Source organism: Streptomyces sp. NBRC 110028 (assembly GCF_001417735.1).
GTDB lineage: Bacteria > Actinomycetota > Actinomycetes > Streptomycetales > Streptomycetaceae > Streptomyces.
The window spans coordinates 1-57,671 of the sequence record NZ_BBUZ01000030.1; the positions used below are offsets into that span (position 1 = coordinate 1).

General features: G+C 71.6%; 42 protein-coding genes (1 of these 42 running past the window's edge). 17 read left to right on the forward strand and 25 right to left on the reverse strand.

The genetic code is table 11. The features are described from left to right. On the reverse strand, positions 1 to 2,617 hold a 2,617-nt coding region (locus ASC60_RS21950), incomplete at its 3' end, for a type I polyketide synthase (RefSeq protein WP_159043297.1). A gap of 31 nt (positions 2,618 to 2,648) precedes the next feature. Continuing rightward, positions 2,649 to 3,215, reverse strand: a complete 567-nt coding sequence (locus ASC60_RS21955) for a hypothetical protein (RefSeq protein WP_234357068.1) — start codon at positions 3,213 to 3,215, stop codon at positions 2,649 to 2,651. Positions 3,216 to 3,578: 363 nt separating this feature from the next. Between ASC60_RS21955 and ASC60_RS21960 the strand changes: the two genes are divergently transcribed. After that, complete coding sequence (locus tag ASC60_RS21960; protein WP_055553600.1) at positions 3,579 to 4,961, forward strand: M28 family metallopeptidase; 1,383 nt, start codon at positions 3,579 to 3,581, stop codon at positions 4,959 to 4,961. A gap of 73 nt (positions 4,962 to 5,034) precedes the next feature. Here ASC60_RS21960 and ASC60_RS21965 read toward each other — a convergent pair whose 3' ends face one another. Next, a complete protein-coding gene (locus tag ASC60_RS21965; protein ID WP_055553602.1) occupies positions 5,035 to 7,041 on the reverse strand; it encodes a M6 family metalloprotease domain-containing protein in 2,007 nt (668 codons plus the stop codon). Positions 7,042 to 7,377: 336 nt separating this feature from the next. On the opposite strand from ASC60_RS21965, the gene ASC60_RS21970 reads away from it, so the two are divergent. Then, positions 7,378 to 9,009, forward strand: a complete 1,632-nt coding sequence (locus ASC60_RS21970) for an AMP-binding protein (protein ID WP_199831019.1) — start codon at positions 7,378 to 7,380, stop codon at positions 9,007 to 9,009. A gap of 82 nt (positions 9,010 to 9,091) precedes the next feature. Here the strand turns inward: ASC60_RS21970 and ASC60_RS21975 are convergent, their stop codons facing one another. Beyond that, a complete protein-coding gene (locus ASC60_RS21975) occupies positions 9,092 to 9,460 on the reverse strand; it encodes an arsenate reductase family protein (RefSeq protein ID WP_055553605.1) in 369 nt (122 codons plus the stop codon). A gap of 137 nt (positions 9,461 to 9,597) precedes the next feature. On the opposite strand from ASC60_RS21975, the gene ASC60_RS21980 reads away from it, so the two are divergent. Then, positions 9,598 to 9,882: a hypothetical protein gene (locus ASC60_RS21980; RefSeq protein ID WP_055553607.1), complete on the forward strand. Its 285-nt coding sequence runs from the start codon at positions 9,598 to 9,600 to the stop codon at positions 9,880 to 9,882. A 56-nt stretch (positions 9,883 to 9,938) separates the two neighbouring features. Here ASC60_RS21980 and ASC60_RS21985 read toward each other — a convergent pair whose 3' ends face one another. Then, positions 9,939 to 10,859 carry a 2-hydroxyacid dehydrogenase gene (locus tag ASC60_RS21985; protein WP_199831020.1) on the reverse strand — a complete coding sequence of 307 codons (921 nt, stop codon included), beginning with the start codon at positions 10,857 to 10,859 and terminating at the stop codon, positions 9,939 to 9,941. Positions 10,860 to 11,142: 283 nt separating this feature from the next. Here ASC60_RS21985 and ASC60_RS21990 point away from each other — a divergent pair, with 283 nt between their 5' ends. Next, complete coding sequence (locus ASC60_RS21990) at positions 11,143 to 12,030, forward strand: dihydrodipicolinate synthase family protein (RefSeq protein ID WP_055553609.1); 888 nt, start codon at positions 11,143 to 11,145, stop codon at positions 12,028 to 12,030. Between the two features lie 21 nt (positions 12,031 to 12,051). Here ASC60_RS21990 and ASC60_RS21995 read toward each other — a convergent pair whose 3' ends face one another. Then, positions 12,052 to 15,060: a SpoIIE family protein phosphatase gene (locus ASC60_RS21995; protein ID WP_234357069.1), complete on the reverse strand. Its 3,009-nt coding sequence runs from the start codon at positions 15,058 to 15,060 to the stop codon at positions 12,052 to 12,054. Positions 15,061 to 15,340: 280 nt separating this feature from the next. On the opposite strand from ASC60_RS21995, the gene ASC60_RS22000 reads away from it, so the two are divergent. Further along, positions 15,341 to 15,709, forward strand: coding sequence for a DUF305 domain-containing protein (locus ASC60_RS22000; protein ID WP_055553611.1), 369 nt, complete (start codon positions 15,341 to 15,343; stop codon positions 15,707 to 15,709). Between the two features lie 46 nt (positions 15,710 to 15,755). On the opposite strand, the gene ASC60_RS22005 is transcribed toward ASC60_RS22000, so the two are convergent. After that, positions 15,756 to 16,667 carry a M56 family metallopeptidase gene (locus ASC60_RS22005; RefSeq protein WP_055553613.1) on the reverse strand — a complete coding sequence of 304 codons (912 nt, stop codon included), beginning with the start codon at positions 16,665 to 16,667 and terminating at the stop codon, positions 15,756 to 15,758. Continuing rightward, on the reverse strand, positions 16,664 to 17,032 hold the full coding sequence (locus ASC60_RS22010) for a BlaI/MecI/CopY family transcriptional regulator (RefSeq protein WP_009720553.1): 369 nt from the start codon (positions 17,030 to 17,032) through the stop codon (positions 16,664 to 16,666). Before ASC60_RS22010 ends, ASC60_RS22005 begins: the two co-directional genes overlap by 4 nt. 228 nt (positions 17,033 to 17,260) lie before the next feature. On the opposite strand from ASC60_RS22010, the gene ASC60_RS22015 reads away from it, so the two are divergent. The 3 genes from ASC60_RS22015 (at position 17,261) to ASC60_RS22025 (ending at position 21,719) form a co-directional block, all read left to right on the forward strand. Beyond that, positions 17,261 to 17,791 (forward strand): TerD family protein, encoded by a 531-nt coding sequence (locus ASC60_RS22015; RefSeq protein WP_055553615.1) that lies wholly within the window; start codon positions 17,261 to 17,263, stop codon positions 17,789 to 17,791. 260 nt (positions 17,792 to 18,051) lie between these two features. Further along, positions 18,052 to 20,847 (forward strand): alpha/beta fold hydrolase, encoded by a 2,796-nt coding sequence (locus ASC60_RS22020; RefSeq protein WP_055553617.1) that lies wholly within the window; start codon positions 18,052 to 18,054, stop codon positions 20,845 to 20,847. Beyond that, positions 20,844 to 21,719: an ABC transporter permease gene (locus tag ASC60_RS22025; protein ID WP_055553618.1), complete on the forward strand. Its 876-nt coding sequence runs from the start codon at positions 20,844 to 20,846 to the stop codon at positions 21,717 to 21,719. The genes ASC60_RS22020 and ASC60_RS22025 overlap by 4 nt, the downstream gene beginning before the upstream one ends. Before the next feature lie 33 nt (positions 21,720 to 21,752). Here ASC60_RS22025 and ASC60_RS22030 read toward each other — a convergent pair whose 3' ends face one another. After that, positions 21,753 to 22,928, reverse strand: coding sequence for an FAD-dependent monooxygenase (locus ASC60_RS22030; protein ID WP_055553620.1), 1,176 nt, complete (start codon positions 22,926 to 22,928; stop codon positions 21,753 to 21,755). A 446-nt stretch (positions 22,929 to 23,374) separates the two neighbouring features. Between ASC60_RS22030 and ASC60_RS43045 the strand changes: the two genes are divergently transcribed. Together ASC60_RS43045 and ASC60_RS22040 are read left to right on the forward strand one after the other, a co-directional pair. After that, the gene (locus tag ASC60_RS43045) at positions 23,375 to 24,034 is read left to right on the forward strand and encodes an acyltransferase (protein WP_234357070.1); all 660 of its coding nucleotides are present in this window, start codon (positions 23,375 to 23,377) and stop codon (positions 24,032 to 24,034) included. A gap of 26 nt (positions 24,035 to 24,060) precedes the next feature. Further along, the gene (locus tag ASC60_RS22040) at positions 24,061 to 24,663 is read left to right on the forward strand and encodes a hypothetical protein (protein WP_055553624.1); all 603 of its coding nucleotides are present in this window, start codon (positions 24,061 to 24,063) and stop codon (positions 24,661 to 24,663) included. Positions 24,664 to 24,703: 40 nt separating this feature from the next. On the opposite strand, the gene ASC60_RS22045 is transcribed toward ASC60_RS22040, so the two are convergent. From ASC60_RS22045 to ASC60_RS22065, 5 genes are all read right to left on the reverse strand, one after another. Beyond that, on the reverse strand, positions 24,704 to 25,603 hold the full coding sequence (locus tag ASC60_RS22045) for a lysozyme (protein WP_055553626.1): 900 nt from the start codon (positions 25,601 to 25,603) through the stop codon (positions 24,704 to 24,706). A 194-nt stretch (positions 25,604 to 25,797) separates the two neighbouring features. Further along, positions 25,798 to 26,427 (reverse strand): TetR/AcrR family transcriptional regulator, encoded by a 630-nt coding sequence (locus tag ASC60_RS22050; RefSeq protein ID WP_055553628.1) that lies wholly within the window; start codon positions 26,425 to 26,427, stop codon positions 25,798 to 25,800. 10 nt (positions 26,428 to 26,437) lie between these two features. After that, positions 26,438 to 28,612 (reverse strand): xanthine dehydrogenase family protein molybdopterin-binding subunit, encoded by a 2,175-nt coding sequence (locus tag ASC60_RS22055; RefSeq protein WP_055553630.1) that lies wholly within the window; start codon positions 28,610 to 28,612, stop codon positions 26,438 to 26,440. Continuing rightward, positions 28,609 to 29,610, reverse strand: a complete 1,002-nt coding sequence (locus ASC60_RS22060; protein WP_055553632.1) for a xanthine dehydrogenase family protein subunit M — start codon at positions 29,608 to 29,610, stop codon at positions 28,609 to 28,611. Before ASC60_RS22060 ends, ASC60_RS22055 begins: the two co-directional genes overlap by 4 nt. Continuing rightward, entirely contained in the window at positions 29,607 to 30,203 is a 597-nt protein-coding gene (locus ASC60_RS22065; RefSeq protein WP_055553634.1) for a (2Fe-2S)-binding protein, read from the reverse strand. The genes ASC60_RS22060 and ASC60_RS22065 overlap by 4 nt, the downstream gene beginning before the upstream one ends. Positions 30,204 to 30,253: 50 nt before the next feature. Here ASC60_RS22065 and ASC60_RS22070 point away from each other — a divergent pair, with 50 nt between their 5' ends. Then, positions 30,254 to 31,405, forward strand: coding sequence for an XdhC/CoxI family protein (locus ASC60_RS22070; RefSeq protein ID WP_055553636.1), 1,152 nt, complete (start codon positions 30,254 to 30,256; stop codon positions 31,403 to 31,405). 80 nt (positions 31,406 to 31,485) lie between these two features. Beyond that, a complete protein-coding gene (locus ASC60_RS22075; protein ID WP_055553638.1) occupies positions 31,486 to 32,847 on the forward strand; it encodes an MFS transporter in 1,362 nt (453 codons plus the stop codon). A 50-nt stretch (positions 32,848 to 32,897) separates the two neighbouring features. Here the strand turns inward: ASC60_RS22075 and gndA are convergent, their stop codons facing one another. The 3 genes from gndA to ASC60_RS22090 form a co-directional block, all read right to left on the reverse strand. Further along, entirely contained in the window at positions 32,898 to 34,352 is a 1,455-nt protein-coding gene (gndA, locus tag ASC60_RS22080) for an NADP-dependent phosphogluconate dehydrogenase (RefSeq protein WP_055553640.1), read from the reverse strand. Positions 34,353 to 34,615: 263 nt separating this feature from the next. Beyond that, a complete protein-coding gene (locus ASC60_RS22085; RefSeq protein WP_159043298.1) occupies positions 34,616 to 35,605 on the reverse strand; it encodes a hypothetical protein in 990 nt (329 codons plus the stop codon). A 91-nt stretch (positions 35,606 to 35,696) separates the two neighbouring features. Further along, positions 35,697 to 36,077, reverse strand: a complete 381-nt coding sequence (locus tag ASC60_RS22090) for a peptidase inhibitor family I36 protein (RefSeq protein WP_055553644.1) — start codon at positions 36,075 to 36,077, stop codon at positions 35,697 to 35,699. 734 nt (positions 36,078 to 36,811) lie between these two features. Between ASC60_RS22090 and ASC60_RS22095 the strand changes: the two genes are divergently transcribed. After that, positions 36,812 to 39,625, forward strand: a complete 2,814-nt coding sequence (locus tag ASC60_RS22095) for an AfsR/SARP family transcriptional regulator (RefSeq protein ID WP_234357071.1) — start codon at positions 36,812 to 36,814, stop codon at positions 39,623 to 39,625. Between the two features lie 445 nt (positions 39,626 to 40,070). After that, entirely contained in the window at positions 40,071 to 43,856 is a 3,786-nt protein-coding gene (locus ASC60_RS22100) for a hypothetical protein (RefSeq protein ID WP_055553648.1), read from the forward strand. Positions 43,857 to 44,026: 170 nt separating this feature from the next. Here the strand turns inward: ASC60_RS22100 and ASC60_RS22105 are convergent, their stop codons facing one another. After that, positions 44,027 to 45,313, reverse strand: coding sequence for a PAS domain-containing protein (locus tag ASC60_RS22105; protein WP_234357072.1), 1,287 nt, complete (start codon positions 45,311 to 45,313; stop codon positions 44,027 to 44,029). Between the two features lie 354 nt (positions 45,314 to 45,667). Between ASC60_RS22105 and ASC60_RS22110 the strand changes: the two genes are divergently transcribed. Genes ASC60_RS22110 through ASC60_RS22120 form a run of 3 tightly spaced genes read left to right on the forward strand, consistent with a single transcriptional unit; the run spans position 45,668 to position 50,363 of the window. Continuing rightward, positions 45,668 to 47,050, forward strand: a complete 1,383-nt coding sequence (locus tag ASC60_RS22110) for an acetyl-CoA carboxylase biotin carboxylase subunit family protein (RefSeq protein WP_055553652.1) — start codon at positions 45,668 to 45,670, stop codon at positions 47,048 to 47,050. After that, the gene (locus tag ASC60_RS22115; RefSeq protein WP_055553654.1) at positions 47,050 to 49,065 is read left to right on the forward strand and encodes a PEP/pyruvate-binding domain-containing protein; all 2,016 of its coding nucleotides are present in this window, start codon (positions 47,050 to 47,052) and stop codon (positions 49,063 to 49,065) included. The genes ASC60_RS22110 and ASC60_RS22115 overlap by 1 nt, the downstream gene beginning before the upstream one ends. An 8-nt stretch (positions 49,066 to 49,073) precedes the next feature. Then, positions 49,074 to 50,363 (forward strand): MFS transporter, encoded by a 1,290-nt coding sequence (locus ASC60_RS22120; RefSeq protein ID WP_055553656.1) that lies wholly within the window; start codon positions 49,074 to 49,076, stop codon positions 50,361 to 50,363. A gap of 208 nt (positions 50,364 to 50,571) precedes the next feature. On the opposite strand, the gene ASC60_RS22125 is transcribed toward ASC60_RS22120, so the two are convergent. The 7 genes in view from ASC60_RS22125 to ASC60_RS22155 are tightly spaced (at most 16 nt apart) and all read right to left on the reverse strand, a layout consistent with a single transcriptional unit that may run on beyond the window. Then, positions 50,572 to 51,369 carry an SDR family NAD(P)-dependent oxidoreductase gene (locus tag ASC60_RS22125; protein WP_199831021.1) on the reverse strand — a complete coding sequence of 266 codons (798 nt, stop codon included), beginning with the start codon at positions 51,367 to 51,369 and terminating at the stop codon, positions 50,572 to 50,574. 8 nt (positions 51,370 to 51,377) lie between these two features. Next, entirely contained in the window at positions 51,378 to 52,871 is a 1,494-nt protein-coding gene (locus tag ASC60_RS22130; RefSeq protein ID WP_234357073.1) for an aldehyde dehydrogenase family protein, read from the reverse strand. Between the two features lie 5 nt (positions 52,872 to 52,876). Further along, positions 52,877 to 53,749: an ATP-binding cassette domain-containing protein gene (locus ASC60_RS22135; protein ID WP_055553660.1), complete on the reverse strand. Its 873-nt coding sequence runs from the start codon at positions 53,747 to 53,749 to the stop codon at positions 52,877 to 52,879. Beyond that, a complete protein-coding gene (locus ASC60_RS22140) occupies positions 53,742 to 54,803 on the reverse strand; it encodes an ABC transporter ATP-binding protein (RefSeq protein WP_055553662.1) in 1,062 nt (353 codons plus the stop codon). Before ASC60_RS22140 ends, ASC60_RS22135 begins: the two co-directional genes overlap by 8 nt. After that, positions 54,800 to 55,678, reverse strand: a complete 879-nt coding sequence (locus ASC60_RS22145; RefSeq protein WP_199831022.1) for an ABC transporter permease — start codon at positions 55,676 to 55,678, stop codon at positions 54,800 to 54,802. Before ASC60_RS22145 ends, ASC60_RS22140 begins: the two co-directional genes overlap by 4 nt. Beyond that, a complete protein-coding gene (locus ASC60_RS22150; RefSeq protein ID WP_055553664.1) occupies positions 55,675 to 56,625 on the reverse strand; it encodes an ABC transporter permease in 951 nt (316 codons plus the stop codon). The genes ASC60_RS22145 and ASC60_RS22150 overlap by 4 nt, the downstream gene beginning before the upstream one ends. A gap of 16 nt (positions 56,626 to 56,641) precedes the next feature. Further along, positions 56,642 to 57,671, reverse strand: the 3' portion of a protein-coding gene (locus ASC60_RS22155) for an ABC transporter substrate-binding protein (RefSeq protein WP_055553667.1). It continues 485 nt past the right edge of the window; 1,030 of the gene's 1,515 nt are visible here — the last part of the coding sequence; the start codon falls outside the window, past its right edge; it ends in the stop codon at positions 56,642 to 56,644.

Here is a 57,671-nt window from a genome sequence, read left to right on the forward strand (position 1 = left end):
TTTCGGGTTGTTTGTGGGTGAGGGTGGTGGTGAGGTGGGGTGTGGGGTGGTTGTGGTGGTGGAGGGTGTGTTGGGTTGCGGTGGTGAGGGTGGGGTCGGGGCCGATTTCGAGGTAGGTGTGGGTGTGGGGTGCGGTGTGGGTGATGGCGGGGTGGAAGTGGACGGGTTGGCGGATGTGCTGGGCCCAGTAGTGGGGTGTGGTGATCTCGTGGTTGGCGGGTTGTCCGGTGAGGTTGCTGATGAGGGGGATGGTGGGTGGGTGGTAGGTGAGGTGGCTGATGGCGTGGGTGAAGGGTTGGAGGATGGGGTCCATCTGGGGTGAGTGGAAGGCGTGGCTGACGGTGAGTGTGTGGGTTTTGCGGCCTTGTTCGGCCCAGGTGGTGCTGATTTGTTGGACGAGTGGGGTGGGGCCTGAGATGACGGTGTGGGTGGGGGTGTTGAGTGCGGCGATGGTGACTTGGCCGTTGGTTGCGGTGAGGTGGTGGTGGAGTTCGTCGGGGGTGGCGGCGATGGTGGCCATGGTGCCGTTGGTGGGGAGTTGGCCCATGAGGGTGGCGCGTGTGGCTACGAGGTGGCAGGCGTCGGGGAGGTTGAAGATGCCTGCGGTGTGGGCGGCGGCGATTTCGCCGATGGAGTGGCCGATGACGGTGTCCGGGTGGATGCCGGCTGAGGCCAGCAGGCGGACCAGGGCGATGTGGAGGGCGAAGAGTCCGGCTTGGGCGTAGGTGGTGTGGTTCAGTAGTTCTGTTTGTTGGGGGTTGTGGTTGAAGACGATCTGGCGTAGCGGGTGTTCGAGGTGGGGGTCGAGGTGGGTGCAGACTTCGTCGAAGGCTTCGGCGAAGACGGGGAACCGGTCGTAGAGTGCCGCTCCCATGCCGGGGCGTTGGCTGCCCTGGCCGCTGAACAGGAACACCGTCTGTCCCGAAGTACTCGCCGGTGCTCCGGGGTATACGACTGCCGGGTGCACCGCCCCGGTGGCCAGGGCCTGCAAGCCCGCCGTCAGTTCCTCACGGTTTTCCCCGATCACGACGGCTCGGTGGTCGAAGAGCGAGCGGGTCTTCAGCAGCGACCAGCCCACCTCCACCGGCGATACGTCGTCGTCCGCCGTCACCCGGTCGAGCAGTGCCGCCGCCTGGCCGTGAAGCGCCTCCGTACTCCTCGCCGACACCACCCACGGCACGACCCCGTCGACCCCGGTCGCCTCGGCTACCGGTGGCGAATCCGCCGCGTCCGGGGCCTGCTCCAGGATCAGATGGGCGTTCGTACCCGAGATGCCGAACGACGACACGCCCGCCCGGCGCGGATGCTCACCCCGAGGCCACTCCGCCGCCTCGGTCAGCAGCCGCACCCCGCCCGTGCTCCAGTCGACATGCGGGGTCGGCTCGTCGATGTGCAGCGAGGCGGGCAGCAGCCCGTGCCGCATCGCCATCACCATCTTGATGACGCCCGCGGCACCCGCCGCCATCTGGGAGTGGCCGATGTTGGACTTGATGGAGCCGAGCCACAATGGCTGCCCGGACGGTCGGTCCTGACCGTACGTGGCCAGCAGCGCCTGGGCCTCGATCGGGTCGCCGAGGGTGGTCCCGGTGCCGTGCGCCTCGACCGCGTCCACCTCGGAGGCGGCCAGGCGGGCGTTGGCGAGGGCCTGCCGGATGACCCGCTGCTGAGAGGGCCCGTTCGGCGCCGTCAGACCGTTGCTGGCGCCGTCCTGATTGACCGCCGTCCCCCGAATGACCGCCAGCACCTGGTGGCCGTTGCGCCGGGCGTCGGACAGTCGCTCGAGGAGCAGGACACCGACGCCCTCGGACAGGGTCATGCCGTCGCTGTTCGCCGAGAAGGCCTTGGACCTGCCGTCCGGGGCGAGCCCGCGCAGCTCGCTGAAGCCGATGAAGGGAGCCGTCGAGGACATCACGGCGACCCCACCGGCCAGTGCCAGCTCGCACTCGCCTTGCCGGATGGCCTGGCAGGCGAGATGCAGGGCGACCAGCGAGGAGGAGCACGCGGTGTCCACCGTCACCGCGGCGCCCTCCAGCCCCAGGGTGTACGCGACCCGGCCGGACACCACACTCGCGGAGCTGCCGATGGTGAAGTACCCGGCCGAGCCCTCGGGCACCTGGGAGGCGTCCGTGCAGTAGTCGAGGTGGTCGCAACCGATGAAGGTGCCGGTGAGGCTGCCCCGCAGCGATTCCGGATCGAGGCCCGCGTACTCGATGGCCTCCCACGACGCCTCCAGGGCGAGCCGCTGCTGCGGTGCCATGCCCAGGGCCTCGCGTGGGCTGATGCCGAAGAACGCGGCGTCGAATCCGGCGGGGTCGTCGAGGAAGCCGCCCTCGCGGCAGTAGCTGGTGCCGGGGTGCTCCGGGTCGGGGTGGAAGAGGCCGTCCAGGTCCCAATTGCGGTCCGTGGGCAGTTCCGTGATGGCGTCCCGCTCGGTGGCGACCAGTTCCCACAGCTCTTCCGGGGAGCGCACCCCGCCGGGGAATCGGCACGACATTCCCACGATGGCGACCGGCTCGTGTCCGGCCGACTCGACATCCTTCAGACGACGCTGTGTCTGGCGCAGATCCGCCGTCACACGCTTCAGATAGTCGAGAAGCTTCTCTTCATTGTTCGCCATGGCCGGCGCACCCACTTCCCTCGGCAAACTGCTATGGGCGACGGCAGTCGTAGCTGCCGCGCAAGGTGGTTCCGTCGGGGAAGGTGAAACTCGTGGCGTCCTTGAAATGTCCTGGACCGAGCATGTGGTAGTCGTCCACCACGTCCATGTTCACGCCGTCGGTCTTTCCGGTGGCGCTGGGGGTGACCACCTGGCTGAGTGGCCCCTTGAACACCAGGTGGCCGTTCCTCCAGCCGGGTGAGGAGTAGTTCGCGGAAGAACCCCAGTTGTCGTGGTACTGGACGATGAACTTTCCGTCCACGGGATCCCATCCGAACGACGACCGGCCGACCACATGGCCCGGTTCCAGGGTCGCGTCGGTGTAGTAGTAATGCCCGCCCATGGCCCGCCTCGTGGTCAGGTGCATCACCGCCGCCCTACTGCCCGGCGGGGGTGTGTATGCGCAGGTGTAGGACCCGAGGAGGAAATCCAGTGCGCGCATCTGCGGTGGCGCGGGCAGCGGATTGGTGGTGGCGCGCGACGGTTTCTCTCCGGTGTCCGGTTCGGCGTTCACCGGAGTGACGGCGAATGCCACCAGGCCCATGGTGGCCGCGCCCACGGCGGCCACCCCGACGACACCGACCGGGGCACGGAGCAACCATCGCGTCAGGCGCGCCGGGTGCCGTGCGCCCTGTCCTGCTGCCTTCCCGGTACGCACACACGGCTCACGCATACACAACCCACGCACACGCGACTCCCATCAGTCATCGGGTCAGTAATCGGGATGATCGGGCGCTGACCTGCGGCTGAGCCGACTGGCGAGCCCTGGAGCGGATACGGCGACCATCATTTGTGCCGTCCCTAAAGGTGCTCTAACGCGCGGCTTGCCCTCCTCGCCCGGGCTTCGTGCCCGCGCCCCATTAGCCCAGCTTTAGACCGCCCGCCGAGCATGAACCGGACGTCGGGATGAAGGAGGATGGCGATGAACGGCTGGCCGGCGCTGGAGAAGTACGTCGATCGGGCACCCACCTCGAAGGAGATGATGGGCTGGATCGAGCTGATCGTCAGCCAAGGCATTCGCCGCGCGGGCTATGCCGCCGACAGCTGGACCGAGGAGTGGGCCGCCGGACAGTTCCGGGAAACGGGGTTGGCGGACGTTCGGCTGGAGCCGCTGGCCACGCCGATCTGGCGGCCGCGCTCCGCCGCCTTCGAGATCTGGCCCGTCGGCCGCCCTGGCGACGTGACCCGCTTCACCGGCCTGGCCCTGCCGTACACCACCCCCACCGACGGCACCGAGGGTCGGCTGGTGCGAATGGAGGACGGGGGCGTGGGAGGTGGCATCGCCGTCCAGGAGATCGGCTTCACCCAGCTGCCGCAGACGGAGGTACAGGCCCGGGCCACCGACGCCTATGACCCCGAGGGCGTCTTCCCCGATCTGGTCCAGACCGTGCCGTTCGACCTTCCGCATGTGCTGGACTTCGACATCGCCATCAAGGACGGGGCGACCGCGTACGTCGGACTGCTCACCGGTGTGCCCTGGGAGACCAGCGACTTCTACTGGCCCTATGACGCCGAGCTGCGCTCGATCCCCGGCATCTGGCTGAGCGGCAGCGACGGCGAACGGGTCCGTGAGCTGATGGCTTCCGGCGCGTGCGAGGGCCGGATCATCTCCGATGCCACCATCACCGAGGAGACCACCCACAATGTGGTGGGCACCCTGCCCGGCGCCTCGGACCACTGGGTGATCATCGGCTCACACCATGACGGACCGTGGGCCTCGGCGGTGGAGGACGCGTCGGGAGTGGCGCTCGTCCTGGCACAGGCCAGGTTCTGGGCGTCGGTGCCCCAGGAACTGCGCCCGCACAACATGCTGTTCCTGCTGACGTCGGGCCATATGGCCGGGGCCGCGGGCACCCAGGCGTTCATCGCGGCACATCCGGAGCTGTTTCCGCAGGTCGTCCTCGAAATGCATCTGGAACACGCAGCCCGCCAGGCCGTCGTGGTCGACGGCGAGGTCGTGCCCACCGACGACCCGGAGGTGCGCTGGTGGTTCACCACCCAGGCCCCCGCGCTGGAGCGGCTGGTGGCCGACTCGATCGCGGCCGAGGACCTGCGCCGCTCGTGGATCCTGTCGCCGACCGCCTTCGCACCGAACCCGGCCACCGACGGCGCGTACTTCTACTACACAGGTGTGCCGCTGGTGCAGCTGATCACCACGCCGATGTACATCTTCGACCCGAGGGACACCCCCGACAAGGTGGACCAGCAGAGCCTGGTGCCGCTCACCATGGGCGCGGCGCGGATCATCGCGGGGACGCACGGCTGCGAACCGGACACCCTCCGGGTGCCCCTGCACTCCGACTGACGGTACGTACGGGGGCGGCCCGCCGGTGTCCCGGCGGGCCGCCTCCGGATCCCCGTGCGTACAGCCACCGCCCCTACGGTGTGCGCACCGCGCACATGGCCGTGGCCGTCTTGCGCGGGTCGCTCTCGGAGCGGGCGGTGAGGACGACCTTGCCGTGCCTGTCGGCCCCCTTCTTCGCGGTCACGGCCACGCCCACATCCACCGAGGATCCGGCCTTGGCGGTGGCGAGCCGGTTGGGCAGCCACGCGGACCAGCCCCGGCCGGTGGCCGTGGCCGACAGCCGGTAGACATCCGAGTCCAGGTGGGCGCCCGCGTTTCCGGCGCGGCCGGTGTTGGCGAGGTCGAAAGTGCACGTGGCGCTACCCTTCGAGGGGTGGCCCTTCGCCACGCCACGGTCCAGGTCGACGCCGCGCCGCTGCGGCCCGGAGCCGTCCAGGGATGTGACCGCGATGGTGTACGAGAGCACGCCCGACCGGTCGCGCTCGAGGTCGAGGACGTAGAAGTGCAGCCGGTTGGCCTGGTCGATGTACTCGTACTGGCTGCCGGAGTCGGCCCCGGCGTGGAAGAGCGCGTCGCTGAGCTGCCGGTAGTCGCCCATGGTGATCTTCTGCGTCGTGCCGTCGGGGCGCTGGAAGTCCACCATGTCGATGTCCTCGGGGTGGGCGTCGACCACCCAGGCGAACGGGGCCTGGTCCTTGTTCTTCGTCTTGGTGATCAGCACGCCGTTGTCCGGGGTGAACGAGTCCATGCCCATGCGGTCCACGACCTCGACGGTGTAGTTGTCGTAACCGCCGCCGTCGCACAGAGGGTCGGTCTTGCCGTCGCAGGACGGTGACAGATCCCTGCCCATGGTGATGTCGACACCCGCGAGCCCCTTCTCGCCCGGTGGCGCGGAACGCGCCGTGACCCGGGCGACCGCTGGACCGGAGCCCGCCAGCGCGTCCCGGTCCAGGCGCAGCACGTTCTTCTCGTCCACGATGCCCAGCTTCAGCTTGTCGCGCAGCACATGCTGGGCGCCCATCGACCCCCCGGCGGTGGCGGGTATCCGCCACCGGGTGTGCGGGCCGCCGGGGCCGTTGAAGGAGCCGCGGGAGAGCATGCCCCAGATACCGGTGTAGGAGCGGCTGAGGGGGGTGCCGTAGGGGTTGTTGTAGTTGTCGCCTATGCCCAGGATGTGGCTGAGTTCATGGGCGTACACGGCCATGCCGGAGCTTTCGGTCTGGAGGGACGAGCCGTCCTCCGCGTTGGGCCAGATACGGGCCGCGGCCTGCCACGACGTCCACGGTACGTAGCGCGTCGCCGCCGCGTTGCTCCCGGTGGCGACCGGCGGACCCCACACGGCCGGTATGTCCTGCCGGTCGGCGAACTTCATCTGGCCGAACTCCTGCCAGGTGGACGACTCGTCCTGCCCGGCGGTGAGATAGAAGACGAAGTCGAACTTCTTGGTCTCCGCGCCGCCCACGTCGGCGGTCCAGGCCGCCTTCCCATCGGCCCGGATGTCCATGTCGCAGGTTTCCCCGGCCGGGCAGGTGCCCGGGTTCATCGAGTCCTCCACCCCGTACTGGTAGGACTTCGCGGGCATGCGGTACACCCCGAAGGCCGTCAGGTCGACGCCGATGCGGCCACCGGAGTCCTCCATCCAGTACTCGTTGATGGTGTGACCGTGGTTGAGCGCGCCGGGCTCGTTGAGGAAGTCCTCGTAGAACTGGGGCAGGCGGTCGCGCGGTATGCCGGAGGCGGACGGCTGCGGGTTGCCGAACAGGGTCGAGCCCGCCGGCTTGCTGACCGTGAACTCCTCGTCCGGGTAGTCCAGGAGCACCAGCGCGCCCTTGAAGGTGCGCCGGGTGGGCTTGACGTCCGGGTCGGCCCAGCGGGTGCCGGGGACCGCGCGGTAGTCGGCCCATGTCATGTCGTCGGGGTTGCGCCAGCGCTGCGGGTCGATCGGGTCGACGAGGGGCGGCCGGGCGCTCGGCGTACGGTCGGGAGCGGCCCCCGCGGGGCCGGCCGCGACGGCGGCCAGGGCGGCGAGGAGTGTGGCGACGACAGTTAATCGGCGGACGCGTCTTCGGCGGAGGAACAAGGCTCACCTCTTGTCCGGAAGGTGTACTCAGACATGACCAGCCGTACGAGCGGTATCACTTACCGCTGCCACGGTAGGCCGGGGGCCGGGGTGACGCCAGAGTGCCGCTGTGGCTTCCGCGACCGAGCCGCCACCGAGCCGCGACGCAGCCGCCACCGAGCCGCGACGCGGCCGCGACGGGAACCCGGTATGCCGAAACCGCGCTGACGAGTTGGAATCCCCCCGCACACGGCTGCTGAGCACATCGAAAAGCGCGATAGCGTGTACAGGCCAACGGGAAGGTGCCGCCGACCTCCTGTATGGCGCGACGTGTGGAAACCAGTCCAAGGAGCCCTCTTGACCAGCCCAGAACAGCGCATGGCTGACCTGCTCAAGACCTTCGGTGAGCCAGCGGCGTGCACCGCGTACCTGCTGTGCGACCGGCATCCGTCCGACGCCGTGGCGTTCACCGTGGTGAGCAAGGACCTGACGGGCCATGACATGACGTTCGGTGAGCTCCGTGACCGCTCGTCGCGCATGGCAAGCGCCCTGGCCGCCCTGGGCGTCGGAGCGGGTGACCGGGTCGCCACCCTGATGAGCAAGTCCGCCGAACTGCTCATCGCGTCCCTCGCCATCTGGCGGCTCGGAGCCGTCCAGGTGCCGCTGTTCACCGCGTTCGCCCCGCCGTCCATCGCGCTGCGCACCATCGGCAACGGCACCAAGGCCGTGATCACCGACGCCGATCAGCGCCCGAAGCTGGGCCCCGAGGCCGGTTTCCCCGGTGAGCGGCCCTGGCATATCATCACGACCGGCCCGGTCACCGGCACCGACCTCGCCTTCTCGGAGCTGCTGGAGTCGCACACCGCGCAGCCCGAGCCGGTGGCGGTGGGCGGCGACGCCACCATTGTGGAGCTGTTCACCTCCGGCACCGCGGGCACCCCGAAGGCCGTCCCGATCCCGCTGAACGCCGTCGCGGGCTTCGCGATGTACCAGGAGTTCGGCCTGGACCACCAGTCCACCGATGTGTTCTGGAACGCCGCCGACCCGGGATGGGCCTACGGCCTGTACTACGCCATCATCGCTCCGCTCGCCCTCGGCCGCCGCAGCCTGCTGTTCAACAGTCTGTTCTCCGCCGAGGACACCTGGAACGTGCTGTCCCGCTACGGCGTCACCAACTTCACCGCCGGGCCCACCGTCTACCGCAAGCTGCGGGCATCAGGCGCCGCCCCCGGCGACCTGCGGCTGCGCTGCTGCTCCGCGGCCGGTGAACCGCTGCCCCCGGACATCGTCGACTGGGCGCGCGAGGCTCTCGGCGTCCCCGTACGCGACCACTACGGCCTGACCGAGACCGGTATGGTCATCGCCCACGCCTGGAACGAGGTGCTGCGCACCGACCTCAAGTCCGGTTGCATGGGCCGCCCGCTGCCCGGCTGGTCGGTGAAGATCCTGCGCGAGGACACCAACTCCGCACAGGCGGCGACGGGTGTCCCGGGCCGGGTGGCGATCGACATCGCGGACAGCCCGCTGATGTGGTTCAAGGGCTACCTGGGCGCTCCCGAGCGTACGGCGGAGAAGTTCAGCCCCGACGGGCGGTGGTTCTACACCGGCGACACCGCGGCGCAGGACGAGGAGGGCGATCTGTTCTTCTCCGGGCGCGGCGACGACGTCATCCTGATGGCGGGCTACCGCATCGGCCCCTTCGAGGTGGAGAGCGCGCTGCAGGAGCACGACGCCGTGACGGAGGCCGCCGCGGTGGGCATCCCCGACGACGATTACGGCGAGGTCATCGAGGCATTCGTCGTCCTGGGCCCCGGTGCCCGGCCGGGGGAGGCGCTCGTCACCGAGCTGCAGCAGCTCGTGCGGGACCGGTTCGCCAAGCACGCGTACCCGCGGCGGATCCACTTCGTGGACGAGCTGCCCAAGACCTCCAGCGGCAAGACACAGCGCTTCCTGCTGCGTTCGCAGCCGACCACCGGCCGGAGCCGCTGAGGCGGCGGATACGCCCTACGGCGTGGGCCCCGGTCCCCGTGTGCTCCACGGGGACCAGGGCCGAACTCGTGGCGCGCCACGGTCACTCCGTGGAGCGCGAGAGCGCCTCCCGCACCGCCTCCTCGGTCCGTCCCACCACCGCGGAACCGTCGTCGGCGGTGATGATCGGCCGCTGGATCAGCTTGGGGTGTTCGGCGAGCGCCGTGATCCAGCGGTCGCGCGCGCTCTCGTCGCGCGGCCAGTCCTTCAGCCCCAGCTCCTTCGCCGCGGCCTCCTGCGTCCGGGTGATGTCCCACGGTTCGAGTCCGAGCCGGGCCAGTACGCCACGGATCTCGTCCGGGCTGGGGACGTCCTCCAGGTAGCGGCGGACGGTGTACCCGGCGCCTTCCGCGTCGAGCAGACTGAGCGCGCTGCGGCACTTCGAGCACGCCGGATTGATCCAGATCTCCATGGTGCAACCGTACCGCGAGACACCTCCCGCCACGCCCGTTGGATCCCGGTCATCTGGCGTCTGACCAGGCTGCTTTGTCAGTACCCCGCCGTAGAATAGAGGCAGTGAAAGAGAGCGAGACCGACTGTCCCAGGAGGATGCCGATGGCCGCTGCCACAACCCCTCTTCCGGACCTGCCGAGCTTTACGACCCTGCCCAAGAAGCGCATGCCCGCCGGGCGTCCGCGTGAGTGGTACGAGACCCACAACCGCCGGCTGAAGGCCATGCGCCTGGCCATCGCCCTGCTCAACTCCGGTGTGTACCGCCCCGAGCAGGCGCGCAACCGCAAGATACGGGCCACCGCGGTCCGGATCGGGGTGCACCCGCCGTCCAACACCACGTGCCGCATGGTGCGCTCGCTCCTCCAGGAAAGCGACCGCTGACCCATCAGGGCCCCCGCCGCGCCCTCTTCACCGGGGCGCGGCGGGGGCCCGCCCCATCACTCCGATTCCCGTCTCACCCCGCCATCTTCAGGCGCTCGACCTTCGGCAGCAGGCACGCATAGGCGGCGGCGCCGGGCAGCAGCGGGGAGAGGACGCCCGCGATGGCCGCCGCCGATGACGCCGTTGACCACATTGCGCGGGGCCTCGCCCGTCAGCACCCGGTCCACGCTCGCGACGAGCCGCGCCCGGATGGCGTGGTACGCCTCGACCGTCACCCCGGCCGTGTGCGGGGTGAGCAGCACTTCGGACCGGCCGCGCAGCGGGGAGTCGGCGGGCAGCGGCTCCTCGGCGAACACATCGAGCGCGGCGCCCGCCAGCTGCCCCGAGTCCAGGGCCCCGGCCAGCGCGTCCTCGTCCAGCACGCCGCCGCGTCCGGCGTTGAGGACATACGAGCCCCGGGGCATCCGGGACAGCAGGTCCTCCCCGACGACACCACGGGTGGCCTCGTTCAGCGGCATGTGCAGCGTCAGCACATTCGAGCGCGAGGCCAGCTCGTCCAGGCTCACATACGTACGGTCCGGCTCGGAGGGCACCGGGTCGTGCACCAGGACGTCGCTGCCGAACCCGTCGAGGCGGCGCGCGACGGCGCGGCCGATGCTGCCGAACCCGGCGATGCCCACCGTGAGCGCGGACAGATCGCGTCCCCGCAGCCCCTCGGGCCCCCAGCCACCGTTTTCGATCTTCGCGTGACCCGCCGCGTAGCGGCGCAGGAGGGAGAGCAGGGCGCCCACGGTCCAGTCGGCCACGGCGTCGGTGTTGAAGCCGGGAAGGTTCGCGACCGGTATCGAGCGCTCGGCGGCGGCGAGGTGGTCGACACCGTCGAAGCCGACGGCCACCGACTGTACGAGGCGGCAGCGCTCCATCCCGTCGAGCAGCTCCGCGGAGATCCTGCGCTCCTTCTCCAGCGGGGCGAGCACGATGGTGGCATCGGCGAGCGCGTCCCGGTGGTCGTGCGGGGCCTCGTCCGATCCGATCTCGGTGATGCGCAGATCGGGGTGGCCGGGCAGCAGCCGGCGCAGCTCGTCGGCGCCGAGATCGATTCAGGTGGTACAGGGCCACGAGATGTTCGGACATCACATGCGGCTCATGGAGTGATGTGGTGGGGCCCTGGGGAGCGGCATGAGTTTTCGCCACGGTTACGATCTCTGTCAACGGTTAACCGAAAACGGATAACGGTTTTCCGAGTGAGGAGTCAGGCCCATGGACCGTCAGCGCACCGTCGTCACCGCGCTCACCACGCCGTTCACCCCGAGTGGCGATCTCGACCTGGACGCGGCACGCGACCAGTACGGCTTCGCCGCCCGCACCACCGGACAACTGCTCGTGGCCGGAACCACCGGAGAGTTCCCCGCGCTGAGCGAGGGCGAGCGGCTGCTGCTGGTCGAGACCGCGCTGCAGGAGGCGGGTGCCGACGGCGTGATCGCGCACATCGGCGCCGCCGACGCGCACACCGCCGTCCGGCTCGTCCGGGCCGCCGTGGCTGCCGGTGTCCGCCGCGTCGCCGCGCTCACTCCGTACTACCTGCCCGCGAGCGCGGACGAACTCGAGACCTACTTCAGCCGGATCCGGCTCGCCGCCCCCGATGTCCAGCTGTACGCGTACCTCTTCCCCGAGCGCAGCGGTCTGACGGTCGGGCCCGTGGAATTCGGCAAGCTGGCCGCCTCCTGCAGGCTGGCCGGGGTCAAGCTGAGCGGCACCCCCTCGACCGAAGTGGCCGCCTACCGTGCCGAACTCCCGGAGGAGTTCGAGGTCTACTCCGGCAACGACCAGCGGCTCGCCGACGTACTGGCCGCCGGTGGCGCCGGGGTGGTCTCCGGCTGCTCGGCCGCCTTCCCCGAACCCTTCCTCGACCTGGCCGCGGCGTTGCGCGACGACACCACCGACCCGGCCCGGCTCGCCGCCCTCCAGGACCGGGTGGACCGTACCGTCGGTCTCCTCGGCCCCAGCATCGGCCGGATCAAGCACGCCCAGAGGTCCCGCGGACTGCCCGCCGGAGCCTCCCGGATGACCGTGGGCGACCCGGACCCGGCGACCGCCGCCGACATCGAGGCGCTGGCCGGCGAGGTGTCCGGCGGCCCGGCCGCCTGACCCGGCCCGCCCCTCGAGCGATCAGCCCGCGGGCAGCGACTGCTCCGCCCAGATGCACTTGCCCGTCGGGGTGAAGCGGGTGCCCCACCGGTGGGAGAGCGCGGACACCAGCTGAAGGCCGCGCCCGCCTTCGTCGGTGTACGAGGCCCGGCGGATCCGCGGCATGGTGGGGCTGGCGTCCGACACCTCGCAGATCAGGCTGCGGCTGCGCAGCAGGCGCAGCCTGACCGGGCCCTTGGCATGCCGGACCACATTGCCGACCAGCTCGCTGACCAGCAGCTCGGTGGTCACGGCCAGCTCGTCCAGCTGCCAGGCGCCGAGCTGGTCCCGGACGTGGTGGCGGGCTTCCCCGGCGGCGATCGGCGCATCGGGCAGCCGCCACGACGCGATGCTGTCCGCGGTCATCGAATGCGTACGGGCCACCAGCAGCGCCGCGTCGTCCTGGGTGCGCGACTGCTCGGGCAGCAGGGCGGCGACGAGCGTGTCGCACAGCCGGTCGAGATGGCCGAGGACACGGTCCCCGCCCCCGTCCACCAGCGAACCGCCACCGGTGGCGCTCGGCCGCGGAAGCAGGTCCGGTGTCGTGGCCAGCGCGTCGGCCAGGGTGCGGGAGAGATACGCCATGCCGCGGTCGATGTCCCGGGTCGCGGACTCGATCAGCCCATCCGTGCACAGCACCAGGATGCTGTCCTCCGGCAGCTGCACCTCGATGGTCTCGAACGGCGGGGTCGCGGCGCCGAGCGGCGGGTCGGGGGAGAAACCGGGGGAGTGCACCGTGCCATCGGGGTGGATGATGGCCGGCGGCGGATGACCCGCGCACGCGAAGGCACACACGCTGGTGGTCGGATCGTAGATGGCGTACAGACACGTGGCGTAGAAGTCGTCGCCGAGCGCGCCCACGAGGTCGTTGAGATGCGTCAGCAGCTCATCGGGAGGCAGCTCCAGATCGGCGAGTGTGTGCACGGCGGTGCGCAGCCGCCCCATGGTGGCCGCCTCCGACAGCCCGTGGCCCATGACGTCGCCGATGACCAGCGCGACCCGCTCCCCGGACAGCGGGATCAGGTCGTACCAGTCGCCGCCCACCTCCATGCCCTCCCCGGCCGGCAGATAGCGCGCGGCGGCCGTGACGGCGGGCAGCGCGGGCAGGGTACGGGGAAGCAGCCCGCGCTGCAGCTCCTGGGCACGGGTGTGCTCGGCGTCGTACAGCCGGGCCCGCTCCAGCGCCTGGGCGACCAGCCCGCTGATCGCGATCAGCAGGGTGCGCTCCTCCTCGCTGAAGTGGCGCGGCCGGTCGAAGGAGACGACGCAGTAACCGGCCCGGTGGTCCGAGGCCACCAGGGGCAGGAAGGCCCACGCCTTCTTCCCGCTCAGGGACAGATAGCCGCCCACGTCGGGGAAGCGCTTGGCGTAGTCCTCGGGCGAGGAGATGAACAGCGGGCTGCGGGAGCCGAGGACCTCGGCGACGGGCGAGCGGAGCGGGGCTGCCGGCACCGGAATGTTGTCGAGGAAGCCGAGGAAGGTGTCCGAGTAGCCGGTGGAACCCACCACCCGCAGTCGCTTGTCCTCGATGAGCTGGCAGATCAGCCCGGTCGCCCCGAACGGTGGCAGCACCCGGTCGGCCACCGCCTTCACCACGTCCCGCGTGGTCAGCGCCTCGGCGAAGGCACTGGTCAGCTCCGCGATCCGGGTGGCGCGCTCGGCGGCGGCGTGTGCGGCGGCCGAGCGCTCGGCGTCCAGCGCCCGGCGGTCGGTGACATCCGTGATGTGCACCGTCATCCCGTCGGGCACCGGGACCAGCCGGATGTGGTACCAGCGGTTGCTGCTCGGCCAGCGGGCGTGGAAGTCGATGGGAGCCCGCGCTGCCGCCGCCCGCCTGAACCGCGGCTCCACGCCGATCGCCCGCGCCCGCGGAAGCTCCCACAGCACCTGGCCCCGCAGTTCCCCGGACGCCCCGAGGAAACGCTCGGCCTCGACATTGCCGAACGTGATCCGCCCGTCCTCGTCGACCACCAGGAACCCGTCGCCCATGTACCGCAGGGCACGGCTGAAGGCGTCCCGGGAACGGCGGGTCTCGGTGATGTCCCACAGCGTGCCGACCACCCGGGTCGGGAGACCGTCCGTCAGCGACGTCACGGTCCCGCGCGCCTGCACCCAGCGGTACGTCCCGTCGGGCTTCCGCACCCGGTATTCGACGCTGTACTCGCTGCGGCCGCGCAGCGACTCGGCGGTGGAGACCGTCTGCACCCAGGGCATGTCCTCGGGGTGGATGGCGCTCAGCCACGTGTTGACCTGGCCGTCGAAGGTGCCGGGCTCGAACCCCAGCAGCGTCTGCGCCTGATCGTCGCAGGTCAGGGTGGCGCCGCGGAGGTCCCATTCCCAGGCGCCGATCCGGGCCGTACGCAGCGCCCCCTGCAGCCAGGGAGTGGACCGCTCCTCCCGCGCCCGGCGTTCCTCCTGCCGCCGCGCCCGGCCGGTGTCCTGGGCCCCCTCCGCCAGCAGCCGCAGCCGCCGGGCCAGCCAGCCGGTGACGGTCCGGGCCAGGGCGCGCTGGGCCGCGTCCCCCACCCGCGGCGTGGAGGTCAGCACCGACAGCACCGCGAGCGGCGCCCCGGCGGTCATCGGCACCGGGACGGCCGCCATGCAGATACCCGGCGGGATGCTCCGGGCGAGGGAATCGCGGCCTGCCGGGTCGGCGGCCCAGACGGCGGTGCCGTCGTGGAAGGCGGCCATCGGAGCGGCCGTTTCGCCCCACTCCAGGGTCTGCCACGGTCCGAGAAGCGAACCGCTGAGACCACAGGTCGCCACCAGCCGCAGCCCCAGACCGTCCGGCCTGCGCAGATGCGCCATGCCGCCCAGGCCCTGAAGCCCGGCCACCAGATGGTCGAGGGCCAGCCGCAGCAACTCCGCGTAGTCCAGCCCCTCGCTCGCGGTTTCGAGCAGACTCAGCCGTGCCCGCTCCGCCTCCCAGACGGGGGCATGCTCCTGTGCCGGGGCGTAATCCTGTGCCGGGTGCCGATCGTTTACACCCACGCGATCACCTGCGCTCTGCGAGGCCCGGACAAACCGGCCCGGCCCTCGAGGTCAGTCTCTCTATAAGGTTATATCCGCATTTTCAGGCGTTTCACCCTCAATGGGGCATCCCGTCGCCCGGCCCCTGCCCCGGCGGCCGGTGGGCCGCGGCCCGCCCTTCCCCCGCCGAGTCCCGGCCTCGCCACCTTGTCGGTCCTGCGGATACAGGCCGTACCCCCGCCACCCGGCAGAACGCGGACATGGGAGCACCGGCATCACACACGGCATGAGGAACATCGGCATGACCAACTTCCAGCACGCACTCCGCCGTCCCCGAGGCCGCCGCCTGGCGGTGGTGGGCATCGTCGCCACGGGCGGACTGCTGCTCGCCGCCTGCGGCGGGAACGACGACATGAAGGGCATGGATCACGGGAGCAAGGACTCCTCCGCCTCCGCGAAGGCCACCGCCACTCCGGCGTCGGGTGACTTCAACGACGCGGACGTCTCCTTCGCGCAGATGATGATCGACCACCACAAGGGCGCGATCACCATGGCCGAGGACGAGCAGAAGAGCGGGCGTAACGCCAAGGCCAAGAAGCTCGCCGGGGACGACATCAAGAACCAGTCCGCCGAGGCGACCACCCTGCGGAAGATCCTCGACCGGCTCTGATCGGCTCGACCGGCTGTCGATCGGGGCGGCCGCCGCGCCCGGGGGGCTACATCACCCCCGGGGCGCAGCCGATCACCACCGGCAGCAGCGGCAGGGTCGCGGCGGCAGTGGCGACCGCGAGCCGGAGGGCGGGATGCGGGCGGTGGCACGGGCCCAGCATGCGGCGCAGCCGTACGAGGGCGCCGGGGCCACCGGCCGCGAACGCCCCGCGGGGGGTGCGGCCCGCCGCCATCTCGTACAACGCCGTGGCGAGTGTCTCGCGCGGGTGACGGCGCAACGCGCGGTCGTCCGCCGCCATCTCCAGCAGCATCGCCGTCTGCTCCCGGGCGGCCCGCGCCAGCGGCAGCCACCGGAAGGCCCTGGCGAACGCCTCGGCGGCGGCCAGCGCCAGATGGTGGCGGCCCGCGATGTGGGCGCGCTCGTGGTCCAGTACGGCGTCGAGCTGGGCACCGGACAGCGCGCGCAGCGCGCCCGTGCTGACGACCACGCGCGGACAGCGGCCCGGCAGGCAGTACACGGCGGGCAGCTCGTGGTCCAGGACGGTGGCGCGCAGCCGTGCCGAGCGCCGTCCGACCACGTCCAGCACGCCCATGTGGCGGGAGCGGGCCCGCCGCGCCCGCAGCACCTCGTGGCCGAAGCGGACGAGGGTGAGCAGCGCCACCAGGAGCGGCAGCACGGCGGCCGGGACGTCGAAGGGGGCGGGCAGCGGAACGCGGGCGTGCCAGGTCAGCCCGCAGAAGTGGAGGAAGCCGGACATCCCCGCGCCGAGGTGTCCGGTCGGGACGGCCAGGTGGTAAGCGGCCAGCGCCAGCGCGACGGTGAACGACGCGCTCAGTCCCTGCCAGGCGGCCACGGCGAGTGTGGGGGAGCGGTGCGGCCAGGCGCTGCGCAGCAGGGCCCGTGGGGCCAGGGTGCCGACCGCGGCCCCGTAGCAGGCCAGGGCGAGCGCCGGAATCACTCCTGGTTCCGCCGCCCGGCCGCCCGCAGCGCCTTGCGCAGGGCGCTGACCTCCTCGGGGCCCATCTGCTCGACGAAATGGGCGAGGGCCGCGGGGCGGTCCTGGCTGGTGCCCAGCGCGTCCTCCATCAGCGCGGCGGAGTACTCCTCACGGCTGCGCACCGGCGAGTACAGCCAGGCCCGGCCCTCTTTGCCGCGCTGCAGCCAGCCCTTGTTGTAGAGGATGGTGGCCACGGTCATCACCGTGGTGTAGGCGACCGGCCGCTGTGTGTTGATGTCGTCGACGATCTCCCGCACCGTCGCCGGACGCCGCCATGTCCACAGGCGATCCATGATCTCCGCCTCGAGATCCCCCAGCCGCCGCATGGACGCTTCCTTCCGCCGTCAGACGCTTACCTCCGTTAGTACGGAGGCCCATAGTAGAGAGCCGCCCTCGCGGGAGGGGCACCGGGGGAATGCCGGGCGGCCCGGGAAGATCGCCGGGCACCCGGAGCGCCGGGCGCTCCGTCCCTGGCCAAAGCCTCAACTGGCCATGCGCACGATAGGATTGACCGGACGCGTATTCAACACCGGTGAGGCGAAAGGGAAGTCTGGATGAGTGGTCTGAACAAGGGGCTCGGGAAAATCGAGGTGGCGCTCAAGTGGGACCCCAGCGCCAGTGGTGAACCGGCCAATGATCTCGACATCGTCGCCGGCACCTACCGTGCGTCCGATCCGTACGGTGAACCCGCGTACCTGGTGCATTTCGACAGCCGGTCGCCCGACGGCACCATCTACCTCAACCGGGACAGCCGCACGGGCCAGGGGCTGGGCACCGACGAGGCGATGACGCTGGAGTTCGAGCGGCTGTCGGAGGAGTACTCCCGCGTCGTGGTGGGGGTGGCCATCCAGCAGAGCGCCGGGCGGAAGACCTTCGGCGATGTCCGGAATGTCAGCGTCCGGATTGTCGAGGGATATACGGAGCTGCTGGAATCCGATTTCACCGGCGTCTCCGGGGCCACAGCGGCCACGGTCGCGGAGTTCGCCCGGGACGAATCGGGGGAATGGGGAATCCGCGGTGGCATCCGCGGATTCACCGTCGACCCGGAAACCTTTACGAGTGTGATGGGCAAGGACTATTCCTGACCGCGCTTGCGCGCTTTCTTAGCCGCCCGCGCGTACCCCGCTACGGGCCGATGTGCATCATCGACGCCCGGAACAGCGGTCCCGCGACAGCGCCGTTGAGCGCGCGGCCGCCGGACCGCCCCGCAGCGGCCCGCCGGCCGACGGCCTCGGCGGCGTACCGCACTCGCTGTACGGCGCGTGGCCGGATACTCCTTGAGAAGCAGGACGGAATCCGTCTGATGTCAGCTCCGACGTCGGCATCTCATGCCTAGGGTTCTGTCATGGATCTTCGAAAGACCCTGCGCGGTCGGCGGCTGCTCGCGACGGCGGCCGCCGTCGCCGTCCTCGCGGGCACGGGCACCTGGGCCGCCGTAGCCGCCGACGACCCGCCCGCCGTGCACCGTGAGGACCGGGTGCTGGACATGCCGGGGACGCGCCTCGACACCTCGTACTTCACCGCGGGCCGGGGCCGCCGCCCCGCGGTGCTGCTCGCCCATGGCTTCGGGGGCAGCAAGGAGGACGTCCGGCCACAGGCCGAGGGCCTGGCCCGGGACGGTTACGCCGTGCTGACCTGGTCGGCCCGTGGCTTCGGCAGGTCGACAGGCAAGATCGGGATCAATGACCCGGACCATGAGGTGGCCGACGCCCGGCGGCTGATCGACTGGCTGGCGAAGCGGCCCGAGGTGCGGCTCGACGCCCGGGGCGATCCTCGCGTGGGCGTCGCCGGTGCCTCGTACGGCGGCGCGCTGGCGCTGCTCGCCGCGGGGTACGACCGGCGGGTCGACGCCATCGCGCCCGAGATCACCTACTGGAACCTGGCCGACGCGCTCTTCCCGAACGGCGTCTTCAAGAAGCTGTGGGCCGGGCTCTTCTTCACCACCGGTTCGGCCGGTCTCTCCGGCGGCGGCCAGGAAGGCCAGGGCTCCCAGGAGTCCCAGAACGCGCCCGGAGGCGATCAGGGCGGCCAGGGCGGCGAAGGCGGCGAAGGCGGTCAGGGAAGTCAGGGCGGTCAGGCCGCCCCGAGCGCCCCGAGCGCCCCGGCCACCGCGGACGGGCGGGATCAGGGCTGCGGACGGTTCGAGAAGCAACTGTGCGCGATGTACGAGCGCGTCGCGGTCGCCGGGAAGCCGGACGAGGCGGCCCGTCGCATGCTGGAGGCCCGCAGCCCGTCCGCCGTGGCCGACCGGATCAAGACCCCGACGCTGATCTTCCAGGGCCAGTCCGACTCCCTCTTCCCGCTCGGCCAGGCCGATGCGATGGCCAAGGCGATCAAGGCCAACGGCGCCCCGGTCGACGTGGACTGGACGGACGGGGGACACGACGGCGGTGACCGCGAGACCGGGCGCGTCCAGGCACGCACCCGGGACTGGTTCGACCGCTACCTCAAGGGCGACCGGGGCACCGACACCGGGCCCGCCTTCCGGGTCACCCGCGCCGGCGGCGTCGACTCCACCAACGGCGCCCTCCAGATGCGCGGCGCCACCGGCGATCGCTACCCCGGACTGGAGAACGGCCGGCGAACCGTGGCGCTGCGCGGCCGCGAGCAGTCGTTCGCGAATCCGCCCGGCGGCGGACCGCCGTCGGTCTCCACGGTGCCGGGCATCGCCGCGCTGTCCCAGGCGTCCTCGCTCGGGATCGGCCTCTCCCTCGACATCCCCGGCCAGTTCGCCCGCTTCGACTCCGCACCGCTCGGGAAACCCCTGCGCATCACCGGGACGCCCGAGGTGAAGGTCCGCGTCCGGGCGGACACCGACGACGCCGTGCTGTTCGCCAAGGTGTACGACGTCGGGCCGGACGGACAGCAGGTGCTGCCCTCCCAGCTCGTCGCCCCCGTACGCGTCACCGACGCGAAGAAGGGGAAGACCGTCACGCTCCGGCTGCCCGCCGTCGACCACGAGATCATCGCGGGCCACTCGCTGCGGCTCGTGCTCGCCTCCACCGACCTCGGCTACGCGTCCCCGGCGCGGCCCGCCACGTACCGCGTCGCACTTGCGGGCGACGGCCTCACCGTGCCCACCGCGCCCGGGGTGCACACCCAGTCCGCCTCGCTGCCGTGGTGGGTGTGGGGGCTGCCGCTGGGCGGCGCGGTGGTGGCGCTCGCCCTGCTGCTGACCGGCCGTCGGCCGATGGCCGCGCCACCGTCCGACCCGGCGCTGGCCGACGTACCGCTGCAGATCACCGACCTCAGCAAGCGTTACGCCAAGTCCGCCGACCGGTACGCCGTACGCGACCTCTCCTTCCGCGTCGAGAAGGGACAGGTGCTCGGCCTGCTCGGCCCGAACGGCGCCGGAAAGACCACCACGCTGCGCATGCTGATGGGGCTGATCAGCCCCGACGGCGGGGAGATCCGCGTCTTCGGACAGGCCATCAGGCCCGGCGCGCCCGTCCTGTCCCGGGTGGGTGCCTTCGTCGAGGGCGCGGGCTTCCTGCCGCATCTGACCGGACGCGCCAACCTGGAGCTGTACTGGCGCGCCACCGGACGGCCCGCCGAGGACGCGCACCTCGACGAGGCGCTGGAGATCGCCGGGCTCGGCGACGCGCTGGAGCGCGCGGTGCGCACGTACTCCCAGGGCATGCGGCAGCGGCTCGCCATCGCCCAGGCCATGCTGGGCCTGCCGGATCTGCTCATCCTGGACGAGCCGACCAACGGGCTCGACCCGCCCCAGATCCGTGAGATGCGCGAGGTGATGATCCGGTACGCGGCCGACGGCCGCACGGTGATCGTCTCCAGCCATCTCCTGGCCGAGGTCGAACAGTCCTGCACTCATCTGGTCGTCATGGACCGTGGCCGGCTGGTGCAGGCGGGCCCGGTCGGGGAGATCACCGGCACCGGGGAGAGCCTGCTGGTCGGCCACGAGGGCGAACTGAGCGACGCCCTGGTCGACAAGGTGAGCGCCCTGCCCGGCATCACCTCCGCGGCGCGGACCGACGCCGGACTGCTCGTCCTGATCGACGGCGCCACCCCGGCGCGGCTGCTCGCCGAACTGGTGCGGCTGGAGATCCCGGTGACCAGTTTCGGGCCCAACCGGCGCCTGGAGGACGCGTTCTTGACGCTGATCGAAGGAGGCTCCGCATGAGCGACTCCGTGAGCTCCGCGAGCTCCGCGACGGAGGCGGCGCCCGGCTACCGGGCGCGCCACACCCTGCCCCTGCGGGTCGAGGCGGTACGGCAGCTGCGCCGCCGCCGCACCCTGGTGATGGGCGTGGTGCTGGCCGCGCTGCCGTTCGTCCTCGTCGCCGCGTTCGCGATCGGCGGCACTCCCGACGGGCGGGACGACCGCGTGACCCTGATGGAAACCGCCACCTCATCGGGCGCCAACCTCGCGGCCACCGCGCTCTTCGTCTCGGCGGCCTTCCTGCTGGTCGTGCCCGTGGCGCTGTTCTGCGGTGACACCGTCGCCTCGGAGGCCAACTGGTCCTCGCTGCGCTATCTGCTCGCCGCGCCCGTGCCCCGGGCCCGGCTGCTGGCCGGAAAGCTAGCCGTGGCGCTGGCGTTCAGCGCGGCCGCGATGGTGCTGCTGCCGCTCGTCGCGCTGCTGGTGGGCACGGTCGCGTACGGCTGGGGGCCGCTGCGCCTGCCCACCGGTGGCGAGCTGGGCGCGGGCGACGCCCTCGCCCGGCTCGCCCTGGTGGTCGTGTACATCTTCCTGTCCCAACTGGTGACCGCCGCCCTCGCGTTCTGGCTCTCGACCGTGACGGACGCACCGCTGGGCGCGGTGGGCGGTGCGGTCGGGCTGACCATCGTGGGCAATGTGCTGGACGCCGTCACGGCGCTGGGCTCCTGGCGCGAGTTCCTGCCCGCGCACTGGCAGTTCGCCTGGGCCGACGCGCTCCAGCCCCACCTGGAGTGGGGTGGAATGCTGAAGGGGACGGCGGTGTCGGTGACGTACGCGCTGGTGCTCGTCGCCCTCGCCTTCCGCGGCTTCGGCCGCAAGGACGTGGTGTCCTAGCGGCCGAAACCGGGGGGCAGTGGCCCTTGAGAGTCAGTAGTCCTTGAGGGCCAGCGAGTCGACCCGATGGTAGAAGTCCTCCGTGTACTCGTCCTGACCCGGTTCGGTCCCGTCCCCCGCGATCTCGGCTGCCATCCGCTCCTGGTTGACCAGGGCGATCTCCTGGTTGGCGGTCACGAAGTCGCGCAGCTCGCGCTCGTAGGCGGTGAAGGCCGTGGTGTGGTCACCACCCGCGGCCTTCAGCTCACCCGCCAGGACGTACGCGCCGACCAGGGCCATGGAGGTGCCCTGGCCGGAGGCGGGCGAACCGCAGTAGCCCGCGTCGCCGAGCAGCGCCACCCGGTCGCGGGACCAGGTGTCCATATGGATCTGGGCCACCGCGTCGAAGTGGAAGTCGGGCGCGCCCCACATGTACTCCAGCAGCCGGGGCATCTCCCATCGCGCACCCGCGTACCGCTCGGCCACCAGCCGCTTGTGCTCCGAGGGGGTCCGGTCGCCGAGGACTTGGGCGGGCGGCTCGTCCGAGCCGAACCCGACGTAGACCCGGGCCTCGGTGTTGTCGCGGACGCTCATCACCATCCCGCCCCACGCGCCGCCCGTCATCGGGTAGACGACCTGCCAGCGGTCCAGGCCCAGATAGTTCGGCACGGTCCACACCGCCAGATAACTCCCCAGCGGACGAAGGAAGTTCTCCTCGGGGCCGAATACCAGCCCTCGGGTGCTCGAATGCACTCCGTCGGCGGCCACCACCAGATCGAAGGTGCGCGACGTACCGCTGCGGAAGGTGATGGCCACGGAATCAGGGCCCTGGACGAGTGCGGCGATCGAGTCGTCGAAGAGATATTCGATGTTCTTTCCGCCGGCATCCACGAGGATCGTCGCCAGATCGTCGCGGAGAATCTCGACGTCGGGGCGGTCGAGCTGCCCGCCGCTCGCCGTCCGTTCGGTAGTGCTGAACACTTCCTTTCCGTTGTCGTCGACCGTCGACATCCCTCGCAGGCCGGTGCTGTGAGCGCGGATCTCCGCCAGGACTCCCATGCGCTCGCACACCTCCAGCGCCGAGCCCCGGACGTCGATGGCCTGCCCACCGGGCCGCAGCCGGGCGGCCCGCTCCACCACGGTGACCTGGCATCCGTACCGGTCCAGCCAGTACGCCAGGGCCGGTCCCCCGATACTGGCGCCGGAAATCAGGACTCTCATATTCCGCATCGTGAACTCCCTTTCGATTCCCCGAATCCGTTCTTTCCAGCAAGAGTGAGCGACGCCACCGACACCGCGCCTACGCGGCACCGACAGGCCGCCGACAAGGCCCGCACCCGCCGGTGTCCAACACCTACGCGAACGCGCTCGTCTCGCTGGAGGTCATCGACTTCTTCTTCGCGCTGTCCGTGTATCTGCTGACCCTGTCGTACGCGCGGCCGCGATCGACGGCGGCCCGACGGAACCCGCCAGGGTGTTCTCTTCCGGCGCGCCATCCGCATCGTGCCGCTGTACTTCCTGGCCATCTCGTTCGTCTGGGCGACCCGCAATCCGTCGCTGCCCGGAGACTGGCCGGACCTGCTGCGGCATCTCACCTTCACCCAGGTGCTCGACAAGGAACAGATCTTCTACACCATCGGCCCGACCTGGTCGCTGTCGCGCACTACGGGTTCGAGGTGCCGCACACCGAATGGCCGGTGTACTTCGGGCCGCAGGCCCGCTTCGGCGGGTTCGCGGCGGGCATGGGGCTCGCGGTGCTGACCGTCGCCCTCGGGGAGCGCGGGCGGCTCGGTCCGAAGGCCACGATCCCGCTGCGGGTGGCGCCGCTGGTGGCGATGTACGCGCTGTCGCCGCTCAGTGCGGATCCCGAGGACTTCGCCACCACTTTCCACCCTCCGCCCTCCGCTCTGCTGTGGACCGTGCTGCTGTTCGCCACGCTCCATGTGCGGACACAGGGCCGTTTGGAAGCGTGGCTGTCCGCCCGGTGGCTCACCGGGATCGGACTGGCCGGCTACAGCCTCTTCGTCTGGCACGAGCCCATCATGCTCGGTCTCTACGAGGCCGGACTGCTGCCGCCCGCGGGCGAGCAGGGGTTCCCGCTCGCCGTGCTGATCGTGCTGGTGGTGGCCGCGGCGCTGGTGAGCTACTGGGTCATCGAGTACCCGGCGAGCCTGCTCGGGCGGCTGAAGGACGCCAAGGGACAGTGGCGGGGCTTTCTATCCGGAAGTGGCGCGCTAGCGCCGTGTCACCGTGAATGGCGGTGTGCCACTGGTTGTCCCCGGTGTGCGGCCCTTCGCACACCGGGGACCTGTGACTATCATCTGGCTTGTTCTTGACGTGATAACGGGGAGACATCATCGATATGGGCCGACACAGCCGCCCCACCCCTGCCCAGCAGGCCCGAGCCACATCCCTCAAGGCGGCCGCGGCCCTCGGAGTGGCCGGGACCATAGCCTTCGGCCTGCACTCCTCGGTCGGGGGCGACAAGTCCACCGAGGCCCGTTCCGACGTCCACGCGTCTCAGGAGCAGATGCCGGACATCGAGCCCACGGCCGATGACAAGCCCACGGGCAGCCAAGTTTCGCCGTCCGAGTCGGCGAAGCCGCGGCCGCTCGCGGACCAGACGGACCGGGCCGACCGCACGGGCGGTACGGGCGGTACGGGCGGTGGCGGTGTGGAGCCCTCCGCGGCGGCCACCCCGTCGCACACGCCGAGCGCGACGCCCTCCACGCCCGCGCACACCGATGTGGCCACCACGCCCAACCAGCGTGTCGACCAGACCCCCACCGACGCCCCGTCGCCCAGCCGGACACCCGGCGGCGACCCGGCCACGCCCGGCACTCCGAGCGGGCAGCCCGGGAACGGCGATGGTCAGGGGAAGGGCGTGGTCGGTGATGTGGTGGACGGTCTCGGCAACACGCTGGACGGTGTGGTCGGTGGCCTGACCGGCGCACTCGGCGGCTGACCGCCCGCCTCCCCGCCCCGGATCGGGGCGGGGCGGCCGGTTACCCCTTGGCCAGCGCCTTCAGCGCGGCCAGGCTGCCGTTGAAGCGGTTGTGGTCACCGACCACGGGCCCCGCGGAGGTGTACTGCCAGATGGTGTGCGTCTTCCACCCCGTCGGCAGCTCCCCCGGTGTGGTGGCATAGCGCGCCACCCACAGCGGGTTCTTCGAGGCGAAGGCGCCACTGTTGCCGGTGCAGGACTTCCACCAGCCGGTGGACGTGTAGATCACCGGATCGCGGCCGGTGCCGGACTTCACCCGGTCACTGAAGTCCTTGATCCAGCCGACCATCTGAGTTTTCGTCTTGCCGTAACAGGGCGCGCCGTACGGGTTGTATTCCATGTCCACCACGGGCGGCAGCGTCTTGCCGTCGTCCGACCAGGCGCCGCCGTTGCGCAGGAAGAAGTCCGCCTGCTCGGCGCCGCTGGACTTGTTCGGCAGGGCGAAGTGGTAAGCGCCGCGGATCATGCCTTTCTTGAAGGCGCCGTTGTATTGCGAGGAGAAGGCCGGGTTCGTGTACGTCGTGCTCTCGGTGGCCTTGACGTAGGCGAACCGGACGTGTCTGTTCCAAAGGGATGTCCAGTTGACCGAGCCCTGGTAGTTGCTGACGTCGACGCCTTCCACTGTCGCGGCGTCGGGGGCGGCCGCCGGGGCCGCCTTCAAGGAGGCCTTCTCGTGCGAGGAGAGGGTCGAGCCCATCCAGTCGCGCTCGGGGTGCGGGACGGGCGAGGACCGGGCGCGGCTGGGTGCGGAGCCGGTTTCGGGGTCGGTCGTCGACGCCATCGCGGGGACGAGTGTGGCGAGGACGGTGGCGCCGACCGCGGCCCCCAGACCGCCGACGGCATGCGGCGAGCGCCAGCGCGAGGGGGCCCGGTGACGCCCCTTTCCGGCCTTTAAGGACATCTGTTCCTCCGGAATGGGTGCTCCGTGGGGAGAGCGGTCCGCACCGAAGGTACGCGCGTAGATGAAACATATGGAAGAGATTTCGGAAATTCCATGGGGCCGCGCCGCGGTTGCCGTCGCCACTGTCGACGGTATGGCCGGCCATAAAGCGGAAAACCTTGAATTTCCCTGCCGGGTGGGGAATTTCGGAGATATCAGCCGTCCGTGGGCGGTGTGGAATACCCCGCGACCAGGGCCCGCGCCGACCGCGTCGCCCGGGCGACGACATCCTCCACCACCTCGTCCGGGTCACCGAACACGCCGTCGAGCAGCAGGGTGGCGTACCCGCGGGACAGCGCATGCAACGCCTCCAGCAGCGCCACCGCCCCTTCCTCCGCCCCGCGCTCCTCCGACACCACCTCGAACGCGCTCGGCAGCAGCAGTTCCACGAACTCCCGCTTGGCTGTGAGCACCTCGGGGTGGGCGGTGCGCACACCGGGGGCGTAGAGGAGTTCGTAGCCGCCCCGGAAGCGGGCGGCCGCGCGCACCATACTGCCCGCCAGGGTGGCCAGCCGCTCCTGCGGCGAGGCGACCGTGGCCACCGCCTCCAGATAGCCGGCCCGCAGCCGCCGCGAGACCTCCAGCGCGGCGGCCGCCAGCAGCGCGTCGCGGTCGGCGAAGTGGCGGTAGGGCGCGCCGGGGCTGACGCGGGTGCGGCGCGCGGCCTCCGCGACGGAGAAACCGCGCACCCCGACCTCGTCGACGATCTCCAGCGTCACCCGCACCAGCGCGGCGGCGAGATCGCCGTGGTGGTACGTGGCGCGCCCCTTGCCGGTGGGTGCCATCCGGGCGACCCTACCCGACCGGTTTCCCCTGCTCAGCCGCCCCCGGCGCGCGCTTCCGCGCTCGGGCGTGCGCCGCCGCCAGAGCCTCGCGCGAGCGGTCCACGCGGATCGGCAGATCGCGCACCCGCTGCCCGGTCGCATGGTGGAAGGCGTTGGCGATCGCCGCCGCCGCGCCCACGATGCCCAGCTCGCCGATGCCCTTGCCGCGCACCGGATTGGGAGTGTCGTCCCGCTCGTCCAGCCAGACCGCCTCCAGCTTCGGGACATCGGCGCTGGCCGCCACGTGGTAGCCCGCGAAGTCGTGGTTGGCGAAGTCGCCGAAGACCGGATCGACCTCGCCGATCTCCAGCAGCGCCATCGACAGACCCATGGTCATGGCGCCCAGGAACTGCGAACGGGCCGTCTTCGGATTGACGATCCGCCCCGCGGCGAACACGCCCAGCATCCGGTCGACACGGACCTCGCCGGTGTCGGTGTCCACCCGGACCCGCGCGAAGTGGGCGCCGAAGGAGTGGCGGGAGAGCGAGGCCCGCAGTTCCACGTCCTTGATGGTGTCGGCCCGCGCCTCCAGCCCCCCGTCCGGGACCGCGCCGCCGTGGTTGTCCAGCTCCGCCAGCAGCGCACGGCAGGCCTTGTCCACCGCCCAGCCCCAGGAGGCCGTGCCCATCGAACCGCCCGCGAACGGCGCCATGCCGAGCGAGGCGCGCCCGATCTCCAGCCGCAGCCGCTCGACCGGGACGTCGAGGGCGTCCGCCGCCAGCTGGGTCAGCGCGGTGCGCCCGCCGGTCCCGATGTCGACGGCGCCGACCCGTACCGTGAACGTCCCGTCGGCCTCGGCCCGCGCCGTCGCCGAGGAGGGGAACACATAGTCCGGGTGGTGCGCGGAGGCCACGCCGGTGCCCACCAGCCAGCGCCCCTCGCGCCGGATGCCGGGCTTCGGATCGCGCAGCGCCCAGTCGAAGCGCGCGGCGCCCTCCCGCAGACACTCCACCAGACCGCGGCTGCTGAAGGGCTTGCCGCTGTCGGGGTCGACACCGGTGTCATTGCGGATCCGCAGCTCGACGGGGTCGATCTCCAGCTCGGTGGCCAGCTCGTCCATGGCCGACTCCAGCGCGAACATGCCCGGAGTGTGGCCGGGCGCGCGGAACCACGCCGGGGTGAGCACATCGAGCGGCGCCACCTTGACCGTCGTACGGACATGGGGCGCGCCGTACATCATCCGCGTCGAGCTCCCCGTCTGGTCCGCGAAGTCCACCATCGCGGAGCACTGCTGCACCACCTCGTGGTCGATCGCGGTCAGCCGCCCGTCGCGCTCGGCACCCAGCCGGATCCGCTGGATGGTGGGCGCCCGGTAGGGGATCAGCTGGAACATCTGCTGCCGGGTCAGCGCGATCTTCACCGGCCGGTCGAGGTGCTTCGCGGCGAGCCCCGCCAGCACGGCGGGGGAGCGCGGAATGCCCTTGGAGCCGAAACCGCCGCCGACGTACTCCGCGACGACCTCCACCGCGCCCTCTTCGAGCCCGAACACCGCCGCCAGCAGCTGGGAGGACATGAACGGGCCCTGATCGGAGTTGTACAGCGTCAGCCGGTCCCCGTCCCAGACGGCGATGGCGGCATGCGGCTCCATCGGGCTGGTGTGCTCCACCGGGGTGGTGTACACGGCCTCGGTCCGCACCGGCGCGGCCGCCAGCGCACCCTCGGTGTCACCGCGCTCGACGAACCCGGGGCTGCCGTCGGTCACCTGCTCGGCGACACGGGCCCGCTCGTCGTCGAAGCGCAGCAGCACATCGTGCGGCTCCTGCTCGTAGCTCACCCGCACCGCCGCCGCGCCCTCGCGCGCCGCCTCCAGCGACGTGGCCACCACCGCGGCCACGATCTGGCCGTGGTACGCCACCTCGGGGGATTGCAGCACGAACAGATCGGGGCTCGCCGGTGCCTCCGTGTTCAGCCGGGGGGCGTTGCCGGAGTCCAGCACCGCCAGCACACCGGGCAGGGCCAGCGCCGGGGCGCCGTCGACCGCCGTCACCCGGCCGCGGGCGATGGTGGCCTGCACCGGCCACACATAGCCCACGTCGGGCGTCGGGAACTCATACGCGTAGCACGCCGCGCCGGTGACCTTGTCGAGGCCGTCGATCCGGGTCATCGGCGCGCCGACGGTCTGCCGGGTGGTGGTCGCGGTGGTCATGCGCGGTCCTTCCTCACGACGAGATCGCGGATGACCGCGACGATGAGATCGGTGGCCAGGTCCACCTTGAACGCGTTGTCCGGCAGCGGGCGCGCCCGCGCCAGTTCGGCGCGGGCCGCCTCGCGCAGCGTGTCCTCGTCCGGCAGGGCGCCGCGCAGCCGCTCCTCGGCGATCCGGGCGCGCCACGGGCGCGGCGCCACGCCGCCGAGCGCGACCGCCACGTCCGTGAGCGTGCCGTCCTCCGCCACCGACACCGAGGCCGCCACGCTCACCAGCGCGAAAGCGTACGACCAGCGGTCGCGCACCTTGCGGTACCGCATGGCGGCGCCGCCCGGGGGAGGGGGCAGCTCGATGGCGGTGATGAGGTCCCCGTGGCCGAGCACGGTCTCCCGGTGCGGAGTGTCACCGGGCAGCCGGTACAGCTCCTCGACCGGGACGGTGCGTGTGGCGCCGTCCACCGATCGCAGATGCGCCACCGCGTCCAGCGCGACGAGCGCCACCGCCATGTCGGAGGGATGGGAGGCCACACAGTGGTCGGAGGTGCCCAGCACGGCCAGGTCGCGGTGCGCGCCCCCGATGGCCGGACAACCCGAGCCCGGTTCACGCTTGTTGCACGGCTTGGACACGTCCTGGAAGTACACGCAGCGGGTGCGCTGCAGCAGATTGCCACCCACCGTGGCCACCGTCCGCAACTGCCCGGAGGCGCCCGCCAGCAGCGCCTGTGCCAGCAGCGGGAAGCGCTCCCGGACGCCCGGGTCGCCCGCCAGGTCGCCGTTGCGCACGGTGGCGCCGATCAGCGCCGAACCGTCGGCGCGGTGCTCGATCCGGTCGTACGGCAGCCGGGACACGTCGATCAGCAGCCCCGGGTCCGCCACCCCGAGCTTCATCAGGTCCACGAGATTGGTCCCGCCGCCCAGATACGTGGCGTCGGGCCGCTCGGTCATCAGTGCGGCCGCCTCGGCGGCATCGCCCGCACGGGCGTAGGCGAACTCCTTCACCGCACGCCTCCGGTCGCGCTCGCCGACCGGGTGCCCTCGGCGCCCTCGGCACCGGCCGCCTCCATGATGGCGTCCACGATCCCGCCGTAGGCGCCGCAGCGGCACAGATTGCCGCTCATGCGCTCGCGCACCTCCGCCTCGTCCAGCCCCGCGGCGCCCGGCACTCCGACGGCGGTGTCCTCGGTGACATGGCTCGGCCAGCCTCGCCGGGCCTCGCCGAGCGCCCCGATCGCCGAGCAGATCTGGCCCGGCGTGCAGTAGCCGCACTGGAGACCGTCATGGTCGAGGAACGCCTGCTGCACCGGGTGCAGCCCGGCGCCGCCGGCCAGATCCGCGACCCCCTCGATCGAGACGATCTCCCGCCCCTCGGCCGCCACCGCGAACATCAGGCAGCTGTTCACCCGCTCGCCGTCCATCAGCACCGTGCAGGCGCCGCATTGCCCGTGGTCACAGCCCTTCTTGGTGCCCGTGAGACCAACGCGCTCGCGCAGCACGTCGAGCAGTGTCGTCCGGTTGTCGATGGTCAAGCCGTGGGTCGTGCCGTTGATCCGCAAACTGATGTCGCTACTCGGAGAGCGATGTGAGAGGCTCATACATTGAATGTATCAACCTCTTACATTCCTGGCGAGGAGAATGAGGAACCATGCGAGACGTCGAAGCGGAGATGCACCGATGGTGGCGCGCCGGTGAGACCTTCGCCCGGGCGACGGTGGTCGCCACCTGGCACTCCTCACCGCTGCCACCGGGCACGAGCATGCTGGTCGGACCCGACGGGTCCGCCGTCGGCAGCGTCTCCGGAGGGTGTGTGGAGGGCGCGGTCTACGAACTGGCCCAGGAGGTCACCGCAAGCGGCACACCGGTCCTCGAGCGCTACGGGGTCAGCGATGACGACGCCTTCGCGGTCGGCCTGACCTGCGGGGGAGTCATCGACGTCTTCGTGGAGCGCGTCGACCGCGCCGCCTTCCCCGAATACGACGAGGTGGCCGCGGCGGTGCGGAAAAGCGAACCGGTGGCCGAGGTCATCTGCGTGGCCGTCGCCGGCCCCGACCCGGCCGGGCGGCTCGGCCGGCGGCTGGTGGTCCGGCCGGACACCGCCACCGGCTCGCTGGGCTCGCCGCGGCTGGACGCGGCGGTCGCCGAGGACGCGCGCGGACTGCTGGCGGGCGGGCGCACCGGCACCCTGCGCTACGGCTACGACGGTGTCCGCACCGACGAGGAGTTGACCCTGTTCGTGTCGGCGCACGCCGCACCGCCACGGATGCTGGTCTTCGGCGCCGTCGACTTCGCGGCGGCCATGGCCCGTATCGGCGGGTACCTCGGCTACCACGTCACCGTCTGCGACGCGCGGCCCGTCTTCGCGACGAAGCGCCGCTTCCCCGAGGCCCACGAGGTGGTGGCCGACTGGCCGCACCGCTATCTGCGCACCGAGGCCGAGGCGGGCCGGGTGGACGAGCGGACCGTGGTGTGCGTCCTCACCCACGACCCGAAGTTCGACGTGCCGCTGCTGGAGGAGGCGCTGCGGCTGCCGCTGGCGTACGTCGGCGCCATGGGCTCCCGGCGCACCCACGAGGACCGGCTGCGCCGGCTGCGCGACACCGGGATCGGTGAGGACCGGCTGGCCCGGCTCGCCTCCCCGATCGGCCTGGACCTCGGCGCCCGGACCCCCGAGGAGACCGCGGTCAGCATCGCCGCCGAGATCATCGCCGATCGCTGGGACGGCAGCGGCGCCCGGCTGACCTCGCTCACCGGCCGCATCCACGGGCCCCATTCGGTGCGCCCGGCGGCCGAGGGCTGAGACGGGCACACGGCCCCCGGCCGCGGACCGCCATCATGGTCCGACGACCGAAGCGGGCACAGGAGGAGACCACAACAGCCGTGGAAACCGCACGTAGTACGGACGACACCGGAGAACCACGCCAGGGCGACCCGATCGCCGACCCGCCCGAGGGCACGGCCGCCCCGCCGAAGACCGGCTGGCGCCGCTGGGTCATGGACACCCGGCCGCTGCGCCACCGCCCCTTCCGCCGGCTGTGGACCTCCACCACCGTCACCGCCGTCGGCAGTCAGCTGACCGCCGTCGCCGTGCCCAAGCAGATCTACGACATCACCGACTCCTCGGCCTGGGTCGGTTATGCGAGTTTCGCCGGACTCGTGCCGCTCGTGGTGTTCGGGCTGTGGGGCGGCGTGGTGGCCGACCGGATGGACCGGCGCACCCTGATGCTGGTCACCAACGTGGGGATCGCCGTCACCTCGCTGCTGTTCTGGGCGCAGTCCTTCGCCGGTCTCGACTCGGTGGCGCTGCTGATCGTGCTGCTCGCCGCCCAGCAGGGGTTCTTCGGGATGAACTCCCCGGCCCGCAACGCCTCCATCGCCCGGCTCGTCCCCGCCCATGAGCTGCCCGCCGCGGGCGCCCTGCAGTCCACCGTCGCCCAGACGGGCATGATCGTCGGCCCGCTGCTGGCGGGCGCGCTGATACCCGTCGTCGGCCTGCCCGCCCTCTACCTGGCCGACGCCGTCGCGCTCTGCGCCACGCTGTGGGCCGTCTGGCGGCTTCCCGCCCTGCCACCTCTGTCGTCGTCCGTGCGCGAGTCCTCCGTGCGGGAGGGCGAGCCGGACGGGAGGTCGCGGGCCGGATGGCGCGATGTGGCCGACGGGTTCCGCTACATCACCGCCCACCGGGTGCTGCTGCTGTCCTTCCTCGCGGACATCATCGCCATGGTCTTCGGCATGCCCCGGGCGCTGTTCCCCCAGCTCGCCTCGCACACCTACGCGCCCTGGGGCGAGGGCTTCGCGCTCGGCCTGCTCTTCGCCGCGATCCCGCTCGGGGCGGTGGCCGGCGGGCTGCTGTCGGGCACCTTCTCACGGGCCCGCCGCCACGGCCTCATGGTCATCGTCGCCGTGGTGGCCTGGGGCCTGGCCATCAGCGGCGTCGGCCTCAGCTCCAGCCTGTGGTGGGCGGCCGCGTTCCTCGCCGTCGCCGGCGTGGCCGACATGGTGTCCATGGTGTTCCGCGGCGCGATCCTCCAGTCCGCGGCCACCGACCACATGCGCGGCCGGATGCAGGGCGTGTTCACCGTCGTGGTGGCGGGCGGCCCGCGCATCGCCGATCTGCTGCACGGCACGGCGGGCTCCCTCCTCGGGCCGCGCACCGCGGTCGCCGCGGGTGGGCTGCTGGTCGCCGTGCTGATGCTCGGCCTGGCCGTCGCGGTGCCCGGCTTCCGGCGCTACACGGCCTGAGGGCCGCCCCGCGCGCGCCCACGGACGGGCGCGCGCGGGGCCGCCCGGTCTCAGGCGCCGCGCTCGTCGCGGTCCTGACCCCAGTAGGTGTGGAACGAACCGTCGCGGTCGGTGCGCCGGTAGGTGTGGGCGCCGAAGAAGTCCCGCTGCCCCTGCACCAGCGCCGCGGGCAGCCGCTCCGAGCGCAGCGCGTCGTAGTACGCCAGCGCCGCCGAGAAGCCCGGCGCCGGGACGCCCAGCTCGACGGAGGTGGACACCACCCGCCGCCAGGCGTCCTGCGCCTCGCCCAGCGCCTGCGAGAAGTAGTCGTCGGCCAGCAGCGTGACCGGCTTGTGCTCCTTGCCGTACGCCTCGGTGATCCGGTTCAGGAAGCGGGCCCGGATGATGCAGCCGCCGCGCCAGATGCGGGCCACCGCACCGGGGTCGATGTCCCAGCCGTACTCCTGGCTGCCCGCCTGGATCTGGTGGATGCCCTGCGCGTACGCCACGATCTTCGACGCGTACAGGGCCTGCTCGACCTCATCGGCGAACCGCTCCGCCGCCTCGCCCGTGAGCCGCTCGGCGGCGGGCCCGGGCAGCCCCTGCGCGGCGTCCCGCACATCGGCGTGGCCCGACAGCGAGCGCGCGAACACCGCCTCTGCGATACCGCTCACCGGAACGCCCAGGTCCAGTGCGGTCTGCACGGTCCAGCGGCCGGTGCCCTTCTGCTCGGCCTGGTCCAGTACCACGTCCACGAACGGCTTGCCCGTCGCGGCATCGGTGTGCGCCAGCACCTCGGCGGTGATCTCGATCAGATACGACTCCAGCCGACCGCCGTTCCAGGTGCGGAACACCTCCGCGATCTCGCCCGGCGTGAGCCCCAGGGCGCGGCGCAGCAGGTCGTACGACTCCGCGATGAGCTGCATGTCCGCGTACTCGATGCCGTTGTGGACCATCTTCACGAAGTGTCCGGCGCCGTCCGGGCCGATGTGGGTGCAGCACGGCGTGCCGTCCACCTTGGCGGAGATGCTCTCCAGCAGCGGGCCGAGCGACTTGTAGGATTCCACCGAACCGCCGGGCATGATGCTGGGCCCGTTGAGGGCGCCCTCCTCGCCGCCGGAGATGCCGGTGCCGACGAAGTGCAGCCCGCGCTCGCGCAGCGCCTTCTCCCGGCGCCGGGTGTCCTCGAAGTGTGCGTTGCCCCCGTCGATGATCACGTCGCCCTCTTCGAGGAGGGGTGCGAATTCCTCGATGACGGCGTCGGTGGGCGCCCCCGCCTTGACCATGATGACCAGCCGCCGCGGCCGCTGGAGGGCGGCGACGAATTCCGCGGCGGTCTCGGTGGCGACGAAGTCACCCTCGTGGCCGTGCTCCTCGATCAGGGCCTTGGTCTTGGCAGACGTGCGGTTGTGGAGGGCGACGGTGTGCCCGTGCCGGGCGAAGTTGCGGGCGAGGTTGCTGCCCATGACAGCGAGTCCGGTGACGCCGATCTGGGCGGTGGGCTGGGTGGTGGACGGGCTGGGCATACGGTGTTCCACTCCTGTCACGCGCGTCGAAATCTTATGCGAGCAGCAACGACCAGGGGGCGGGGGTCCCTCCCGCTCGGTCAGCCGGGTTTCGCCCGGTCATAGTTACACGATGTGCTCGGCGCGTGGATGCGTGTCCGAAGAAAGCGGCCGGAGTGTGTCAGGTTTCTCCCACTTGCGCGAGGCGCCACCTTGTGGCGTATCCACAAGGTGGCGCGACGGGTGTGCTGTGGGCCACTGGACCCGAATGGCGGAAGCGGCGGCTACGAGCCGGTGCTCAGCGTTCCCTGTTCCCGGTCGGCGATGGTGGCCAGTGCCCGGCCTACCAATGCTCGATAGGCACTGATCTCAGGAGCCCGGTCCTCCATGATCCGGCGACCCTCCCTGCCGATGAGCGAGCGCGCCACGCGGGAGCGTCCCACCGCGCGATCACATGTGGCGTCGGCGACCGCTTGGGAGACCTCCCGGTGGTGCAGCCGCTCGACGCGGGTGCGGGACATCGTCTGCTGCCTGCTCGCCGCGCGGGCGATCCGATTCCTCGCGTCGTCGGGGGAGCTGAACCGGAAACCGTGCGAGGACATACAGTCGCTCCAGGGCTTCACGGTGGCTGTGAGCTCACGTGCTGCTCGCACGCGATTGTCCACCTCTGCGGGCAGATTCACCACGGTGGTGTTGGCGATCAGCCACTTCTTGAGGTCTCCGTAGAGCCGCTTCTCCGCCTGGGCGGTGCAGCCGTCGGTGTAGACGAAGGTGACCTCCCCGGAGGGCAGACGGGCGTCGAGACGGTGCGCCGGAGTACCGAAGAGAGCCGCGGAGTAGCGCTCCTGGCGCCGGCGGGACAGGGACGCGGCGTAGGCCGCGTTGGGGTCGGTCGGCTTCGCCGTACGTACGGTGGTAACGCCGTAACCGAACCGGCGGTGGAGCGGTATGTCGTCGCCGCGGTCAAGTCCCCGTGCCGCCGCGGCGTCGCCGTCCGCCGGATGCCATGACACCGGCTGATAGTGCCATCCGCGCCGGGCCATACAAGCGGCGATGGCGTGTTCCTGCGCCTCGAACAGCCGCTTGCGTGTCGTCGGGGCGCCCCGTAACCGGTCCAGATCCTTCGTCGCCGCCGGAGCCGACGTGCTGGAGGCGGTGATCGGCGCATCGCCGCGGTCAGCGGTGCAGGCAGTGGTGAGCAACAGGGCGAGAGCCGAACACGCCGCGCCCAGTGACGCTTTTGACCAGGGCGAGCGCGGGTGACGTGCGGACACGGGGGAACCTCCACAGCGGGGGCGGGAGCCCGCGCTGTCTTGGGCGACAGCGCGGGACCGGGACGGCCGGTGGCCGCCTGTTGACGCGTCTTCAGCAGTTCCAGGTCCAGATGTTTCCTTCGCCCCGGTTGGCGGGGTTGTGGTGCGACCAGCCGTGTCCCTTGGGCAGGCAGCCGAGGGTCCGGCCGCCGTCGCCGATGAGGTAGACGCCCATGCCGGAGGTGCCGGAGTTCCACGACGACTCGTCGTTGTGCCACGAGCCGAAGTCCCGCCAGCTGCGGTTGGTGTCCTTGTAGATGTAGCGGGTGCCCTCGTAGTTGTACAAGGACCAGACGCAGTAGTAGCCCGAGACGCACTGCTGGGCCTGCGGGGACGCGGTCGCGGCGGTTGCCGGTCCGGATACGGCAACACCACCCACGGTCGCCAGGGCCAGGGCGGCCGCTGAGGCGGCGGCGCGGAAATTGATTTTCACGGTGCATGCACTCCTTCGGGATCGTGACGCCAGTGCCGGATTTCGAGCACAGCAACAGGCAACCGCTCGTGCATAAAAGCTCAGTGAATTCAGGTGTCACCGAACTGACGTTCTCCTTCGAAGGTCTTTGTCCTGGTCACTGCCGCTTCCCATGACCTGTCCGGTAGCGCGGAAAGTCTCGCGATCGGACTTTCGGAATCGTGGCTGGTTGCGCACTGGGGCCGCTTCTACCGGGGGACTACCGTGATCAGGCATCCGTTGAAAAGGAGCATGGGGGCGAGCGGAGAGTGGATCAAGCAGTCTTCAGACGGCTGTGTGAGGAGCGTCAGTGGGGTCGGCCAGAGGCGTTTCTCAGGGCGTACGCCAGGGTCGCGGCCCGCCTGGGGGAGCCCGAGCAGGTGACGGCGCGGCAGTTTCACCGCTGGCGGCAGCCTGATCCACCGTGCCCGGGACCGTCTCGGCAGCGGGTGCTGGAAGAGATGTTCGACATGCCCCTGGAGCAGCTTGGCTTTAGCCTGCCCTCGCACCGCCGCCGATCGACGGCGGCCACACCCACCGCATCTGATTCCACCACCGATGCGCGGTTGCCGTCGGAGAAGGACGGTGCCACCGGAAGACTGGACACGCCGCACGGTGCCGCGGGCACGGCGTTACGGTTCGCCGTGCTGGGGCCGGTTCGTATCTGGCGTGGTGAACACGCACTTGCCACCCTCAGTCCGCAGGAACAGGCCCTGATGTGTGTGCTGCTGCTCCGGCAGGGACGCACGGCCACCGCGGACGAGTTGGTCGACGCGGTGTGGGGGGAAACGCCGCCGCCCGAAGTGATCGCGGGATTGCGTACCTATGCCTTCCGGCTGCGTCGGAAGCTGGGGCCTGGCGTACTGGTCTCGGAAGCCGGGGGATACGCGCTCCGAGCGGGGCCGGAGACGCTGGACCTCGAACTCTGCCGGAGGTACGAGGCGCAAGCGAGGCGTGCCCGGGCGGAAGGGGATCCGTCCGAGGCGCGGAAACTGCTGCACACCGCGCTCGGGTTGTGGGACGGGCAACCGCTGGCCGGGGTCCCCGGCCCGTACGCGCAGGCCCAGCGCGGTCGTCTGCAGGAGTGGCGCCTGGCCCTGTGGGAGGCCGGCTTCGAACTCGGCCTGGAATCGGGCCTCCACACGGAGATGGTCTCGGAGCTGACAGCGTTCACGGCCGAGCACCCGCTGCGGGAGCGGCCGCGCGGCATGTTGATGCTGGCGCTCTACCGCAGTGGTCGGCAAGCCGAGGCCCTGGGCCTCTACGCCGATACGCGCCGGCTGCTCGCCGCAGAACTCGGCGTGGACCCCGGCCCCGATCTCGAGCGGCTCCACCAGCGCATCCTGCGTGCCGACCCCGCCCTCGCCGCCCCGCCCGCCGCCCCGATGGACGCGGCGGCCGTCCACCCTACGGTCCCGCGCCCGGCGCAACTCCCCGCGCCGCCGACCGACTTCACCGGCCGCCGGGCCGCCGTGGACGCCCTGCGGGGGCAGCTGCTGCGCCCGCGCGGAACAGCGGTGGCCGTCGCCGCGGTGCACGGACTGGGCGGGGTGGGCAAGACCGCGCTGGCCGTGTACGTCGCCCAGTCCGTACGGGAACATTTTCCCGACGGACAGCTGTACGCGGACCTGATGGGCCACGGCCCGCGCCCGGCCGAGCCCGCGGCGGTGCTCGGCACCTTCCTGCGCGCCCTGGGAACCCCGCCCGCCGCCCTTCCCGAGGGCACGCAGGAGCGGGCGGCGCTGTACCGCTCGCTCCTGGCCGACCGCCGCGTCCTGGTGCTGCTGGACAACGCGCACAGCGCGGCCCGGATACGTCCGTTGCTGCCCGGGGCCCGGGGCTGTGCGGTCCTGGTCACCAGCCGTGCCCGCATGGCGGATCTCGACGGCGCCGGCCTGGTCGGTCTGGATGTCATGGACCCGCCGGAAGCCTTGGCTCTCTTCACCCGGATCGTGGGCCCGGCCCGGGCCGCGGAAGAGCCCGAGGCCTGCCAGGAGACGGTCGCGGCTTGCGGCTTCCTGCCGCTGGCGATCCGTATCGCCGCAGCCCGGCTGGCCGCCCGTCCGGCCTGGAAGGTCACTTCCCTGACCCGTCGGCTGGCCGATGAGCACCATCGGCTCCATGAGCTGCGCACCGGCGACCTGGCCGTCGAGGCCTCCTTCGCCCTGGGCTACGGGCAGCTGCCCCCGGAGCAGGCACGGGCCTTCCGCCTGCTCGCCCTCCCGGACGTGCCGAGTCTGTCCCTCCCCACGGCCGCCACCGTCCTCCGCCGCGACCCACGGGGCGATCGCGCCACCGCGTCCCTGCTGGAATCCCTGGTCGACCTGAGCATGCTGGAGTCGGCCGCGTCCGATCGCTGGCACTACCACGACCTGCTGCGTCTCTACGCCCGCGAGCGCGCCGAAGCCGAGGAGACCGGTGCGGAACGCCGGGCAGTCCTGGCCCGGCTCCTCGACTTCTACCTGGCCACCGCCACCGCCACCTACGCGCTGCACAACCCCGGCGACCGGCTGCTCGGCCATCTGGCCCCGACCACCTGGCCCGGGCTTCAGTTCGACGACAGCAAACCCGCGCTGAACTGGCTCTTCGACGAAGGGCCCGCGCTGCTCGCCACCGTCCACCAGGCGGTCGACGAGCCGACCCTGCTGCCCCGCGCGGCCGATCTGCTGCTCGCCGGCCAGGACCTGATGGAATCCGGCACCTGTGTGCACCAGTACGAGCAGGCCGCCCAAGCGGTGGCCGACCGTGCCGGCGCCGAGCGGGACACCGGGGCCGAGGGACGGGCCCGGCTCCTCCTCGGCCAGGCGCACCATCTCGCCGGCCGGCTGGACCAGGCACGGGCCCAGGCGCGGCTCGCCCTCACCCTCGGCCGGACCGCCCAGGACCCCCTCACCCACAGCTATGCGCTGAACCTGCAGGGCAACCTCGCCACCGCCCGGAACCGCCACGAGGAGGCGGCGGCCCGCTACCGGCAGGCCATGGAGGTCTTCCGGGCCGATGCCAACCGCTACGGCGAGACCACCATGCTCATGAACATCGCCAGAGCCGACCTGGAACTCGGCCGGAGCGAGCAGGCCATCGCCGCCTGCGAGCAAGCCGTCGAATCCTGGCAGGAACTCGGCGCCCGGCTTCGCCTGGCCAACGGCCACTACGCCCTGGCCCTCGCCCTCCACCGGGCCCATCGCCATGAGCAGGCTCTGTCCCAGCTCCAGCGGGCGCTGGACGGATTCGAGGAAACCAGACAGCCCTTCTGGCAGGGCATGACCCACTACCGGATGGCCCAGGCGGAACTGGCCCTGCTCCATCCCCAGCGGGCCGCCGTCCAGGCCGAACACGCCCTCGCCCTGCTCAACGACCTCGGCGGCGATCAGCGCCGCGCCCATGCGCTGACCGTGCTCGGGCGGGCGCTGGAACAGCTCGGCCAGTCCGGACGGGCCCGCACCTGCTGGGAGCAGGCACTGCGCCTCCTCGGCCGGTCCGGCACCCCCGAAGCCGACGAGGTACGAGCCCTGCTGGAAGCCCGCCCGTGATGCCGAGGCCCCGCCGGCCCCCGGCACCGGGCGAAGGCCGGGCCGGTGCGCGCCCGGACCCCGTGGCGCGCACCGGCTTCCACCCCTGTCAGCCGGCCGCCGACGTGCCCGCCGACCGCGGCGGCGGCCAGTTCCCCGTCCCCGTCCCCGTCACGACTCCGGCCGAAGCGCGGGCGACCGTGGTGTACCTGTCCTGGTTGCGCATGGTGATTCCTCCCCGTGTCGAGCCCGTCGGGCTCGCGTGGACAGCCCGCCCCTCGATCGGGGCTGGGCAGGTCATGACCGGGTCCGGGAAAGCGCCGTGCCCCCCGGCCTTCTGGTCCCGGCCACCTCCGACTTCAGCCGCCGCGGCATTGAATGACAGCCACCTCCCACCAGGCTGATCAATGGCCGCGACGCCGGGAGGGGAGCGCGGGTGGGCGGGACGGACAGGGAAGGATCACCCATGGCGGGTCGCCGTGAGACGCCGCTGGATCCGGCCGAGGGGCCGGTGCAGCGGTTCGCATACGAGTTGCGCAAGCTGCGTCAGGAAGCCGGAGGTCCCACCTACCGGGCGATGGCGCGGAAGTCGGACCACGGGGCGAGCACGCTGTCCCAGGCCGCCGCGGGGGAGCGGCTGCCGACCCTGCCGGTCGTCCTGGCCTACGTACGGGCGTGCGGAGGGGACGCCGAGGAGTGGGAGCGGCGCTGGCGGCAGGCGGCCGAGGAGGACGCCGCCGAGCCGCGGGCGGAGGACGGCACCCCCGAGCCGTATCGAGGGCTGGCCCGTTTCGAACTGGACGACGCGGCCCTGTACTTCGGCCGCGACCAGCTCATCGAGGACGTGTTGCGGCTGACCCGCGGCCGACGCCTGGCCGCCGTGGTCGGAGCCTCCGGCAGCGGCAAGTCGTCCCTCCTGCGGGCCGGACTCATCCCCCGTCTGCGAACGGCCGACGATCCGCGGCCCGCAGGCGTACGCATCATCACGCCGGGCGAGCACCCGCTGCGCGACCGCGACCGCCGGCTCACCCCGAAGGACGCCGCGAGCGGCGACACCTGGCTGATCGTCGACCAGTTCGAGGAGCTGTACACCCTCTGCACCGACCCGGCCGAACGGACGGCCTTCATCGAGCTGCTGCTGGAGGCCATGGATCCCGGCAGCGGGATGCGGGTGCTGATCTCGGTACGGGCCGACTTCTTCGGCAACCTGGCCGGTCATCAGCCGCTGGCCGACGCGCTGCGCGACGCCACCCTCCTGACGCCGCCCATGAACGGCGACGAGCTGCGGGAAGCGATCGTCAGACCCGCCCAGGCCACCGGGCTGATCGTCGAACGCGCCCTGACCTCCCGCGTCATCGCGGAAGTGGAAGGCGAGCCGGGCGGACTACCGCTGATGTCCCACGCCCTGCTGGAGACCTGGCGCCGCCGCAAGGGCCGCGCCCTGACCATGGAGAACTACGAGGCGAGCGGCGGACTGCACGGCGCGATCGCCCGCACCGCCGAGGAGGTCCACAGCCGGTTCAGCCCCGCCCAGGCCGACATCGCCCAGAGCGTTCTGCTGCGGCTGATCTCCCCGGGGGACGGTACGCCCGACACCCGCCGCCCCACCCGACGCGACGAACTCGACTTCGGCGAGGAGGGTGACACCGCCACCGTCATCGAACGCCTCGCCCTCGCCCGGCTGGTCACCCTCGACGGGGACACGATCGACCTGGCCCACGAAGCCCTGATCACCGCCTGGCCCCGGCTCCGGGGCTGGATCGACGCGGAGCGCGACCGGTTGCGCGTCCACCGCCGGCTCACCGAGGCGGCCACCACGTGGCGGGACCTCGGCCGCGATCCGGGGGCCCTGTACCGCGGAGCGCGTCTGACCGTCGCACAGGAGGTGTTCTCCCAGCCCGGCTGGGACGCCCGTCTCATCCCGCTGGAGCGGGAGTTCCTCCGCGCCAGCGGCACGGCGCTCACCCGGGAACGCCGCCGGCGGCACGGTCTGGTCACCACGTTGTCCCTGTTGCTGGTGGCGTCCCTGGTGGCCGGTGTGGTCGCCTGGCAGCAGAACCGCACCAGCGACGAGCGCCGGGTGCAGGCCGCGGCCCGGCGCGTGGCCGCCGTGGCGGAGAACCTGCGCTACTCGGACCCGGTCACCGCGATGCGGCTGAGCCTGGCCGCCTGGCGTACCGCCCCCACCACGGAGACCCGGTCGGCGCTGCTGGGGGCGATGGAACAGCGGGAGGAGGACCGGTTCGCCCCGGTGTCCGAAGACCTGGCCGATCAGCTCTTCCTCAGCGACGACGGACGTGTGCTGGTCCAGGCGACCGGTCGACAGGTGACGACCTGGGACGTCTCCGGCCACCGCAGGACCGGGCGGTACCCCGGCATCGGTGACGACTGGGACGTGAGCGCGCTGAGCCCCGACGGCCGTCGGCTCGCCCTGTCCGGGGACGGCGGGCTGGTCCTGTGGGACGTGGCCGCGGGACACCGGGTCGGCCCACCTCTCAGCTCGCGATGGCCGACGACGGCGGTCTTCGGCCCGAGCGGCCGCACGGTCCTGGCCGACGACGGCCTGGGCGGCGACACCGTCACGGTTCGCCTGTGGGACCTGGACCGCCGCCGCACGCTCTTCGAGCAGCGGGTGCCGGGACTCGGCAAAGCGGCTGTCAGCCGGGACGACCGCCTGGTGGGACTGTGTCCGGAAGACGGGCGGATACGACTCTGGCGGGTCGCTGGACAGCGCCCGGTGACGCTGCGGAACGCCTACCGGGTGGGGGAGTCCGACGAGTGCGCCGTGGCGTTCAGCCCCGACGGCCGCCGGGTGGCCTTCGGCGTCGGAGAGCGGGCGGGCACCTGGGACACGGCCACCGGCCGGCGGGTCGACGAGTTCCGGGGCAACGGATCCGCTGCGCTGCGCTACACCGAGGACGGAAAGTTCCTGGTGACCTCGGGGCAGCGGGGAATCCAGGTATGGCGGCCACCGGTGTCCGACGGCCCCGTTTTCCAATACGCCACCACAGCGGACTCGGCGAGCGACTTCAGTATCGACCCCGGCGCCCGGTTCATCCGTTACATCGCCGACGCGGGCCCCGACACCGGGGCCGGGAAAGCCGTCCGCACGGTCAGCCTGGGCGATCTGGCACACCAGCGCTGGACCACGGATCCGGCGACGGGCATGTGGCTCGGCCCGGACGGCGCGACGCTGGCCACCGCTCGGCCGTCGCACGGTCAGGAGCGGTTCCGGTTCGTCGATGTGCGCAGCGGCCGCGACAAGGGGAACTCTCCCGGGATCGGCACCTGTTCCGGGGCGGACTCACCGGGCCGGCGGGGCGGTGAGCCGGCCACCTCGTGCTACGGCCTCGTGGCGTTCGCGGCGAACGGACGCAGCGCCGCCTATACGCTGAACTCCGTGGACCAGCCGGGTTCCCGTCAGCGCGTCGTTCTGTGGCGCGAGCGGAGCGGTCCTGTCGAGCTGACCCTGACCATCCGTCCCAGGGCCCTGGTCCGCCGGATCGCGCTGAGCCCCGATGGCTCGACCCTGGCGGTGTCGCTCCGCCAGGGTGCGGAGAGGTGGCGGAGCGAGGTCTGGGACGTCCGTACCCGTACGAGGACGCGGGTCGTCAAGGGCGTCGGCGGCGACGCCCTGACCATCTCTCCCGACGGACGGTGGCTCGTCACATCGGACGGCCACGCCATCGATCTGACGTCCCCCTCGGCGCGGGTCAGGCGGCTTTCGGCCGGGGCCGGCACATCGGCCGTCCCGGCCGCCGGGGGAGCGGCGTCCTGGACGGGCGTCGAGGCGATGGCCTTCAGCCCCGACGGCCGGTATCTGGCGGCGGGCGACCACTCCGGCCGGGTGACCCTGCTCGACGGCGGTCTGAGCAAGCGCCTGGGCACCATGTCCGGGCTGATCACCGACGCCCATCAGGACTCCGCGGCGCCGGTGACCGCGCTGCGCTTCGCCCACGACAGCCGTACCCTGGCCGTGGCCGGACTCGACGGGACCCTCCGGCTGTGGGACGCCGCCGCCAACCAGCCCCTGGGGTCCGTCCTCCCCACCCCGTCCGACCCCGTCCAGTCCGTCGCGTTCAGCCGGGACGACGGCACCGTGACGGTCGCCAGCGATCACATCCCGTCGCAGACGTACCGCGTCTCGGACCACCAGGTGGCCGCTGCGGTCTGCGAACGAGCCCGGGGCGGGCTCTCGCGGAACGACTGGGAGCGGATGATTCCCGAAGTGCCGTACCGCCGGCTCTGCTGAGTGTCCAGCCGCTGGTGAACATGGCGGAGCGGGCGCATGTCGGCTCCCGATCCTGAGGGTCTGGAATCCAGCGCGGCGGTCCGCGGCGGGCCGGGCACCGTGCCCGGGCCCGCCGCGGGCGATACTCAGCGGAATGCCTGGACTACCCGCTTTCCGGCCTCATGGACCCGTCAGCAGGGACCGGCCGGGCGGCAGCCGGCGGCCGAACGTGGCGGCCACGCCTGCGGATCGAGGATGCCCAGCACATACGCCCGGCTGACCAGCGCCAGCCGGGTGGGTGCCGCCAGCAACTCCCGTAGCCGGCCGAGGTGGTAGTCCAGGGTCTGCCGGGAGAGCCGGAGCGAGGCGGCGATCTCGTTGTTGCCGTGCCCGGCGGACAGCAGGGTGAGGATGCGCAACTGCGCCGCGGTGAGCGGTGGCAGCGGCGGGTGCGGCAGGGTGTGGTGGGGCAGTACCGCCCAGACGCCGCGGGCCCGCCGCGAACCGCTGCTGACGGCGGTGAGCAGCACCTGGGCCCGCCACTCGTCGCCCCGGGCGTCGAGGAAGACCGCGGAGGTCTGGAACCGGCGTCGGCGCCGGTTCACCAGATCCCGCCAGGCGTGGCGCAGTCCGGCCAGATCGTCGGCGGGGGCCAGATGGCGGTGGGCGGGGCGGCCGAGCAGATCGGGCACATGGACCCGCAGCAGTTCCGCGGCCGAGGCGCTGACCCGGCGGATCCGGCCGCCCGGCGAGAGCAGGGCGCAGGGCAGACCGCTGTGTTCGGTGAGCGCCCGGAGGTCCTCCTCGGCAGCGCGCCGCCGGCTCAGGGCGAGGGTGTAGTCGGTGATGTCGATGTAGATCCCGGCCACACAGGTCCGGCCACCCTCGGCCACCGGGAAGCGGTGGCCGACCGCGCGCCCGGGTGAGCCGTCGGGGCGGTGGTAGCCGATGGTGTGCCGCACCGGCCTGCCCGAGCTGAGTACCTGCCGGTCCAGGGTCTGGAAGGCCGTCACGTCCTCGGGGGCGTCGACATCGGTGACGCTGCTGCCGATCACGGCGTCGGGGGTGGTGCCGTACAGATGGGCGTAGGCGTGGTTGGCCCACAGGTAGCGGCCGTGGGCGTCGCGGATGAACGCCGCGGCGGGCGCCATGCCGGCGAAGTCGGTGAACGCGGCGTAGCCGTGGTGTCCGAGCTCCAGGGCGCTGATGTCCACCGCGAGCCCGCTGACCCCGCCCCGGCCGTCACCGGCCAGTCGGCCGGAGTAGGAGGTGACGTCGAACAGCCGCCCGCCGAACCGGACCTGGCGGCGGTCGATCCCCGGCTCCCGGCCCTCGGCGGCCGCCCCTTCCCGCGTGGCGCCGGCCGTGCCGCCGAGACTGTCGACGAACCGCTGTGCGGTGCCGGGGTCGTGGAAGGCGCCCCCGCCGCAGTTGACGATGCGCAGCCCCTCATCGGCTTCCCACCATGACACGGGCATGCGCTCGAGCAGCGTACTCAGGCCCATATCGGACACCAGTCGCCTTTCCGGTCCGGCCTCCGGGTGCGGACGGCCGGAGGCATGACCAAGGATTGCCCAGGCCGCGCGCTCACATGCGGCGTATCCAGCCGGAACGCGAAACGTGCGGAGAAGGGCTGAAACCCGCACCCGGCGGTCCCGCTCACGGTGACCCCTTCGTGACACTCAGGCATTTGCCTGAGCGCCCACCCCTGATTCGGGGGGTACGCGTCATGCCCGACTGGTTCGCTTGACGGGCCCGGATCGCGGCGGATGTGCCGGCCCGCCGGTTCTCGCCGAGCCATCGGGAAACTCTGAACCGAGGAGTCGTTGTCTGTGAGTAAGGTGCTGTTTGTCTACGCCAAGGGCGGGCCGCCGCTGGAATACGCGCTGTCCCGGGTCGCCGCGAAGGCCGAAGTGCATCTGCTCGTGCTCGTTCCCCTTCCGCCCTCCGCCCACGAGGTGGTCACCCGGCTGTGCGCCTCGGTGATCAGCCCCGTGGACACCGCGTCCCAGGACCTCGTCGCGCTCATCACGGCTCAGGCACAGGCCGTCGGCGCCGACGCGGTGTTCACCCCGTCCGAGTACGCCGTGGTGGCGGTGGCGGACGCCTGCGAGCGGCTGGGTCTCGCCGGGGCCGGTGCGCACTGCGTGCTGGCCCGGGACAAGCGGATGATGCGCCGCACCTGGGACGCGCACGAGGTGTCCCAGCCACGGTTCCGCTCCGTGGCCACCGAGCGCGACCTGCACGAGGCCGCGGCCGAGATCCCGTACCCGATGCTGATGAAGGCGGCCTGGAGCGCCGGGTCCACCGCCCATCAGATCCTGCGCGGCCCGCAGGACATCGCGCCCGCCTGGGCCCGGGCCCGTGAGGTGATGGAGGACTCCGCCCGCCAGGGCTACGCCGAGCTGCACGTGGCCGGGGCGGCCGCCGATTTCCTCGTCGAGGAGATCGTGACGGGCACGGCCGCCGACTGGTTCGAGGAGCCCGGCTGGGGCGACTACGTCAGCGTCGAGGGCGTCGTGGCCGAGGGCGTCTATCACCCGGTGTGCCTGAGCGGGCGGATGCCCACCGTCGAGCCGTTCACCGAGCGCGCCGGGATCACCCCCGCTCTGCTCCCCGAGGATGCCCAGCGCAAGGTGGTGGAGCTGGCGACGGCCGCCGTGGACGCGCTCGGCCTGCGCACCTGCGGCACCCACACCGAGATCAAGCTGGGCGCCGACGGACGGATGTGGGTCATCGAGACCGCCGCCCGGTTCGGTGGCGCGATGACCGTCCCCCAGATCGAGGAGGTCTTCGGGGTGGACGTCATCGGCATGCTCATCGACCGGCTGCTCGGCCGCGAGGCCGACTGGCCCGATCCGGGGCCCGGTTCGGTGCTGGGCGCCGCGGACGCGAAGGGCGCGGCCGGCTCGCTGGTGGTGCTGGCCGTGGACGGCTCGGGCGCGCCGTGGCCGGACCGGCGGCTGTGGGACTTCGCCGCCGTCCAGGGCTCCGGAATGATCTCCACCGGGGCCCGGCTGACGCAGGTGGCCGAGCACTCGCTGCCGGACGGCACCCCGGTGCCGGTCTACGACCCGGCGGCGGGCGCGAACACCATGGCGGCGCTGTGTCTGCTGGTGGCCGACGATCCGGTCACGGTGATACGTGACTTCGAAAGGCTCAACGACGCCCTGCCCACCGTCCTGCCGCCCGCCCCGGTCACCGGGAAGCCGTGATGACCGGCATCAGCGCGCTTCCGGGCCCGGCCACCGCGCCCGGCACCGATGCCACCGTGGTCGGGGAGAACCTGTCGCTGCCGCTGTTCCGGTCGCTGTCCGGAGTGCTGGCCGGACACCCGTATCTGAAGGTGGTGGTCGACCGCACCGGGCACACCTGGCATCTGCTGGACACCGCGGTCCACCCCTTCCACGTCAACTATGTGGCCACCCGCATCCTCGGGATGGACCTGGACGACCTCGACGCCGGGCTCGACGCGTTCAACGCCTCGGTGTACACCGACCCCGGCCGCCGCTTCCTGCTCGGTGTGCTGTCGCTGCACGCCGATGAGGACACCGAGGGCCGGGACCGGCCGTTCCTGGTGCTGGAGACCACCGAGGCCGACACCATGGACGGCGCCTTGCTCCAGGAGTTCTACGACTTCGTCCGGGAGCGGGTGGACGGGCGGCTGCCGTTGCTGCTGAAACCCGCCAACCACGGCCAGGAGGCGGCACTCGCCCACGTGAGCGACGTAACGCTGCCGCGCATCCTCAGCCACGAGCTGTTCGTCAGCCGCCCCCGCACCCCGCTGAACACCGGGGAGGTCATCGGACGGCTGCGGTGGTTCGCCTCGCTCGAGGAGTACCGCGCGCACGCCGGGGACCTCGGCTGGTCGGACATCGTGGCCATGGACCGTCTGCCCGACGATGTGCCACGGGTGGCCGGATTCATCAACGCCGCCCCCATCACCCCGCTGTCCCACACCAATGTGCTGGCCTCCGGCTGGGGCATTCCGAACGCCATCGTGCGCGACATGGCCCGGCTGGTGGAGTCGGAGGAGCTGGACGGGGCGTGGGTGTGCTACCGGGTCCAGGACGACGAGGTGAGCCTGGTCCGGCTGCACGAGGTCCCGGAGCTGGACGAGCCCGCGTGGCACCAGCAGCGGATCCGGCTGGAGCCGCCGCTGCTGGAGGACATCCCCGTCCTGGAACTGCGCCGGCTGCGCCGCGAGGACCGCGACCGCTACGGCACCAAGGCCGCCAACCTTGGTGAACTCCACCATGTGCTGGACAGCCGCACCGCCGATCTCACCGCCTTCTACGGCCGCGCCCGGCCGCCCCGGAAGGACCTGTACGGCCATCTCGCCTCCCGGCTGACCGCGTCCGCCGACCCCGAGGCGCTGCGCCAGGCGGCCTCGGAGTTCGTGGCGGCCACCGTCACCGCGCCCGACGGCGTGGCGCTGCCGTTCGCCCTCCAGCACCGCTTCCTGATCTCCTCGCCCGCTCTGCAACAGGGCATCGGCAAGCTGAAGATGGCCCTGGAGCTGGGAGCCACCGATGTGCTGGACCCACTGTGCCTGAGCCTCCAGCAGCTGGTGCGCGCCACCCCGGTGCCGGAGGACGTGGCCGCGCGGATCACCGGCCCGTTCGCGGACCGCGTGTGCCGCAAGCGGCTGGTGGTGCGGTCCTCCTCCAATGCCGAGGACCTGCCCGGCTTTTCCGCCGCCGGGGTCTACGACTCCATCACCACGGTGCACGGCACGGACGAACTCCTCGACGCCGTACGGCAGGTGTGGGCCTCGCTGGTGTCGCCGCGCAGCGTCCGGCTCCGTCACGAGGCGGGCATCTCCCTGGACGACACCTACATGGGCGTCATCGTGCAGGAGTACACCCCGGCCGAGCTCGGCGGGGTGCTGGTCACCTGCAACCCCACGCGGCGCGAGGACTTCCGCAACGTTTACATCAACTGCACGCCCGGTTCGCCCGAGAGCGTCGTCGACGGCACCGCGCTGCCGTTGCAGTACCTCTACAACACTGTGGAGGGCGGGGGCCGCACCGTGGACCTCGGTTCTTCGGTCGAGGACCTGCCGTCCTCGGCCCGGGCGCGGCTGGCGGATCTCGCGCTCACCGGGCGGCTGCTCCAGTCGCACTTCGCGGACGATCACGATGATCCGGACGATCCGCTGGACATCGAGTGGCTGATGACCGAAGAGGGCGGTTTCAAGCTGGTCCAGCTCCGCCCGTACGCGCTGTGAAGGGCCGTGTGCCGTTCCTCCGCCGCTCCCCGGCGGAGGGACGGACCCCGCTCACCGCCGGGGCACGCCGGGTCATCGCCCTCAACAACGGTTTCCAGCTGCTGTTCAACCTGCTGTGGTGGATGCCGGTCTTCTACGGCTACCAGCGGCAGGCCGGGCTCTCGGACGCGCAGATCTTCGGCATCCAGTCCCTCTACTACATCGCCTTCTGCCTGTTCGAGATCCCGACCGGCCTGGTGGCCGACCGCATCGGCGCCCGCAACTGTCTGCGCGCGGGCGCCGTGGTGATGACCGCGGCGAACCTGGCCCCGGTCATCTCCCTCGACTACACCGGCTTCCTGGTCCACTTCCTCGCCATCGCCGCGGGACGCTCCCTCACCTCCGGGGCGGCCAGCGCCTACCTCTACGACGCGCTGCACGCGGAGGGCGCGGACGACCACTATCTGCGCGCCGAGGGCACCGCGCGGGCCCTCGGCCTGGCCGCGAAGGTGATGTGCTGGCCCCTGGTGGGACCGCTGATGGCGCTGTTCCGGCCCGCCCCGTACCTCCTCAGCGCGGCCAGCGCCGGGGCGTCACTGGCCTGTGCCATGGCCCTGCCCCGGCTGGTGGGCGCGGAGTCGGGGACACGCCGGTCGGGGGTGTGGCGGGAGGCGGGGCGGGCGCTGCGCCGGCTGCGCGGCTCCCCGTGGCTGGCCCTGGTGATGGTGCAGGGCGTGGCGGTCTTCACGCTCTCCCGGATCTGCCAGGTGAACCTGTTCCAGCCGATCCTGATCGGCCAGGGCATCCCGGAGCCCTCGCACGGCACTGTGCTGGCGGCGGTGACGGTGGCCGAGGCCGTGGGTGCGGCCCGGCCGCAGTGGCTGGGCCGCAAGCTGAAACCGCTGACGATGGTGTCCGTCTTGAGCCTGGCGATGGCGGTGTCCCTGGCCGGGATCACCCTGGGTGGGCCGATGGCGGCGGTGGCGCTGCTCTGCCTGTTCTCGGCGGTCACCGGCTTCGCGTATCCCATCCAGCGCAAACTGGTGAACGACGCGGTGCCGCCGGGCGCTCCGCGCGCCACCCTGCTGTCGGTGGAGAGCATCATCGACCGCGCGGTGTGCGCCCTGGCGGCGGTGGCCGCGGGCGCGTACCTCTCGGCGGGCCGGATGGACGCGCTGCTGTGGCACAGCGCCGCCGTGACCGCTGTGGTGATGCTCGCGGTGCACCTGGCCGTGCTGATCGGACGGCCCCGGCGCCCCCGCCCGCCAGGGGCCGCAGGCAGGGAGCGTCAGGAGGCCGTCGGGCACGGACGACGGTGATATCGGGCCGGCGAGCACCGCGGCCCCGACGTCGGCGAGGCCGATGAACGGTTCGGGGACCGCGCCGACCGGAAGCGCCAACTCGCGGGCGACCAGCGGCGCGCCTTCAGCGCACACACGGATCCGGGGCATCAGCCCCAGCGGGTTCCGGCGCACGCACCGCTACGGCCGTGGCCCAGTAGCCGACTGGGCCGCCGGCACCGCAGGGTCAGCTGGGCGGCGTATAGCGTCCGTCGATCGCCGTCCAGCCGCCGTCGACGAAGAGCTGGCTTCCGGTGACGAAGGACGACGCGTCCGACGCCAGGTAGACGACGGCACCGGCCAGTTCGTCCGGCCGGGACCAGCGGCCCAGGGCGCTCTTGGACGCGTAGGCCTCCGACCACTCCGGCACGGCCCTGATCTGCGCGGTCAGCGGGGTGTCCACGATGCCCGGGGCGACGGTGTTCACCCGCACCCCCGACGGGCCCAGTTCGGCCGCCGCGGTCCGCAGCATCTGGACCAGGCCCGCCTTCGTGGCCGCGTACACGCCCTGTCCCGGCTCGACGGCCACCGCGCGGATCGAGCTGAAGCCGATGATGCTTCCGCCACCGCGTGCGGCCATGCCACGGCCGAACGCCCGCACCAGGTCGAAGGAGGCGCGCAGATTGAGCGCCACGACCCGTTCGAACTCCTCGGCCGTGTAGTCGAGCAGCGGCTTGCGCACGTTCGTCGCGGCGGTGAAGACGAGCACGTCGACGGGGCCCAGCTCCTCGGCGGCCCGTGTCACCGCCTCGCCGTCGAGCACGTCGAGGGCGCGCGGGGAAAGGCCCGGCCCCATCGAGGCCGTCTCCGTGGCCGCCGTCAGGTCACGGTCGGCGCACACGACCGTGGCGCCGTGCGCGGCGAGGGCCAGGGCGCTCTCGCGGCCGATTCCGCTGCCCGCGCCCACCACGACGGCCTTGCGGCCGTCGAGCCGGAACAGGCGGGAGTACGCGTCCATCGGATCGGTGTGGTCCTGAGCTTGCACTGGGGTCCTCACGGCTTCTGTGTCGTCGGGCGGATCACTGCCATACGGGTGACGGTCAGCTCTTCGATGGCGAACCTCGGGCCTTCCCTTCCGGTCCCGGAGTCCTTGACGCCGCCGTACGGCATGACGTCGGAGCGGAAACCGGGAACCTCGTTGACGACCACCCCGCCCACCTCCAGGCGGTCGAGAGCGGTGAACGCCGTGTCCAGGGCGCTGGTGTAGACGCTCGCGTGCAGTCCGTAGCGTGAGTCGTTGACCACGTCGAAGGCGGTCTCCAGATCGGGGACGGACCGTACCGCGACCACGGGGCCGAACACTTCCTCGTCCCAGACGGGAAGGGCGCGGTCCACATCGAGCAGTACGGTGGGCTCGATCACCCCGTCGGTGACCCGGCCTCCGGCCGCCAGTGACGCCCCCGCCTCCACCGCCTCCGCCAGCCACGCGCGCACCCGCCCGGTCGACCGCTCGTCGATGAGCGCCGAGACACGCGTCGCCGGATCGCGGGGATCGCCCACGGCCACCTGGGCCACTCGCTCCGTCAGCCGGGCCACGAACTCCTCCCGCACGGCATCGACCACGATGACCCGCTGCACGCTGATGCACGCCTGGCCCGACGCGTAGTACCCGCCGCGTACGACCGCGTCGGCGGCGGCGTCGAGGTCGGCGTCGGCGGCCACCACCAAGGCGGCGTTGGAGCCGAGTTCGAGCAGCACCTTCGTGGGGGCGGCGTCCCGGGCGATCCGGTGGCCCACCGCGGCGGAACCGGTGAAGGACACCGCCCCGATCCGGCGGTCGGTGGTCAGCGCGACACCCACCTCGGGCCCGCCGGTCACCAGCTGCACCGCCGCCCGCGGCGCGTCGTGTGCGCTCAGGGCCTCGCGGAGGAGGTGCACCAGCCACAGGGTGGCCAACGGTGTCTGCGGGGCGGGCTTGACGATGATCGGGCAGCCGGCGGCCAGTGAGGGCGCGATCTTGTGCGCGGCGAGCAGCAGCGGGTAGTTGAAGCCCGCGATGCCCACCACCACGCCGATCGGCTTACGGGTCCAGAAGCCGAGCAGCCCCTCGCCCGACGGCAGCAGGTCCAGCGGCACCGTCTCCCCGTGCAGCCGGGCCACTTCCTCGGCCGCGGTCAGCAGGGTCAGCAGGGTGCGATCCACCTCGACCCGGCAGTCGACCAGTGGCTTTCCGGTCTCCAGGACCAGAAGCCGCTCGAAGTCCACGCGCCGGGAGGTGACGGCCTCGTGGGTGGCGAGGAGCGCGGCCCTGCGGGTGTGCGAGGGGAGCCGTCCGACCTGCTCGCGCACGGCGAGGGCCGCGTCCAGTGCCCGGCGCGCGAGGCCGGTGTCCCCGACGGGGGCCCGGGCGACGAGTGTCCCGTCGTAGGGGAAGCGGACGTCCCCGGTGGCGGGTGCCTCGACCCAGTGGTCGCCGATGGGAAGGCCCTCGGGGAACTCCTTCCCCACGGGGGATGCGCCGTCGGCGGATGGGACTTGGGTGGTCACGGTCGCTACTCCCGGTTGAGGTCGGCTGCCGACACCCCGGACAGTGCCTTGCCCAGGGTCGGAACGGCGGCGATGAGCCTGCGTGTGTAGGAATGCCGCGGGTCCTCGTACACCTGCTCCGTGGGCCCGGTCTCCACGATCTGTCCGGCGTGCATGACCGCGACCCGGTCGCACACATGGCGGACCACGGACAGGTCGTGGGAGACGAAGACCAGCGTGAGGGACAACTCCTCGACGAGGTCGGTGATGAGGTTGAGCACCTGGGCCCGTACGGACACGTCCAGGGCGCTCACCGGCTCATCCGCCACGATGATCTTCGGGCGGGGGGCGAGGGCACGCGCGATCGAGATGCGCTGCCGCTGGCCGCCGGAGAACTGGTGCGGATAGCGGTCCGCCGCGTCGGCGCGCAGGCCGACCGCCTCCAGCAGCTCGGCCACCCGCTCCCGGCGGTTCCCGTGCCCCTGCGCGACGAGCGGTTCGGCCACGATGTCGCCGACACGCATGCGCGGGTCCAGCGAACCCATCGGGTCCTGGAACACCAGCTGCAGCCGCTCGCGGACGAACTTCAGCCGTCTCTCCCCGAGCCCGGTGATGTCCCGGCCGTCGATCGCGACACTGCCGCTGGTGGGCCGGTCGAGCCCGGCCACAATCCGCAGCAGGGTCGACTTGCCGCATCCCGACTCGCCCACGATGCCGAACCGCTGCCCCTGGGGGACGGTGAAGCTGACGCCGCGCAGGGCGTGCACCGGCGGGCTGGGGCGGCGCAGCGAGGTACGGGCCCGCCGGTAGTCGCGCGTGACGTCGCGGACGGTGATGGCGTCCGCGGGGCCGGTCCGCGGCCCGGGCGTGAGAGGGGTGCTGGTCGGCTGCTCAGCCACGGCCGGCCTCCAGGTTCGCAGGGGTGCCGGTCCCGGGTGCGGCGCCCTCGGGTACCGGGTGGAAGCAGGCGTAGCCGGAGTCCGGCCCGGTCGAAACCCAGTCCGGCCGGGTGGCGCACTCCTCGGTCGCCTGGGCGCACCGGTTTCTGAAGACGCATCCGGCGGGGAACTGCCCCGCCGGCGGTACCGACCCGGCGATGGTGACCAGCCGGCCTCGGTCGTCGACTGCGGTCAGGTCCGAGGCGCCGAGCAGGCCCTGGGTGTAGCGGTGCCGGGGGCGCGTGAACACCTCCCGGACCGGGCCGGACTCGACCAGCCGCCCGCCGTACATGACCATGACCCGTTCGCAGGCGGTGGCCACCACGGCCAGGTCGTGGGTGATGAAGAGCATGGCCGACCTGCGATCCTGGACGCCCCGCACGATCAGGTCGAGCACCCGCGCCTGCACGGTGACGTCGAGCGCGGTGGTGGGTTCGTCGCAGACCAGCAGCGCGGGGTCGTTCGCGAGGGCGATGGCCAGCACCACCCGCTGCCGCTGACCGCCGGAGAACTGGTGCGGGTAGGCGTCGGCGGCGGTCGCCGGGTCGGGAAGCCCCACCTGGGCGAGCAGTTCCACGGCGGCGGCGCGGGCGGACGCCCGGTCGGGCCTGGTCCGGTGGATCAGCAGCACCTCGGCGATCTGCCGCCCGACCTTCATGGTGGGGTTCAGGGCGGTCATGGGCTCCTGGAAGACCATGGCGATCTCCTTGCCCCGCACCCGGGACATCCGCGCCTCGTCGGCGCCCACCAGGTCGTGGCCGACTCCGGCGAGCCGCACCGAACCGGTGGCACGGACCCCCTCGGGCAGCAGGCCCATGACGCTCAGCGCGGTCAGCGACTTGCCCGAGCCCGACTCGCCGATCAGGCCGACGCGTTCGCCCGCCCTGATGGTGAAGCCGACATCTTCGACGAGCGTGCGGCCGCCCACCGTGACGTCGAGGTTCCGCACGGCCAGCACGTCATCGGGAGAGCCATGGGCGGCGGCGGCCGGTCCCGTCTCGGGTACCGGGGTCATCGGCGGTCCTCCAGCTTGGGGTCGAAACGGTCGCGCAGCCCGTCACCGAGCAGGTTGAATCCGAGCACCGCCACCGCGATCGCGACGCCCGGGAACACCGCGAGCCGGGGAGCGATGGACAGCAGCTCCTGGCTCTCCTGGAGCATCCGGCCCCAGGACGGTGTGGGCGGCGGGGTGCCGAAGCCCAGGAAGGACAGCGCGGCCTCGGCGAGTACGGCGATGGCGAAACCCACCGACGCCTGCACGATGACGAGACTGCTGACGCCTGGCAGAACGTGCCGCACCGCGATCGCGAACGGCCCGCGTCCCGCCGCGCGTGCGGCGGTGATGTACTCGGTCTGCATCACCTGCAGGGTCCCGCCGCGGATCAGCCGGGCGAAATGGGGGATGGACGCGATGCCGATGGCGATCATCGCGACCAGCGTGCCCGCGCCGTACACGGCGGCGAACATGATGGCCAGCAGCAGCGCCGGGAAGGCGAGCAGCAGGTCGTTGCCGCGCATCAGCAGCTCGCCGAACCAGCGGGGGCCCATCCCGGCCACGATGCCGAGGGGCACCCCGATCAGGGCGGCGACCCCCACCGCCACGAAGCCGACGAACAGCGTGGTGCGCGAGCCGATCAGGATCTGGCTGAACACATCGCGGCCGAACTTGTCCGTGCCGAACCAGTACTCGGCCGACGGCTCCTGCAACCGCACCGCCGGATCCACCAGGGTCGGGTCGTGCGGGGTCCATGCGAAGGACAGCAGCGCCATGCCGATCACGAGCGCCACGATGAGCCCGCCCACCAGGAGGCTGCCCGTGACCGGGCGGCGCCGTCGGCGGGCGGCGGGCGCCGCGGACGCGACGATGGCCTCGGTGTCGAGAGCACTCATACCGCACCTCCCCTGAGCCGCGGGTCGATCAGGAGATAGACCATGTCCACCACGAAGTTCACGAGCAGCACCGCCATTGCGATGATCATGACCACGTCCTGCACCACGATGAGGTCCCGGTTGGCGACGCTGTCCAGCAGCAGGCTGCCGAGCCCGGGGATGACGAAGACCCGTTCGATGACGACGGAGCCCACCAGCAGCGTGGCGAGCTGCAGCGCCAGGACGGTGACCACGGGCACCGACGCGTTCCGCAGCCCGTGCCGCAGCAGCGCCCGCGTGGGGCGGAGTCCCTTGGCGCGCGCGGTGCGCAGATAGTCCTCCCGGAGGACGTCGAGCACGGCGCTGCGCACATAGCGGGTGAGCACCGCCGCCTGCACCATGCCGAGGGCCAGCGCGGGCATGGCCAGTTGTTTGACGAACAGGACCGGGTCCTCCACCGGAGGTGTCCAGCCGTTCGCCGGCAGCCATCCGAGTCCGACCGCGAACACGGTGATCAGGAGGATGCCCGCGAGGAACGCCGGGATGGCCACGCCGACTTGGGAGACGGCCGAGAGGAGGAGCCCGGAGGGCTTGCGGTGCCGCACGGCCATGAGCGTGCCCATCGGAACGGCCAGGATCAGCGCGATCACCATGGCGGTGCCGACGAGCCACAGGGTGACCTGGAGGCGGTCGGCGAGCTGCGGGCCGATCGGGGCGTGGGAGATGTAGGAGTCCCCCGGGTCGAAGGTCAGCAGCCCGTGTATCCAGTGGAGGTACTGGGCCACGAGCGGCCGGTCGAGCCCGAACTGCTCGCGCAGTTGCGCCACTGCCGAGTCCGACGCACTGGTTCCGAGGGCGACGCGGGCCGGGTCCCCCGGCAGTACCGCCATGAACGCGAACACCAAGACGGAGCTCACGGCCAGGCCGGCCAGGAGGACCCCGGCCCGCTGTACGAGACGGACGATCATTGGTTCACGCCGCCTTTCAGGACCGGCCCAGGCCGGTGAGGTCCAGTGACTCGGTCACGGAGTTCACGGGCAGTCCGGTGATGTCCTTGTCCGCCACCATCAGGTTCGGCAGCAGGAACAGCCAGTCGGCTGCCGCGTCCTTGGAGAGCAGCCGGGCGGCCGCTCGCATGTGGGTGATCTGCTGCTCCCGGGTGCCCTGGTCCGCCTTCGCCAGCAACGCCCGGAACGTGGGGTTGTCGTAGCGGATGTAGGACGTCTTGTTCCCGAACACCGTCTGCATGTCGCGGGGCTCCACGTGGCCGATGATGGACATGTCGTAGTCGGCGTTCTTGAACACGGTGGACAGCCAGGCGGCGGGGAACTCCAGCTGGTCCAGCTTGACCTTGAATCCCACCTGTTCCAGCTGGCTCTTGACCACGGTGCCGCACGCGGTGGCATACGGCAGGGTCGGAATCCGCAGCCGCAGCGTACGCCCGGCTTCGCCGGACTCCTTCACGAGCTTCTCGGCCTTGTCACGGTCGTACGGATACAGGTCCGTGAGGTTCTGATACCACGGGTCGGTCGGCGGGACCATGCTGCCGATGAGCTTGCCGCGGCCCGCCCAGCAGGTGTCCATCAGGGCCTTGTGGTCGATGGCGTAGCGGACCGCCTGGCGGGCCTTTGGATTCTTCATCGGGCCCGAGCCGTTGTTGAGGGAGAGGACCACCTCGCCGTTGGTCGTGCCCTCGATGACCTTGTACTTGGAGTTGTTCTGGAACCGGTACAGGGACTCCGGGGACTGCATCTGGCCGATCACGTTGATGGTGCCCGTGAGCAGCGCGTTGTTCATCGCCGTCGGGTCCTTGAAGTACTTGAGGGTGACCGACGCGAAGTGCGGTTCGCGCCCCCAGTAGCCGTTGCGACGGGCCAGCGTGATCGAGTCGCCGCGATTCCACTTCTTCACCACGTACGGGCCGGTGCCCACCGGCTCGGTGGCCAGCTCGCGCACGCCGGTCCGGCTGAACATCGCGCCGACGCGGGTGGTCATCCGGTACAGCCAGTCGTTG

What these genes read in the sequence shown, in the direction of transcription:
- ASC60_RS21960 (WP_055553600.1), top strand. Translation starts at nt 3,579, where the DNA reads ATGAACGGCTGGCCGGCGCTGGAGAAGTACGTCGATCGGGCACCCACC.
- ASC60_RS21975 (WP_055553605.1), bottom strand. Translation starts at nt 9,460, where the DNA reads ATGGAGATCTGGATCAATCCGGCGTGCTCGAAGTGCCGCAGCGCGCTC.
- ASC60_RS21980 (WP_055553607.1), top strand. Translation starts at nt 9,598, where the DNA reads ATGCCGATGGCCGCTGCCACAACCCCTCTTCCGGACCTGCCGAGCTTT.
- ASC60_RS21990 (WP_055553609.1), top strand. Translation starts at nt 11,143, where the DNA reads ATGGACCGTCAGCGCACCGTCGTCACCGCGCTCACCACGCCGTTCACC.
- ASC60_RS22000 (WP_055553611.1), top strand. Translation starts at nt 15,341, where the DNA reads ATGACCAACTTCCAGCACGCACTCCGCCGTCCCCGAGGCCGCCGCCTG.
- ASC60_RS22010 (WP_009720553.1), bottom strand. Translation starts at nt 17,032, where the DNA reads ATGCGGCGGCTGGGGGATCTCGAGGCGGAGATCATGGATCGCCTGTGG.
- ASC60_RS22015 (WP_055553615.1), top strand. Translation starts at nt 17,261, where the DNA reads ATGAGTGGTCTGAACAAGGGGCTCGGGAAAATCGAGGTGGCGCTCAAG.
- ASC60_RS22020 (WP_055553617.1), top strand. Translation starts at nt 18,052, where the DNA reads ATGGATCTTCGAAAGACCCTGCGCGGTCGGCGGCTGCTCGCGACGGCG.
- ASC60_RS22025 (WP_055553618.1), top strand. Translation starts at nt 20,844, where the DNA reads ATGAGCGACTCCGTGAGCTCCGCGAGCTCCGCGACGGAGGCGGCGCCC.
- ASC60_RS22030 (WP_055553620.1), bottom strand. Translation starts at nt 22,928, where the DNA reads ATGCGGAATATGAGAGTCCTGATTTCCGGCGCCAGTATCGGGGGACCG.
- ASC60_RS22040 (WP_055553624.1), top strand. Translation starts at nt 24,061, where the DNA reads ATGGGCCGACACAGCCGCCCCACCCCTGCCCAGCAGGCCCGAGCCACA.
- ASC60_RS22045 (WP_055553626.1), bottom strand. Translation starts at nt 25,603, where the DNA reads ATGTCCTTAAAGGCCGGAAAGGGGCGTCACCGGGCCCCCTCGCGCTGG.
- ASC60_RS22050 (WP_055553628.1), bottom strand. Translation starts at nt 26,427, where the DNA reads ATGGCACCCACCGGCAAGGGGCGCGCCACGTACCACCACGGCGATCTC.
- ASC60_RS22055 (WP_055553630.1), bottom strand. Translation starts at nt 28,612, where the DNA reads ATGACCACCGCGACCACCACCCGGCAGACCGTCGGCGCGCCGATGACC.
- ASC60_RS22065 (WP_055553634.1), bottom strand. Translation starts at nt 30,203, where the DNA reads ATGAGCCTCTCACATCGCTCTCCGAGTAGCGACATCAGTTTGCGGATC.
- ASC60_RS22070 (WP_055553636.1), top strand. Translation starts at nt 30,254, where the DNA reads ATGCGAGACGTCGAAGCGGAGATGCACCGATGGTGGCGCGCCGGTGAG.
- gndA (WP_055553640.1), bottom strand. Translation starts at nt 34,352, where the DNA reads ATGCCCAGCCCGTCCACCACCCAGCCCACCGCCCAGATCGGCGTCACC.
- ASC60_RS22095 (WP_234357071.1), top strand. Translation starts at nt 36,812, where the DNA reads ATGTGTGTGCTGCTGCTCCGGCAGGGACGCACGGCCACCGCGGACGAG.
- ASC60_RS22100 (WP_055553648.1), top strand. Translation starts at nt 40,071, where the DNA reads ATGGCGGGTCGCCGTGAGACGCCGCTGGATCCGGCCGAGGGGCCGGTG.
- ASC60_RS22105 (WP_234357072.1), bottom strand. Translation starts at nt 45,313, where the DNA reads ATGCCCGTGTCATGGTGGGAAGCCGATGAGGGGCTGCGCATCGTCAAC.
- ASC60_RS22115 (WP_055553654.1), top strand. Translation starts at nt 47,050, where the DNA reads ATGACCGGCATCAGCGCGCTTCCGGGCCCGGCCACCGCGCCCGGCACC.
- ASC60_RS22140 (WP_055553662.1), bottom strand. Translation starts at nt 54,803, where the DNA reads ATGACCCCGGTACCCGAGACGGGACCGGCCGCCGCCGCCCATGGCTCT.
- ASC60_RS22145 (WP_199831022.1), bottom strand. Translation starts at nt 55,678, where the DNA reads ATGAGTGCTCTCGACACCGAGGCCATCGTCGCGTCCGCGGCGCCCGCC.
- ASC60_RS22150 (WP_055553664.1), bottom strand. Translation starts at nt 56,625, where the DNA reads ATGATCGTCCGTCTCGTACAGCGGGCCGGGGTCCTCCTGGCCGGCCTG.